Raw genomic sequence first — 48,216 nt, 5'->3', positions numbered from 1 at the left:
GGGAGAGCAACTGTGTTCCAAGTCAAGCGCTAATCAGGCTAGCGCGGGCTGTGGATAAGAGGGCTGCCAAGCGGTGCCGGACTTGATGACGGCGTTGATGATGGTGAGCAGCTTGTGCATGCAGGCGGTCAGCGCCACCTTCTTAGGCTTGCCCGCTTGCACCAGTCGTTCGTAGAAGCTCCTGAGGACAGGGTCATAACGCACAGCGCTGAGCGAAGCCATGTACAGCGCCGAACGGACATTGGCCCGTCCACCCCAGGTGGAGCGCCGACCCTTGAATGTGCCGCTGTCGTTGTTCAACGGCGCCACACCCACGAGTTTGGCGATCTCGCGTCGCTTGAGTTGGCCGAGTTCGGGCAGCGCAGCCATCAGCATCGCTTGTGTGCCTGGCCCCACTCCCTTGAGCCCTTTGAGCAACTCCAGCTTGTCCTTGAAGTGCTCCTTCAGGAAGCCGCCCGCATCGTCATCGATCTTTCCGATTTGGTGGTCCAGCATCTTCAGAATGGTGCGAATGCTCTTGCGCTGCGACGCGTGCATGCTCGCCAATCGGTTGTGCTCAGCCACCCGCATGGCCACGAGCTGACTGCGCCGCGTCACCATGGCTAGCAGTGTCTCCTGCGCGTCCGTGGGCAGTTTGTAGAGCAGTCGCTCGCGCCGGTCGCTGGCATGCAGCGTGCGCGCAAACTGCGACAGCATCTTCGCGTCCGTGCGGTCCGTCTTGGCCAGGTAGCCCATCGCTTTGGCGAAGTCATGCGCCTGGCGCGGATTGATCACCATGACGGCCAAACCATGCGCGCACAGCATCGCCGCCGCCGGCTGCTCCAGCCCACCGGTGGCTTCCAGCAGAACGACTCCCACGCGCTCGCGCATCTCAGTGAGCATCGCCAACAGCGACTTCAAACCGGGCTCATCGTTGCTGAAGGTCTGCGTCTTGTCCCTGTCATTCAAGGCCACCTCAAGCGTGGCTTTGGAAACATCGATACCAACAAAAATCAGTTCAGGTGCGCCTGCCATTTCCCATCCTTGCAAATTCGAGGTCCGAGCACGCCAGTGCATGTCGGCCGTCCAGCAACTGTTCGGGCTTGCTCAACAGACGGCCAGTCGTCCACGCCAAATGCTCTCCCACGGGCTAGGTATCCCAGAGGGCAGACGGGCTGTGGACAACTGCCAAAACAAACCTGTGTGTACTCTCAAAACGAAAGATACAAGGGTGTAAGAACGAGCGATCGCTGCCGGGTATGACTCCCTCGCCCGCTTGCGGGAGAGGGTTGGGGTGAGGGCCAGCGGCCGAGGCAGTACGGCAGCCCTTTCTTCCCCCTCTCCCGCTTGCGGGAGAGGGAGGGGTGAGGGCCAGCGGCCGAGGCAGTACGGCAGCCCTTTCTTTCCCCCTCTCCCGCTTGCGGGAGAGGGAGGGGTGAGGGCCAGCGGCGGTGGCAGTGCAGGAGCGCCGTGTTCACCGGATCGCTTCAGGCGCGTGGTCCTGCAGCATCCGCCTCGCAACGATGACCCGCATGATCTCGTTCGTGCCTTCGAGGATCTGGTGCACGCGCGCGTCGCGCAGATAGCGCTCCAGCGGGTACTCGCGGATGTAGCCGTAACCGCCGTGGATCTGCAGCGCCTCGTTGCACACGCCGAAGCCGATGTCCGTCGCCAGCCGCTTGGCCATCGCGCAGTACACCTGCGCGTCGGGCGACTTCGCGTCCAGCTTGGACGCGGCCAGCCGCACCATCTGCCGCGCGGCGACCAGCTCGGTGGCCATGTCGGCGAGCTTGAACTGCAGCGCCTGCATGTCCGCCAACGCCCGCCCGAACTGTCGCCTCTCGTGCATGTAACGCTGCGCCGCGGTCAACGCGCCCTGCGCCGCGCCCACCGAGCAGGTCGCGATATTGATGCGGCCGCCGTCCAGCCCCTGCATCGCGATGCGAAAGCCCTGCCCTTCCTCACCGAGCAACTGCGCCGCCGGCACGCGCACCCCATCGAAGGCGATCGCGCGCGTGGGCTGGCTGTTCCAGCCCATCTTGTCCTCCTTGCGGCCGTACTCGATGCCTGCGGCATCGGCCTCGACGAGGAAGGCGGAGATGCCATCCGCGCCCGCCCCGCCGGTGCGCGCCATCACGACCAGCACGTCGGTCGCGCCCGCGCCGGAGATGAAGGCCTTGCCACCGTCGAGCACGTACGCATCGCCATCGCGCCGCGCCGTCGTGCGCAGCGATGCCGCATCCGACCCCGCGCCCGGCTCGGTGAGGCAGTAGGACGCCAGCTTGCTCCCTGCGCAGAGCGCCGGCCCCCATTGCGCGGCGACCTCGGGCCGCGCGAACGCCGTCACCATCCACGTCGCCATGTTGTGGATGCTCAGGAACGCCGTCGTCGACGGGCAGGCCGCGGCCAGCTCCTCGAAGACCAGCGTCGCGTCCAGCCGCGGCAGGCCGAGACCGCCCGCCGCCTCTTCCGCGTAGAGCCCGCAAAAGCCCAGCTCGCCCGCATGCCGCAGCGTGTCGCGCGGGAAGATCCCGCCCGCGTCCCACGCCGCCGCATGCGGCGCCATCTCGTCGTGCGCGAAGTCCCGCGCCGCCTGCTGGAAGGCCCGCTGCTGCTCGTTCAACTCGAAGTCCATGGGCGGCTCCGCCTCACTTCAGGCTGATCGTCGTGTTGACGCCGCCAGTGGACGCGTCGTCGAACCAGCGCGCCGTCACCGTCTTCGTCTGCGTGTAGAAGAGCACCACCTGCTTGCCGTAGGGCCCCAGGTCGCCCAGCTTGGACGCGCGCGATCCCGTGAACGAAAACAGCGGCACCGGCACTGGAATCGGCACGTTGATGCCGACCTGACCCACGTCGATCTCGTCCTCGAAGCGCCGCGCCGCCGCGCCGGACTGCGTGAACAGCGCCGTGCCGTTGCCGTTCGGGTTGGCGTTGATCATCGCGATCGCCTCGTCGAGCGTCGCCGCCTCCGCGACACACAGCACCGGGCCGAAGACCTCCTGCTCATAGATGCTCATGCCGGGCTTCACGCCGCTGAACACCGTCGGGCCGACGAAGTTACCCTCCTTCAGTTGACCGCTCAGCGGCGGCAGCCGGCCATCGAGCGCCAACGTCGCGCCGTCCTCGATGCCACACGCGATGAGCTGCTCCACCCGGTCCCGCGCCGCGCACGAGATCAGCGGCCCCACGTCCGTCGTCGCCGAATCGCCGGCGCCGACGCTCAGGCCCCTGGCCTTCTCGATCAGCTCGGGCAGCCAGTCGCGCGCCGCGCCGACCAGCACCGCCACCGACACCGCCATGCAGCGCTGCCCCGCCGCGCCGAAGGCGGCGCCCACCAGCGCGTTCAGCGCCTGCTCCTTGTGCGCATCGGGCAGCACGACGGCGTGGTTCTTCGCGCCCATCATGCATTGCACGCGCTTTCCGGCCTTCGTGGCGCGGTCGTGCACCAGCGTGCCCACGCGCGTCGATCCGACGAAGGACACCGCGCGGATGTCCGCGTGGTCGCACAGCGCGTTGACCACGTCCTCGCCGCCATGCACGACGTTGAGCACGCCCTTGGGGATGCCGGCCTCCAGCGCCAGCTCGACCAGCCGCATCGTCACCATCGGATCTTGCTCCGAGGGCTTGAGCACGAAGGTGTTGCCGCAAGCGATCGCCATCGGGAACATCCACAGCGGGATCATCGCGGGGAAGTTGAACGGCGTGATGCCGGCGCACACGCCCAGCGGCTGCAGCAGCGTGTAGGTGTCGACGCCACCCGCCACGTTGTGCGCGCGCTCGCCCATCTGCAGCGAGCCGATGTTGGCCGCATGCTCCACCACCTCCAGGCCGCGGAACACGTCGCCCTCGGCATCGGCCAGCGTCTTGCCCTGCTCCGCCGTCAGCGTGGTGGCCAGCGACTTGAGGTGATCGCGGATCAGCTGCTGGTACTTGAGGAAGATGCGGGCGCGCACGCCGATCGGCGTCTTGCGCCAGGTCTTGAAGGCCTCGCGCGCGGCGGCGATGGCGGCCTCGACCTCGCCGGGCGTGGCCATCGGCACGCGCGCCAGGCGCTGCTGCGTCGCGGGGTTGATCACGTCGCGCCATTCGGCGCTGCGGGATTGAACGAACTCGCCGTTGATCAACAGCGGAATGCGCGGCACATCGTCGCGGGTCATCGTGTCTCCTGGTGCTCCCCTCGGTCAGGGGCTCCAGAAGAATCTATCGGCGAACGGCCCGCGCGGCGCGCCCGCGCCCCGCTGTGAAAAGGAAAAGTGGCGAAGCGCTTCGCAGCCCGGCGACCTGTCCCGCGAAGTTTGCGAATCAGCGGACCGCGCAGCGGGTCGCGCCACGCATGACGCTCAATCGGCCAGGCGCCTCAGCTCATCGAGGAATCGCGCCGCCGCCACGTCCGACGGCCACGGCTCCCACGGCGTGCCGCCGTACAGCGCCTGCAAGGGATCGGTGCCCAGCACGGGATGCGTGATGCCGAGCACCTCGCGCACTTCGCGCTCGGACCAGCCGGTGCAGTGCACGGCCTCGGTCGCGGCGGCGATGCTGTCGGCGCGTTTGTGCAGCGCATGGGTGTCCGGCGTCCAGTCCGGCATCCGGTAGCGCGTGGCGATGGCCTGCATCAGCCGGTCGCCGACGATGCGGAAGGGCTCGCCCAGCACGCGCTTGAGCGGCGAGATGCAATCGAAGCCGAGGAAGCCTTCCTCGGCGTCATGCAGCAGTTCAGCGCGTTGCAGTGCGAGGGAGAGCGGCGCGCCGGCTTCCTGCGCCCATTGGCGCCGCAGCGCCAGCACGAGCAGCGAGTGCTGCGCGACGGACAACGGCCAGGGCCAGATGGATTCGCCGCCCCAGCGGTAGGTGCGCGCCAGGCGCAGCGCGAGGTCCTGGTCGGTCCAGGCCTGTGGCGAGGGATTGATCAGGTCGAGCGCCGCCCCGGAGGGTAGGCGGATCCAGGCGCGGGGATGGTCGGTCATGCGGCAGACTGTAGCGAGCCGCCCCGGCCAGGATTGGCAGCAGCGGGCGCTGGCCCACGTCGCCCCGCCCCGCGGCCGTCCCTCGCGCCCGCGGCGCGACCCCGCGTTTCCCCTCGATGCCGGAACCGGCATCAACGGCCCTGCCGATTTCATTGGTGCGGCCAGCGCCCGCTTCCTAGCATCCTCCGCGGGTCCGAAAACCGCCGCGGCACGACCCGCGGCGGCGCGGACCCGGTCACGACAACCACAAGACCGGAGACAAGACATGACCTTCGCCTTCCCGCGCCAATCGCGTGGTCTCACGCACGGCCTCACGCGCCGACTCGCGCGCGGCCTCCTCGCGCTGGGCGCCGCCGCGCTGGCCACCGCCGCGGCCGCCGCGCCCTGGACCCTGAGCGGCTCGCTCGGCACGCACGATCCCAACATCTACAAGACCAGCACGACCTGGTGGATCTTCGAGACCACCGACAACAACGGCATCGGCGTGAAGTTCTCCAGCGACGGCCACGCGTGGACGCAGGGCGTGCCGATCTTCGGTAGCGGCCTGTCCTGGTGGCAGCAGTACGTGGCCGCCGGCAAGCCGGCCCAGGTCTGGGCGCCCGGCTGCGGCGAATGGGGCTCGATGGGCTACTGCTACTACGCGGTGTCGAGCTTCGGCTCGCAGAAGTCGGCGATCGGGCTGACGACCTCCGCCGGCGGCATCGCGGCCGGCAAGTGGGTGGACCAGGGGGCGGTGATCACGTCGGCGCCCGGCGACAACTTCAACGCGATCGACCCGGCGCTGGCCAAGACGACGAGCGGCAGTCCCTATCTGGTCTACGGCTCGTTCTGGAACGGCATCTTCATCCGCCCGGTCAGCAGCACCACGCTGAAACCCTCGGGCACGCCGGTCAACATCGCGCGCGACAACGTCAACGGCATCGAGAACGGCTTCGTGATCTCGCATGCGACGAACGGGACGACCTGGTACTACCTCTTCGCGTCCAAGAACGCCTGCTGCAAGGGCGCGGACAGCACCTACCGCATCGTCGTCGGGCGATCGAGCTCGATCACCGGGCCCTACGTCGACAAGGCCGGCGTGGCGCTGATGTCGGGCGGCGGCACGGTGCTGGCGTCCAGCGGCTCGCGCTTCAAGGGACCGGGCGGGCAGTCGCTGCTGGCCGACGGGTCGGTCATCGCCTGGCATGCCTACGACGCGCAGAACAACGGCGCGCCGGTGCTGTTCATCAACAACGTGACCTGGGGCTCGGACGGGTGGCCGCAGCCCGTGTGGTGAGCGTCCGCCGCGTCGCGGTCCTCGCGGCGGTGCTGGGGGCGCTGGCCGGGCTCGCGGTCGGCTCGCTCGTCGGCCCTGGCCGCGAGCCCGTCACGCTGGCCCAGCTTCTCGCTCCACCGACGACGGCGCGGCCAGAGCGCGCGGATCCCGCCTTCGCGGCGGGCGCCGCCTCGGCGCCCCGGCTCGCGCCGCTGCCGGCCGGCGCCGACGGCCGCGCCGACCTCGGCGCGCTGCTGCGCGCCCCGCTGTCGGAACTCCGCACCAGCGTGTTGACCGCGCTGCGGCACCGGTCGGAAGGCGGGTGGCTGTACGCGCGTGCGCTGGCTCGGCAGTGCTCGGTGCTGGAGATGGTCGAGATGCGCGATCGCCTGGTGCCCGCCGCCTTCCAACCGGCGATCGACCTGAACCAGCCGGTCGCGCAGCACGCGATGGCGCTGCGCGACCAGCTCGCGGCCGGTTGCTCGCAGCTGCAGCCGGACGAGTTGCGCGAGGCGATGAACGTGCCGCCGGGCGCGATCGATCCGCTGATCGCGGTGATGGATCAACCGGCCCGCCCCGGCAGCGCGCAGGCCCGGGAGCGCCTGGCGGCCATCCTGTCGCGACCGGACCCGTTGATGCTCGCCGAGCTCGGCCCCAGCCTGCTGGCGCGCGACGGCGAGGCCATCGTCTTCGACGGCAAGCGCATCGACGGCGATGAACGCCAGTTGCTGGAGGGCGCAGCGGTCCTGCTGCCCTGCTCGCTCGGGCTGGTCTGTGACGGCCAAGACGTGATCGTCTGGGGGCCTTGCCTCATCGATGGCACGTGCAAGGCGTCGTCCCGCGAGGACTTCGTGATGAACGGCCTACAGGCCAGCGAGCATCCGGAGCGTCGCGCGGCAGTGCTCGCCTGGGTGGAGCGGCTGCGCGCCGCGGTCGTCGCGCGCGACGTGGATCGCTTCCTCAAGCCGCCGACATGAGCGCCGGCCCATTCGCCGCTTGAGCGCCGGCCCAGGCGGCGGTGTCCGCGTGCTCAGGCGGCGGCGGTCCCGGCCGCCGAGGCCCCGACCAGCTCGCAGAAGCGCGCCAGGTCGACATTGCCGCCGCTGATGACGATGCCGATGCGCTGGCCCTGGAGCTGATCCTTCATCGCCTGCACCGCGGCGAAGCCCAGGCAGCCGGTCGGCTCGACCATCATCTTCATGCGCGTCGCGAAGAAGCCCATCGCCTCGACCAGCGCGGCATCCGGGACGGTGACGACGTCATCGACCAGGCGCCGGATCAGCGCGAAGGTCAGGTCGCCGAGCTGCTGCGTCTGGACGCCGTCGGCGATGGTGCGCGGCGTGTCGATGTGGACCAGCTTGCCGCTGCGGAAGGACTGCTGGCCGTCGTTGCCCGCATCGGGCTCGACGCCATAGACCTTCGCAGCCGGCGACAGCGCGCGCACCGCCAGCGCCGTGCCCGACAGCAGCCCGCCGCCGCCCAGCGGCGTGAACACGGCGCCCAGCGGGCCGACTTCCTCGATCAGCTCCTTCGCCGCGGTGCCCTGGCCGCTGATCACGTCGGCGTGGTCGTAGGGCGGGATCAGCGTCAGGCCATGCTTCTCCGCCAGGTCGCGGCCGATCTGCTGGCGGTCCTCGGTGTAGCGGTCGTAGAGGACAACCTCGCCGCCGTAGCCGCGTGTCGCGGCGATCTTCGCGGCGGGTGCGTCCTTGGGCATCACGATGGTGGACGGCATGCCCAGCAGACGCGCCGACAGCGCGATCGCCTGCGCATGGTTGCCCGAGGAGAAGGCCACCACGCCGCGCCGGCGCTGCTCGGGCGTGAAGCGCGACAGCGCGTTGAACGCGCCGCGGAACTTGAAGGCGCCCATGCGCTGGAAGTTCTCGCACTTGAAGAAGACACTGGCGCCCAGCCGCTCATCGACGGTGCGAGACGTGAGCACCGGCGTGCGGTGCGCCTGGCCCTCGATGCGGCGGGCGGCGGCCTCGACGTCGTCGAAGCTGGGGAGATTCAGCGGCGCGTCGGCGGATGCGGGGGCGGATACGGGGGCGGACACGGAGGCGGGCGGCATGGCGGGCGTGGCGGTCAATCTCGGCTCCTGGTCGATGGGACGCGCCATCATGCCTGCGCGCTGTACCGCAACAGGCTCAGGCCTGCCATACACCGTAGCCGGCCTCGCGCAGGCCGATGGCCAGTTCCACCTCCATTTCGCGCGCGGCCTCGTAGGGCATCGGGTTGTAGACCTCATAGAGCCGCGGCAGCAGGCGCAGGCCGTAATCGAAGACGAAGCGGTTGGCCTGGATGCCGGCCTTGTGCTTGTCGAAGCGCAGGTCGGGATCGAGGCCCGTCATGCCGACGTAGACGAAGGGCATGCCCAGCCGGTAGTCCGGGTTGGCCTTGCGAAAGCGCGGCTCGTTCCAGACCTGGTCCGCGAGCTCGACGACGTAGACGTGGTGGTGATGGCGCTTCTCGCGCGGCGCCTTGGGTGCAGCGGCCGCCTTCACCTTCCTGGCGGGCGCGGCCTCGCCGCCTGCCGCCACAATCGCCTTCTTCTTCCGTTTCCCCACGCCTTCCGCCATGCCCTTGTCCTCTTACCTCTCCACCTCGCCGGACGTTGCCGAGCGCGTGTTCATCCACGACTCCGCGCAGGTGATCGGCGACGTGACGATCGGCCCCGAAAGCTCGGTCTGGTGCAACACCGTGCTGCGCGGCGACGTGAACCGGATTGTCATCGGCACCGGCAGCAACATCCAGGACTTCGCGATGGGGCATGTCTCGCACAAGTCCGCGAAGAAGCCGGAGGGCTCGCCGCTGATCATCGGCGACCACGTGACGGTGGGGCATTCGGTGATCCTGCATGGCTGCCGCATCGGCAACGAGTGCCTGATCGGCATGGGCTCGATCGTGATGGACGACGTGGTCGTCGAGGACCGCGTGATGATCGGCGCCGGCAGCCTGGTGTCGCCGGGAAAGGTGCTCAAGAGCGGCCACCTCTACGTCGGCCGGCCAGCGGTCGCGGTGCGCGAGCTGACGGCCGAGGAGATCGCCTACCTGAAGTACTCCGCCGAGCATTACATCCGGGTCAAGGACAACTACCTGGGCGGCTGAATACGGCGCCTGCACTCGCGCGCGCAGCGGCGCAGCGGCGCAGCGGCGCCGGCATGGATATATCGCGACGCGATGCATATATGTCGTGACGCGACATATACTCGCGGCTTTTTCGCGCCGTCGACGACATGCCGCCCTCCTCCCGGACGCCTTCCAAGAAGGACTTCGAGTCCCTGTCGGACTTCCGCTACCAGATGCGCCGTTTCGAGCGCTTCTCCGAACGCGCCGCGCAGGCGGAAGGCCTGACGCCGCAGCAGTACCTGGTGCTGCTGCACATCAAGGGCCAGCCCGGTCGCGAATGGGCGACCGTGGGCGACATCGCCGAGCGGCTGCAGGTGCAGCCCCATGCGGCGGTGACGCTGGTCACGCGCTGTGAAGCGCTGTCGCTGGTCGAGCGCCGTCCGAGCGAGGCCGATCGGCGCCAGGTCGAGGTGCATCTGCTGCCCGAGGGCCAGCGGCTGCTGGAGCGCCTGGCGGCGCTGCACCGCGCTGAACTGCGCTCGCTCAAGGGCGTGTTCAAGGTGCCGCAGATCGACCTTCCGGAGCAGCCATGAACGCACACGCCAGGTCCGGAGCCCCGGCCGCACGCCACGCGCGCAAGCCGCATCGCGGCGATTTCTCGCTCGACGCGCGGCTGCTGCGCATCACCGCGATGGCCATCGGCATCGGCGCGCTGAGCACCGTGGCGGCGCGCGTGCTGCTCGACCTGATCCGCTTCTTCACCAACCTGTTCTTCTTCCAGAGCTTCTCGCTGGCGGAGCGCTCGCCGGCCACGCACACACTGGGCGCTTGGGTGATCGTGGTGCCGGTGATCGGTGGCCTGATCGTCGGACTGGTGGCGCGCTACGGCTCGGAGAAGATCCGCGGCCACGGCATCCCGGAGGCGATCGAGGCGATCCTGTTCGGCAAGAGCCGCATGTCGCCGAAGGTCGCGGTGCTCAAGCCGCTGTCCTCGGGCATCGTGATCGGCAGCGGCGGGCCTTTCGGCGCCGAGGGGCCGATCATCATGACCGGCGGCGCCATCGGCTCGCTGATCGCGCAGCACTTCCACCTGACGGCGGCCGAACGCAAGGCGCTGCTGGTGGCGGGCGCCACCGCGGGGATGACGGCGGTGTTCGGGACGCCGGTGGCGGCGGTGCTGCTGGCGGTCGAACTGCTGCTCTTCGAGTTGCGCCCGCGCAGCCTGCTGCCGGTGGCCGTGGCCTGCGCGGCGGCGGGCTTCCTGCGCCCGCTGCTGATGGAGCCCGGGCCGCTGTTCCCGCTCCAGACGCTGGTCCCCGGCCCGATGACGCTGGTGTGGTGCGTGGTCGCGGGCGTGCTGTGCGGGGCGCTGTCGGCTTCGCTGTCGCTGTCGCTCTACAAGGTCGAGGACGCGTTCGGGCGGCTTCCGATCCACTGGATGTGGTGGCCGGCGATCGGTGGCCTGGCCGTCGGCATCGGCGGCTGGCTGCAGCCGCGCGCGCTCGGCGTGGGCTACGACGTGATCGGCGACCTGCTCAACAACCGGCTCGCGCTGGGCGTGGCGGTCGCGCTGCTGGCGGTCAAGGCGGTGATCTGGGTGATCTCGCTGGCATCCGGCACCTCGGGCGGCGTGCTCGCGCCGCTGCTGATGATGGGCGCCGGACTGGGCGTGGTGCTGTCGCATGTGTTCCCGGGCAATGATCCGATGCTGTGGCCGATGGTCTGCATGGCCGCGACGCTCGGCGGCACGATGCGGGCGCCGCTCACGGCGACGCTGTTCGCGTTCGGGCTCACGCACGACAGCAATGCGCTGCTGCCGCTGCTGACGACCTCGGCGGTGGCCTACGGCTTCACGGTGCTGACGATGCGCCGGTCCATCCTCACGGAGAAGATCGCCCGGCGCGGGTATCACATCTATCGCGAGTACGGCGTCGATCCGCTCGAGCGGCACAGCGTCGATGAAGTGATGACGCGCGAGGTGCAAACCCTCGATGCGCGTTCGACGATCCAGGAGGCGCTGGCCGAGCGCTTCGGGCCGGGGCAGGCGCATCGCGGGTTCCCGGTGCTGCGCGACGGCGCGGTGGTGGGCGTTGCGGATCGCGCGCTGCTGGCCGCGGACGAGTCGAGGCCGGCGCTCACGGTCGGCGAGGCCTGTGCCGGTGCGCCGGTCCAGTTCGCGCTGCCCACAGACAACTGCCGCGCGGTGGCGACGCGGATGGCGCGGCACCGGCTCGAGCGACTGCCGGTGGTGCAGGATGCCGAGTCGATGGCGCTGGTGGGCATGGTGACGCGCAGCGACCTGATCAAGCCCTCGCTGGCCCATTTCGACGAGGAAGAAAAGCGCGAGCGACTGCGCGGGCTGCCGTGGAGGTCGGGCTGAGGCGTCAAGGCGCCTTCGCTTCGCGGCCGCTGGATGGCAAGCCGCATGCCGGACAGGGGATGCTGGCTGTCGCTCGAATCGGTCCGGCGTGTCCCTGCAATCGCCGATGCGCGTGATGGCCCGAAGGGGGCGCCTCGCCTAATGTTTCGGCGGCAGCCTTGCTGCCGACACATAGAACAGGGAGACCACCATGACATCGCTGCTTTCGCGGGCGCTGATGCGCCTGTGCGCCTGCGCCGTTTTCGGATTGACCGCCAGCGCGCCGGCTGCCGCCGAGGAATTCCGCTACGTCTACCTCGGCAACACCATCCCGATGCACTTCTCGCATTTCCGGTTGCCTCCGGACTCGCCCTACTTCGACTACACGACCACGGGGCGGATCGTCGTGGAGCTGATCGACGACGCGCCGCTGACCGCGGGCACCTCGCTGAGCGACGTGAGCTGGTTCCGGCTCTCGGTACAGGCGGCGATGGATCCCGGCCATCACTTCTCGATCGAGACGCCCTTGGTGCCAGGCGGCGAGGTCTGCTGCTCCGTCTGGCACGAGTTGAGCGGTGACCTGAAGATCAACAGCGTCGACGCCAACGGCCTGCCCACGGACTGGAACATCTGGCTGCGGGACTACTGGATTCTTCCCACCGGCCGCCACGACGAGACCGGGATCACGAGCTCGACGGGCCGGGACGGCTTCATCGCCGGCAATGAGGATGGCTTCGCCGCCGGGGGCTCGGGTCCGGGCGGCGGCACCTGGCTGGCGATGCCGATCCCGGAGCCGTCGACTTACGCGCTGATGATCGCGGGCGTGGGACTGCTGGCCGCCATCGCGAGACGGCGGTCACGCGCGGGCTAGGTTCTCGGCGGCCGCGAAGCGCCGTTCGCGGCCATGGCGCTCGAAGCGGAACGGGTCGACCGTCAGGGGGCGTAGAACCGGGCGAGATCGATCATGAATCCGTCGGGGTCGCGGAGCGCGAACCGGCCGTCGCGGACCACGAGTCCAGCGTCGCGGGCCAGCGACTGGTCGAGGCGCAGCTCGAGCACCACCACCAGGTCGGAGCCGGCGGTGCGGGGCGCGATCTTCTTCTTTTCGTCGACCATGACCGGATTGCCGGTGGCGATCACGGCGCCGTTCCAGATCGCTTCCTTCACCGCCTTCGTCTCTTGGGTGCACGCGTCGGCGACCGACGGCGCGCCGGGGTCGGCCGGGTCGACGAGATCCTCGGTGATGCGCTCGCGACGGGTCACCGCGTCGCGGCAGACGTCGACGAGGTTGCCGAGCTGCGTGACCGCAGGCGCCGCGACGCTGGGCGGCAGCGCGGCGAGCACCGCACCGAGGATCGACTTGGGATACGCGTCGTACGCATTCTTGCGATCACCGACGCCGCCGTGCTGGTGCCGGCGCAGGTAGGCGCGGGCCGCGACCACGTGGGCGAGGAGGCCGGTGACGCCCTTCAAGGTCGGCGCCGCCGTCGCGAGCCGCTGCGCGACCACCGGGTACGTGCGCCGCCCGATGGTGGTGCTGAAGAGCTGCTCGTTCCTGGCCGGGTCCGCGAGCTGGGCGACGGTGACGTCGAGGTTGGCCTGCGCGTTGCCGTAGAAGTCGCCGATGGCGGGCACCCCGGCGTCGCGGGCGATGAAGATGCCGACCTCGCCCTCCGGCGGTACCGCCCAGGCCTGGCCGAGGTCGCTGCCGATGTCGGTCAGCTTGACGAAGCAGGGCACCGCCTTGCAGCGCTTGGTCACGCTGGTGAAGAGCGCCTGCGTGATCTCGAGCAGGCGGGCCCAGGTCTTCGCGTCGTCGTGCCGCACGGGCGCGGTCTGGATCTCCAGCTCCTGCATCTTCAGGCTCTCGGTCGACATGAAGACGTCGGGCGTGAGGCAGTAGAGCTTGCCGTCGACGCAGAACCTGGTGTCGCTGCGGACCCCGTAGGGGACGTAGGCGCCGTCGCGCAAGACCCGGAGGCCGAGGGCGCCATGCGCGACCTCCATGCCCCACTCGATGCCGACGCCGGAGTCGGCGCGAGCGGAGGGTGCAGCGACGAGCGATGCGACGAGCACGAGAGCGGCGAACAGCGATTGCGCGACGCCGGTGCGCGCGGCCGTGGTGTGGTCGTGATGGCGGATCATGATCTTCCTCGTGAGGATGGTGTGGCGGGCGGGCTCACTATGCGCATCCATTCCCCATCCGAGGATCGGTCGGCTACCGTCCATGGACGGTGCGGATTGCTGAGGGGCCTGCAATACTCTCCCGCATGTCTCCCAGCGCCGATCAGCCCTCCCTCTTCGACGACTTCGATCCGCCCGCCGGCGCCCTGCCCGGCGGCATGCGTTATCAGTCCGCTTTCCTGTCGCCCGACGAGGAGCACGCGCTGATCGCGCTCATCGGCACGCTGCCGCTTGAAGCGGCGCAGTACAAGCAATACACCGCGCGCCGCCGTGTCGTCAGCTATGGCGGCAGCTTCGACTACGACGCCAACCGCCTGCGCCCCGCGCAGCCGCTGATCGAAGCGCTGCATCCCCTTCGCGAGCGCGTCGCGCAATGGGCGGGGATCGCGCCGGAAGCCCTCGTTCACACGTTGGTGGCCGAATACGCGCCCGGTACGCCGCTCGGCTGGCACCGCGACGTGCCGGACTTCGAGGACGTGTTCGGCGTGTCGCTCGGCGCTCCGGCAACGCTGCGATTCCGCCCCTACCCGCCCGATGCGCCCAAGCGCGCCGACGTCCTCAAGCTCACCGTCGAGCCGCGATCGATCTACGCACTGCGCGGTCCTTCGCGCTGGGCGTGGCAACACAGCGTCGCGCCGGTCGAGCGGCTGCGGTGGTCGATCACGTTCCGGACCGCGCGAGCGAAGTGATCGATGAACACGGGGCCTGCGTCGATGGCCCCGCGGGACACCGGTCCTTGACAACGCGAGAGATGTCCGCGCCGGATCACACGCTTTGAAGGCTGCTGATGGGGTCGGCTCGCGCGGCGAGGCGGGCGGGATACACGCCCGCCGCGAGGCCGCAAACCGCGGCCAGCAGTGCGGGCATCACGAGGGTCGCGAAAGAGAGCGCAAGCTCGTAGCCCACCACCTTCAACGTGAGCGCGGCCAGGCCGACGCCGAGCGCCAGGCCCGCCATGCCGCCCACGAGGCAGATCGCCACACTCTCGACCATGAACTGCACCGTGATGTCGAGTGGCGCGGCACCCAGCGCCACGCGCAGTCCGATCTCGCGCCGACGCTCGGCCACCGCGGCGAGCATGACATTGGCGATGCCCAGCGAACTGACCAGCAGCGACACGCCGCCGACGAGCGCGAGAAAACCTGTGTACAGCGCGATCTGCTGCCGGCGCACCTCGCTCACCTGCCATGCGCCCGAAGCCGCCACGCTGATCGGGCGGTCCCCGAACAGGCGGCTGAGCCGGGCCACGATGTGGTCGGCGGCCGCTCGGGCCGGCAAGTTGTCGCGCAGCTTGACGAGCCCGCTGATGGGCTCGCGCAGGAGCGTGAGCTGCCCCGCCGCGGCGTCGTTGAGCAGCAGCGCGTGGTCGATGCGCAGCGCCTCGATGATCTCGGTGCCTGGGTGCGGTGCGAGCACCCCGGCCACACGGAAGCTCTTGCCGCAGAGCATCACCGATCCGCCCACCCCCGCCTCCGGCTGCGCCTCGCGCAGACGCCTCCACGCCTGCGCGCCCGCGACGATGGCCGGCCCCGTCTGGGCAGCGTCCAGCAGTGTTCCCTGAGCCGGCCGCAGCGCAAGAAGCGGCTGTATCGCGGTCTCGATGCGATGGGCTTCGTAGTCGCCCATCGGCTCGCCGTGCGGGCACGATTGCAAGCGCTCGAAGGTGGCCAGCCCCGCGACCTCGGGCATGGTGCGCAGCACGTTCCAGAGGGTGCGGCTGTCGTCGTCGGGGATGGGCAAGGGAAGTTCCGTGTAGGTGCCATTGGGTGCCGTGACGCTCACACTCGACGTGATCGCGAGCGCGACCACGTCGGCGCCCAGACTGTCGAGCGACTTTCTCAGGCGGGCGTCGATGCTGTGACCGAGGATCAGCATCGAGGTGATCGAGGCGATACCGATCGCCACACCGATCACCGCCAGCGCGATGCGCATGCGGCTGTGACGAAGGTGCTGCGCCGCGAACCGTGCGCCCAGCAGCACGGCGCGCAGCAGGTGCGCGAGGCGGCCCGGAGCGGTGTCAGCGGACATCTGATTCGATGCGGCCGTCGCGCAGCGCGACGCGTCGGTCGAGTCGCTCGGCGACGCTCATGTCGTGCGTCACGATGACCAGGGTGATGGCCTGTTCGTCGCACAGGCCGAGCATGAGATCGAGCACGGTCCGGCCGGTGTCGGAGTCGAGTGCGCCGGTCGGTTCGTCGGCCAGCAGCAGGCGCGGCTCGCTGGCGAGTGCGCGGGCGATCGCCACGCGCTGCCGCTCGCCACCCGACAGCTCCACAGGCCGATGGCCGCGCCGATGGTTCAGCCCCACCGCGCCGAGGTAGTGCTGCGTGCGGCGCTTGCGCTCGGCGGCGCTCAAACCGCCATAGAGCAGCGGCAGCTCCACGTTGCGCTCGGCACTCAAGGTGTCGAGCAGATGGAACTGCTGGAAAACGAAACCGATACACCGGTTGCGCATGAAGGCGAGGTGCTCCGCCGATCCCTCCGCCATGTCGCGACCCTCGAAGCGATGCGTGCCGGCGCTCGACCGGTCGAGCAGCCCGATGACATTCATGAGCGTCGACTTGCCGCAGCCCGAAGGACCGACGACCGCCACACGCTCGCGACGATGCAGCGAAAGATCAATGCCGCGCAGCGCATGCACCGCTGAATCGGCATGCGCGTAGGTCTTGCATACGCCGCGCAATTCAACGAGCGGCGCCGCATCGCCCGACCGTGCAGTCATCGTGATTCCTCGGTGTCGCCAAACAGGCGTTGCAGCAGACCGGGCCGCTCGGACGCACCGCTTGGCTGCCCGGTGGCCGGTACCCAGACCTCCTCACCGATGTGCACCCCCGCGCTGACGAAGGCCCGCTCGGTGTCAGCGCGTGAGAGCTTCAGCGTCCGTTGCTCCACGAGGCCCGATGCCGCTCTCACGCGAGCCACCGCACCCCCACCGTCACCGGTCCACTGCAGCGCAGCGAGCGGCAGCGGCACCAGCGCCTCAGCGCCGGGCCGGGGAATCTGCACGCGGGCCACGGTGCCCAGGCGCAATGCCGTCGTCTGCTCGGCGCTCAGGCTTGTACCTTCGGCTGGCAGGCGGACCTCCACCTCGAACTCAGGAGGCGCCAGCGGACCACCCGCGGTTCGCGCGAGCGCAGCCACGCGGTACACCGTCGCAGCGATCGGCTGGTCCCGCAGCACGGAGAAATCGACGCGGGCCGGCAGGCCCTTGGCCAGCCAGCGCACGTCGGCCTGACCCGCCTGCACGCGCACGATGTAGGACGAGGTGTCGCCGATCGTCATCACCGCCTCGTTGCCGTTGACCGGCGCGCCGTCCTTCAACTCGGGGACGGGTCCGCCACCATCGCGGCCCTCGGCCCGCACCGGATACATCACGACCCCGCCAATCGGCGCGGTGAGCGCGAGCTGCCTGGCACGCGCCTGCAGGTCGGCCAGGCGTGCCTTGGCGTTGGCGCGATCAAGGGCGCGCGCGCGCAACTGCCCCGGCAACCACTGGCGTTCGACACGCCGCAGTTCCTCGGCGGCCTCTTCCATCGTGTTGGCCAGCGTCTCGACCTCGCGGCGTGCCTGATCGAACTCATTGCGGGCGATGTAGCCCTTGTCCAGCAGCAAGCGCGACTCGGCCTCGCGCCCTCGTGCGGATTCAAGCTCGCGCAATGCCGCCTGATGGCGGCGCTGCGCGGCCCGCAGGTCCGCCGAGGCGCGGGGATTGGCATCGGCCTCGGCTTCCGGCTCCAGCCGCAGCATCGCGGCTTCGGCCTCGCGCAACTGCGTGGCCAGATCGGCGCTGTGCACATGGGCAAGCGGCTGCCCCGCGATCACGCGGTCGCCCCATGCCACGGCCACGTCCTGCAGACGGCCCATCGCGGGCGGCGTGATGTCCATCGAACGCAGCGGCATCAGCGCGCCCTGGAGCGTCAGCGCACTGCCTCCGTCGGTCGCCTCCACCCGCTGCCAGTGACCGCTGCCTGGCGCATCTTCGGAGGCTTCGTCCTCCGAAGTGACGCAGCGCACCACCGCGAGCAGCATCGAGGCGGCGATCAACAGGGCCAGGCCCCTGAACAGCCGACGAAGCGTGAGACCTGCGCGCATCCTGGATCCTTCAAGCGCCGGGATCATGGTTGCCCTTGCGACCAGCGGTCGACCTGCGCCTGCAGGCCCACGGCCTCGAGCAGGTGGCCGGTGGCCTTGAAGACGCCCAGCCGCGCCGTCAACACCTCGAACTGGCTTTGCAGCAGTTGCACCCGTGAGCTTGTCATTGCCTGCTGTGCCACGGAGAGCTCGAGCGCACTCGTGCGCCCGAGGCGGAAGCGGTCCAGCTCCGCGTCATGACGTTGACGCGCCACTTCGATGTTGGTCTGCGTCAACGCGAACTGTTGCGCCGCGAACTGCTGTTGTCGCACCGCATCGATCGCGGCGGCGCGGGCGTTGCGCTCGGCATCTCGCAGCTCGATCTCGACACGGCGCAACGCCACCTCGGCCGACGAGCGCGCATGGCGCAACTCGGAGCGATCGAGCTCGATCGAGGTGCTGAGGCCCACGGTCGTGCTGCCGCGGCCCATCCTGTCGGGGCTGGTGCGCGATAGATTGCGCGAAACGTCGAGCTGCAGCGGCAGGCGCAGGTTGTCTTCGGCGACGCGCAGGCGCAGGCGCGCGTCTTCCAGCGACAGGCGAGCGCTGAGCACCGCGGCATCGGTCTGCAAGGCTTGCGCGACGGCCTGCGCTTCGTCGAGCGTGAGCGGGGGCAGCGCTTCATCGGGGCTGTCCGGGGTCGCGATGATCGTGCCTTCGTCAGGCGGCTCGAGGCCAATGGCATTCAGCAGCGCCCTCAGCGCCTGACGCTCGGCGTTGGTGCTCTGCGCAACCGCGATCTCCGCCTGCGCGACATCGGCACGGCTTTGCAGCCGGGCGACCGCGGCATTGCGCCCCACGTCGATCAGCGTGCGGGTCAGCTCGTCGACCCGGGTGGACGACTGCAGGCTCTCGCGGGCGACTTCCGCCTGAAGCTGCGCCATGCGGCGATCGAAATACAGCACCAGCGTCTGGTGCACCGCGTCGGCGGCGGCCTGCCGGAATGTGACGCGAGCCGCTTCGAGCGCCAGTTCCGTGCTGCGCAGCGAGGCCCCGTTGATCTCGTGGCCGCTGCCACGCAGCAGCGGCAAGGCCAGGGCGATCGTGACGCCGCGCCCGCCCGTGTAGCCCAGCGCGGATTGGCGTTGACGGTCACCGTCGAGTTGGGCGGTCAGCGTCAGGCCCGAGGGCATCTTCCAGTTGACCGCAAGTCCGCCTCGGTTGGAGATCGTGCTGTTCGGTGCCGTGGCCGTTGCCGATGTCGTCACCCGTTGCGACGCGAACGTGACGGCAGCCTTGGGTCGGAACTCGCCGCGCGCGACGTCGAGCAGGTAGCGCCACTGCAGCATGAGATCGGCCACCCGCGCCTGGAACGTGCCGCCCTGCTCCAGCGTGAGGCGGGCGGCTTCCAGCGCGCCGATGCGTTGCACGGGCGCGTCCGCCGCCGCCATGGCCGACGCAGCGGCGAGCAGGAGTCCCGCCGCCACGCTGCTGTCGATCCAGGCGGCATTCATGGCTTGGCCTTCTGCGCGGTGATGCGCAGTTCGAGTTGATCGCATAACGCGATGACCGCAGCGCGGCCATCTCCTCGCTCAAGGGCTCTGACGATGGCGCGGTGCTGCTCGGCGATCTCGCCACGCACCGTCTGCGCCTCGAAGGCGCCCCGCAATGCGCTGTTCGCCAGCACATCCGCCAGGCGGAACAGCGGTGCGAGCTCGCCTGTTTCGCAGCGGCCCTGCAACTCGGTATGGAACTCGCGGTCGATGATCACGAACGCTGGCAGGTCGTACGCCACTTTCTGCATCTCTGCCAACACCCCGAGACGCCGTGCGGCGGTCGTTTCGAAACGGCACTGCCCATCGTCGATCCCCACGATGGACGTGAGACGCCGGACACGCAGCAGGACTCGCTGCGCCTCATCCATGTCTGAATCGGAGGGGGTGGCGCCAGACCGCAGCCGAATGCCGGTGACGACGGTGCGTTTGCCATGACTGATGCGGACCACGCCGTCCCGCTTGAGCATGTTGAGCGCCATGCGCAACGATCCCCGTGCGGTCTCGAAGACGCGACTGAGGTCACGCTCGGAGGGCAGCGCGTCGCCGACGCACAGCATGCCGTCACCGATCAGCTCAGCGATGCTGTTGTGCGCATGCTCCGCTGCGCGAAGGGAACCGGGGAAAGGAGCGGTCGTAGGCGTTCGCTCGAGCATCACTGGTCTTTTCCATTTCGTGATTGACCGTATGCGCAAAAGCATAGAAGGCGAGCGACATGGGTTCATTGGTGGTAGCCACATTCACCGACCTCGTGGCGATTCGGTGATGTCTTTCCTTCAAGAGCCGTGTTTCCCCTAGTGGGAACCAGTTTGCGGCGATTGTTAGCTTTCGCATCCACAGGGAGCAGCACGTTGAGGCCTGCGATCGCCGCCTCAATCAATACCGGAGACAACAAGCATGAAAAGCATCATCAGAAAGACCCTCGCCGCCGCTGCGGCCTTGTCCAGTGCCATGACCCCGATGGCCTCGCAATTCACCGCGGTTTCGGCCGCGCGCCTCGGCACCGTGGCGGCAATGGGGTCGATCGCCGCGATGGCGCCTTCAGCCGCTTACGCGCAATCGGGCAAGCGCATGTGCGGCACGGTGTGGGACGGCTTGCGACCCGGTGGCAGCCGACAGGGCCTGGTCTCCGTGGGCATGGAGGTCAGCAAATATGACTTCGTCACCTGCCCGGCCCTCATCGTCGGCTGGATCGCTCTCACGTCCCTGCCGAGGGGTGTTCAGGGCTTCGCGCAGAGCGTGTTCAACAACAGCGCCGGAGTGGGCACCGGTCTCATTGGGAACATCCGCCTCAATGAGACCTGCGAGAGCTTCTCTCGACGAGTGCAGGCCAACACGGGCGACGTCTGCCTGCGCATGACGGACTACAAGCTCTACGCCTTCGTCAAGATCTACGGTGGCATTTTCTCGATGGGCCGCGTCTGATCGGAGACTGACCCTGCAATCGCCGCGGCGGCGCATCCAACGCCCCGCGGCATCTTTCTCTCTTGACCACGACGTAAGGCGCCACGATGGAATCTGCACAATGGACGACGGTCGCTCTCGATGTGCGCGTGTTGCTCCTCAGCGTGCTGGGCTGCACGGTCATCGCATTCTTCCTCTCCACGTTGCTCTCAACGAGGCTATGCCGGCAGCCGCTCGGCCTGGGCGGCACGATGGTCTATGCATTGATCAGCACCGTGGCCTTCTTCTTCACGACGGCGGTCGTGGCCAGTCTGGCGCCCACCCAGAGCGGCACCTTGGTGGGACTGTTGCTTTGCCTGCTCATCACGCAATGGTTGCTCGCCAGGCGATTGCTGCCGAGGCTGCAGCGCCGCAACACGAAGTCACCGCCGGCAGGTGCACCCGCGGCATGGCGCATGGCACTCATCGGCTCATTGGCAAGCGCCGCAATGCTCGCGCTTGTCGGCTTCGCTCAAACGGCGTTCTTCTTTTCGCCGCCCGGCTAGTCCATTGACTCATTCACTCTCCGGACCGCGCGAGCGAAGTGATCGATGAACACGGGGCCTGCGTCGATGGCCCCACGCGACGCCGGTCCTTTGCATCAGGCCGCTTGACCGTCCTCGCGGCTCGCCCCCGCGCAACTTCCATGTCGGCGTCCAAGTGGCGACGCGCGCGGACCTCGAGCGCATCCATGCCGACATGCTGGCGGCTGACATCCGCATGGAGACGGAGCTGATCACGCATGTGGGCGGCTCGCGCTTCTTCTGCTGGATGCCGGGGGGCGTGATGCTCGAGGTCAATACCCGCGAGGACGCGGCAACGGAGTTCCGCGGGACGTTCGTGAGTCAGAGGGGTTGACGGGCGGTTGCTTGTGACACAGTAAGATTAGGCCCTTGCTCCGAGGCAACACGGGCCGGAACTTCAGGAAATTGAATCGTGCCAACCCCATCTCGACGCGGAAACAGTGAATGCAGTCACATTCGCAGCGTATTGGATCGAGTGGGGGACCGTTGGGGCTTGTTGGTGATATCGCGTCTTTTGGATCATCCAAAACGCTTTAACGAACTGCAGCAGGAACTCGAGGGAATCTCCCATCGCATGCTGACGTTGACGCTGAGACTGCTGGAACGTGAGGGGATTGTCTCCAGGAGTGCGCTCGCGACGAAACCTCCGGGAGTGGCGTACGGATTGACGCCGGTCGGCGAATCGCTCATTGAGCCTGTTCGAGCGCTTTCCCAATGGGCCCGGGATCATGGCGAGACAATTCGCGCGGCACGCCAACGCTTCGACAGCGCAGTACTGGCAAAGGCTGAAAGACCTGCACACCGCAGGCAGGCCTTCATGCAGACGTTTGACGCCCCTACTGATTTCCGGGAAAAATGAATCGCCCGCGCGGCGCTCCCAAGGTATCGGTGTACAAACGCGGCTGTTTGCCGTCGATGTCACGGATGCCGTATTCCACGCCCAGCTCAGCGGAGATCAACGTGGTTCCAGACCGCGTCAATTTGGCCTGGTCTCGCCACAGCCGCTCGATCACCAGACCAGTGAACTCCGGCGTCTCGAAGTTGGGAAGGTCCTCCACCAATTTCCGTGGAAGCAGCTCCCGCGAAATCGATTTGAGCATGTCGGTCAATACGAGCCCGGGCCAAATGGATACCGCCGTGACACGGTGCGGCCGAAGGTCCACGGCCATGTCGAATGTCATCTTGTCGTTGCCCGCTTTCGTCGCGCCATAGGCCGGTCCGTAGTGATACGAGACGGCCCCATAGAACGAAATATTGACGATCAAGGAATCACCCGTCTCGATCATCAGCGGTGCGGCATGGTGCGCCGCCACGTAGTTCGATCGGAGTCCTACGCTGATCATGTCCGCGAGGTCAAGCGGCTTTTCCCAGAAAGCTCCTGGAGCGCTCAAGGTTCTCGCATTGATCGCTGCGGCGTTGTTGATGAGTATGTCGAGCCGGTGGCTTTCCGCCTTGACACGATCAAACAGCAACCCGATCTGGGCATCGTCCGAGTGGTCGCAGACCACTGGTACTCCCTTTCCGCCGAAGCTGTCTATTTCTTGCGCGGCCGCCGATAGCTCATCCGCGGATCGCCCGGTCACATAGACCTTGAACCCGCGGGACCCGAGCGCTCGCGCGATGCCTCGGCCCAGGCCCCGGCTGGCACCGGTGACGACAGCAGTTTTTCCTTCCACTTCAAACGACGCGCGGTGATACGAACGTCCCGTTGTTGCACAGGCTCAGAAATTAGCAGCGCCAAACAACCCAGCCAATAACGCACATTCTTGTTCGTCGGCAATTTCCTTGGCGGTCTCATCTGATCGTTGCACATGAAGTGACGAACACCGGAAGCGACCGAGCCCAGCCCTGCGCAATCGCCGTGACCGCACGAGAAGCCATGGGCAAGCGCAGACTGATTGCCATCGCTGATCGCGGGTACTACAGCAGCCAAGTCCTCAAGGACTGCGAAGACGCAGGCGTCGCTGCGGAGCTGCCAGTCGGCGGCTTACTGCTGCTTCAGGCAACGCGGCGACGACAGGCCCACCAAGCGCCTTGCGCCAGCAGGGCTGCGACGACAGCACCGGCATAGGCGACGAAGAGGCTGGTGGCACCCAGCGTCTGGCTCAGGAAAAAGAAGAAGCCAACGAAGCCTAACAACCCGGCTGTCATCCCCTTCAGGACCTGACGAGCAGCGTCGGCTCCGACGCTCCGATGAGCAAACAGGGCCAGAACCGCCCCGATGATTGGAAACGAAGCCAGAACACCGCTGGCGGCTGGGCCGAGCCTGGTCGCCGATAGAGTGATAAGGCCGACGAGGACCGCAATCGCAACCATTCGGGCTGGAAGGTCCCACCGAGGAAGTCGAATCTGCGCCGGCCGCACATTGGTCACAGGCATGAGCCGGAGGGCCACAGCCATCGCGACAAGTGCAGCGGCCGTCAGCGCGATGGGCGGCAGCTGAAGCTCCTGGAGGCCGGCCGCAACGAACAGAAATGCTGCGGACGCGCATGCGATTGCCGCGACAGCGCCTCTGTCGGCAACCGAGCAATAGGCCAAGCAGAACCCCGCCTGCGCAGCTGTGGCAACCAGCGACCCAGAGGCCGCCTGCTGAGAGAACGCCGGCCCTTGCTCGACGGCAAGGAAAAAAGAGATTGGGCCAGACGTCAGCGGCAGCCCCACAAGGAAGCCGCCCGCAGTCTCGCCCCAGCGTCTGACCGCGAGGGTCGCCGCGAGCATGAGGACCGGCGCCGTTGCCAACTTCACCAACAAGAGGCTCATGGCTTCAACCTCAAGCGTTCAATGCGTGGGAAGCGTAGTCCCCATGAGCACGAACAGGGCACTGCAGGCGCGATTGAACCGCTTGCCAGTGCGAGCAAGCCAGGGCCGTATACGCGTCGCCCCTGCCGCAATCCCGTACTCCACAGCGAACTCTGTGAATGAGTACGTGAGTGCGATGACGACGAACTGAAGCAACAGGCTCCGCTGCGCGTCGATGAACTGCGGAAGGAGCGCCGTGAAGAACAGGACCGACTTGGGATTCGTGATTCCGGTCAGGAACCCCTGCCGGAACAGCGAGGAGCCGCGAGCATCGGCAGCAACCTGAAGGTCCAAAGAGATGGCAGGAGCGCGCCAGAGTTTGACGCCCAGCCACACCAAGTACGCGCCGCCAACCCACTTCAACACGAGCAGCCAATGCGCCGAGGTCTGAAGCAATGCCCCGATACCGAAGAGACATGCGGCAATGATGATGACGAAGCCGATGAGCCCACCGACGATGGTGAACAGCGTTCGACGGCTGCCGTACAAGGCACCATGGGAGAGAACCAAAAGGCAGTTTGGCCCTGGCGAGAGCGACATCCCAATCGAGGTCAGGAGAAAGAGGAGCCACGTATGAAGTGCCATGCCAATACGGTCAGCGGCCAGGCTTCCGCATGAGCGGAAGTTGTGTGCTGAACTTCGTTGTCGAGAGGACGATGTCGCTCGAATAACTCTCCAAATCGAGAGCATCACCGAGCTGCTGCTGCGCAAACTCTTGGTACTCGGGGAGCGACCGGGCGCAGATGACCAACACGAAATCCGTCTCCCCCGCCACGCAGTAGCACTGCAGAACCTCCGGCAGCGCCTTCACCTTGCGCTCGAACGCCTGGTTAGCCCCCCGCGATGTGTCCTTCAAGGTCGCTCGGACGATGACGAGGATGGGCCAACCCACTTTCTCGTGGTCCAGCAGCGCCACCTGTTGCCTGATGGCGCCGATGTCCCGCAGCCGCCGCACGCGCTTCAAGCACGCGGATGCGGAAAGGTTCACCTGTTCCGCGAGCACTTGGTTCTGGATGCTTGCGTCCTCCTGCATCGCAGCGAGGATGAGCTGGTCGATTCGATCCAAGGTCATGTCAGCCATTTGCGCAAGTTTGGTTGATTCGCGGGGAAATTTGCAGGCGTCATCGACGCCGACAACGACAGCCAATTCTCCCGGCCACCTCATAGCATGTGCTCTCGGCGAAGGCACGGAGCATCGAATGCACTTTCAAAGGCGCCTCGCCGCTTCGAAAACAACGTGCTTGACCCATGGACTGGAGACTTGCTTTGACGGTGGTCGCCCGGCACCTTCGCCGCGACCCAGCTGACCTTTCATGGTGTGCGTGGACCACATTCGAGCGCCTGGAAATGGACGTTGGATACTGGAGCGCGCCCGTTCCCATGCTCGACGAACTCACGGCAACTGGGGTGAGGTCATGCCGTTCGTGGACTGCGCCAGTGTGCTATTGCCAAATTGCCCATCTCATCGTTCCGCGACGATTTGCCGTTGCTTGCCGCGATGGTGCGACTGCGAGCTGGGTAGAGAGCCAGCAGGACATCGTGGGGCTGTCCAAGCGACTTGACTGCCTAGGCGTTCCTCACGCCTTGGGCACCCGCGCGCTGGAGTTCAAGCTGTACTAGCGGCCATGAGTCTGCTGCGATGGCGCATGGACGGCGAACTTCAGCGTTCGCTGCAGAGCCGACGTCGTCCCCGGGGTGGAGGCGGCCATCCCCATCTTGCGAGGGTCCCTACACCCCCGCCAACACAAACCTCGACTTCCCCGACTGCTTCGCCTGGTACATCGCCGCGTCGGCCTGTTCCAGCAGTGCGTCGCAATCGGCCGGCTCCTCCGCTGGCGACGACGGCGCCGACGCGCCGCCGATGCTTGCCGACACCGACACCCGCAGCCCACCGAGCTCGAAGGGCTCCGACAACGCCTGCACCAGCTTGGCCGCGACCTTGGCCGCACCCCGTTGTCCGGGGTGCACCAGCGCGACGGCGAATTCGTCGCCGCCCAGCCGCGCCACCAGGTCCCCTGCCCTCACCGCCGCGCGCAAGCGCTGCGCGGCCTCCTTCAGCAGCAAGTCGCCGACGCTATGTCCGTGCGTGTCGTTGACCTCCTTGAAGCCGTCCAGATCGACATAGAGCACCGCCACGCTGGTCCCGTTGCGGCGCGCGAGCGCCAGCTGCTGCTGCACCATCTGCCGGAACAGCGAGCGATTCGCCAGCCCCGTCAGCGCGTCGTGATTCGCCTCGTGCTGCGCCGCGTCCAGCAGTCGCGCCGCGTGCGTCAACGCGCGCCCTACCCGATCGACTTCCACCACGCCCAGTGGGGGCACCTCCACCGCCACGCCCGTGCCCAAGGCCAGCGCCGGCTGCGTCAAGGCCTGGACCGCGCCGGCGATCCGGCCGCCGATCCGCCACGCCAGCAGCAGGCTGCCCGCGATCGTCAGCATGAAGCCGCCCACCAGCCACGCCAACGCCCGCGTCAATGGCAGCCGCAGGCTCGCGCTCGGCACGCTGATGCCCACCGCCCACCCCGACGATTCCGTCCGCACGAACGCCGTCTGCACCGCGACCCCATCGAGGCTGGTCGTGTCCATCAGCCCCTCCCACTGCCCGCGCAGCTTGAGCAGCAGGTCCCGCGGCGCCTCGACGCCGAAGTAGCGCTCCGCCCCCCGCGTGCGCGCCACGACGCGACCCTCGCGGTCATACACCGTCGCGAGCCAGTCCGGGTCCATCTGCTGCAACGCCAGCAGGTCTCTCAAGCGGTCCGGCGCAAGCCGCGCGCGCAGCGCTGTCGCGCCTTGAAGCTGTGCCGCCTTGTCCGCCGGCAAGGGCACCGAGACCTCGATCAACTGCTCGGGCGAAAGCTCTCCGGAAAGCGACGCCATCGCCTCGGTGGGCGCCGACACCGGCCTCGGCGCCACCGCGGGCGACGACGCGCCGGACGCGCCCGCGACCACCGTCGAGCCATGCCGGGGCTGGCGGATGTCCATCACCAGGTTGCCGGCGGAATCCTCCAGCCGCAGCCCGGAGGCGTGCAGCAGCGGCATCGCCTCCCGCGCCTCGAGCGAGAACGCCGCGAGCCCGTCGCCCGGCGGCAGCTGCGAGGCCGCCAGGACGCGCAGGCCGGATTCGACCCCGCTCAGGTCCCGGTCCACCGCGGCCGCGATGGCGCGCGCGGTGTTCAGGCGGTCGCCGGCCTTCACGTCCCGCACGCGCTGGAAGTCCAGCAGCACCAGCGCCAGCGTCATCACGGCCACCGGCATGACGGCGGCGATGACGAGGAACACCAACCGCGACCGGATGGTCGGCGGCGTCGCCTCATAAACGGAACTGAGCAGCGTGGTCAGCAGGAACAGCGTCGCCAGGCCCGCGATCACGAAACCCAGCCAGGCGCCGCCCATGCCGTCGGCCAGCGCGCCGCAGATGCCGCCCTCCGGGAAATTGGCCGCTGCCATCCCGGTGTAATGCATGCCTACGATCGCCGCGCCCATGACGACGGCGCTCGCCGACTTCTTCCAGGGTCCGGTGACGATGGTCTCGTGCCGCAGCCGGAAGCAGATCAGCAGCGCCGCCGTCGAGGCCGCCACCGCCAGCACCACGGACAGCGCGAACAGCGCCGGGTCGTAGCGGATGCCGGGCTGCATCCGCATCGCCTCCATGCCGAGGTAATGCATGCAGGCGATGCCCAGCCCCATCAGCGTGCCGGCGATCAGCAGCCGCCGCCGTCCCAGGCTGGGCCGCGCGATCGTGTGCAGCGCCAGCGCCGAGGACAGCGCCGCCACCGCGAGGGACGCCAGCGTGACCGGCACGTCATAGGCCAGCGCGATGGGCAGCGAGAACGCCAGCATGCCCACGAAGTGCATGGCCCAGATGCCGGTGCCCATCGCCAGCGCGCCGCAGGCGAGCCACAGCGCCATGCGCACCGGCGACCCGGCGGCCGCGACCACCCGCGTCGCCATGTCCAGCGCGACGAACGAGGCGATCACCGCCGTCACGATGGACAGCGCCACCAGCTGCGGGTCGTAGACGCCCGTCACGGTGTCAGGGCCCCGGAAGTCCGGGACGCCCGTGGAATCGATGCATGACTGGTTCCTCCCCCCTGGCATGCCGCCCGTCGCCGGGCCCTCGAAGGTTGATCGGGGCCCAGGCCGGCGTCACGCCGCGCGCGTCGCCTTTTTCGGCTTCGCCGCCGCGTCGTTCAGCGCGGCGGCGGCCTTGAACAGCGCCTTGAGCGCCTGCTCGTCCACCGGGTCGCCCTGGCGGATGTCGATGGCGCGGCGCACGTTGCCATCCAGGCTGGAATTGAAGAGCCGGGCCGGATCGGCCAGCTTCGCGCCCTTCGCGAAGGTCATCTTCACGACCTCCTTGTAGGTCTCCCCGGTGCAGATCTGGCCGTTGCGTTCCCAGACCGGCGTGCCCCGCCACTTCCAGGTCTCCTCGACGCCGGGCACCGCCTCCTTCATCAGCCGGCGCAGCCGCGCCAGCATCTCGCCGCGCCAGTCGCCGAGTTCGGCGATGCGGGCATCGATCATCGCGGCGGCATCGACGGCGCCGGCCGCTTCGGTCGTCGTGGTCGTGGTGGGCATGTCGTCCTCCGCTCAGTTCTTCAGTTGCTGGATACGGATCATGTTGCCGGCCGGGTCGCGCACGCCGAAGTCGCGCACGCCATAGGGCTGGTCGGTGGGCTCCTGCACGATCTCCGCGTCCTGCGACTGCAGGCGCTGGAAGGTCGCGTCCAGGTCCTTCGCGCCGAGCAGCAGCATCGCGAAGGTGCCCTTGGCCATCATCTCGGCGATGGTGCGCTTCTCGTCGTCGGTGACGCCGGGGGTCGCGTTCGGCGGGAACAGCACGATGGAGGTGTCGGGTTTGCCCTTGGGGCCGATGGTGATCCAGCGATTGCCGCCGAAGGCGACGTCCTTGCGGATCTCGAAGTCCAGGCCGTCGCGGTAGAAGGCCAGCGAGGCCTCGGCGTCGGTGTGCGGCAGGAAGGTCGAGTGGATGGTGATGTCCATGTGAATCTCCAGATTGGTTGCGGTCAGCGTGGTCGGCGGCCGTCGCCGCCGGGGTTCCGGACCCATGCGACGCAGTCTAGGTGGGCTGTTTCTCGGGCGCTTCTCGATTCCTGATCGGACGCGTCACCTGCTTGGCCACGCAGGACGGCAGGCCCTCGCCCTCGCGCGCGGCGTCGCGGCGGTAGGCGCTCGGCGGGACGCCGACGAGCTCGGTGAAACGCGTGCTGAAGGTACCCAGCGAGGCGCAGCCGACCTCGAAGCAGACCTCGGTGACGCTGAGGTCGCCGCGGCGCAGCAGCGCCATGGCGCGCTCGATGCGGCGCGTCATCAGGTAGGCGTAGACGGACTCGCCGTAAGCCAGGCGGAACTGCCGGCTCAGGTGACCGGAGGACATGTGCACGCCCGCGGCCAGCGCCTCGACGTCCAGCGGCTGGGCGTACTCGCGATCGATCCGGTCGCGCACGCGGCGCAGGCGGGCGAGGTCGCGCAGGCGGGTGTCGGGCGAAGGGTCGGCGGCGGCAGGCATCCGGGCATCCTACCCAGCGCCACGCGAGGAACTCAAGCCGCGAACTCGGGACCATCCCGGAGGCGCCCGTGCCGGAAGTCAGACGGTCCCGTCAGAACAGCGCCCGCCGCATCGACTGCGCATAGTCCGCCTGGAATCTGCGCGCAGCGGCACGCCCGGGCGGCGCGAGGTCCAGCGCCGGCGTTCGCGGCGGCGCGTCCGCCGGCGCCTCGGCCGACGGTGCGGCGGGCTCGGCGGGCGCGGTCGCAGCCATGTCGCAGCGCAGCTCCAGCCCCGGCGAGCGGCGGTGCGCGCTCAGCCGCCAGCCGTGGGCCGCGGCGATCTCGGTGCAGATCGCCAGGCCCAGGCCCGCGCCCTGCTCGCGCCGGTCGACGCCGCGCCAGAAGCGCTCGAACAGCCGCGGCAGATCTTCCTCGGCCACGCCCTTGCCGCAGTCCAGCACCGAGAACCCGTCGGGGCTCACGGCCAGCGTCACCACGCCGCCCGGCGGGCTGTGCTGGATCGCGTTCTCGACCAGGTTTTTCAGCAACGTGAACAGCGCGCCCCGGTCCGCCTGCCAGAAGCGCAGCTCCGGGCTCAGCCGCAGACCCAGCGTCACGCCACGCTGCCCGGCCACCCGCTCCATGAAGTCGAAAACCTCGCGCACGGCGGGCTTGGGATCGATCGCCTCGACCCGGTAGTTGCGCTGCTCGCTGGCTTCGGCCAGCAGCAACAGCTGCTGCACCTGGCGCGCGACACGGTCGACGTCCTCCAGGATCTGCTCGCGCCACACGCCCGGCTCTGCCAGTTCCACCTGCGCGCGGATCAGCGCCAGCGGCGTCTTCAACTCATGCGCCGCGTTCGAGAGGAACTCCTGCTGCGTCTTGAAGCCCCCCTGCAGCCGGTCCAGCGCCGCGTTGAAGGCCTCGACCAGCGGCCGCAGTTCGCGCGGCTGGCCGGCGGCCGGCAATCGCTGATCGAGCGTGCGCGGCGCGATGCGGCGTGCCGCGCTGGAAGCCTCGCGCACCGGCTGCAGCGCCTGCCGCAGCGCCAGGTGAATCGTCACGAAGAAGACCAGCACGAAGGTCGCCGCCAAGGCCATGAGGCCCTGGCGCAGGACGTCCAGCCCGATCGACTCGCGCATCTGCAGCACCATGCGGTCACTGACCGCGAACTGGACGAACAGCCGCTTGCCCGCGTGCTCGCGCGGAATCGTCACGCCATGCATGGCCACGCCGCGGTGCGTGAAGGTGAAGGACTGGCGCCAGGGCTCGAAGCCCTTGCCGTTCCGGGTGAGCACCGCCGTCTCGCCGTCGGTGGCATAGATGGCGCGGCCGCTCGCGTCGATGACCCGCAGCAGGACCTCCGCCCGGAAGCTCTCGAAGAGCCAGGGCTCGATCTTGGCCTCGTCGAAGCCGCTCGGACGCCCCGCAGCATCGAAGCGCATGTGCCGGGCCAGCGCGGCGCCGTTGTCCTCGATCTGATCGCGCAGCACCCAGCGCGTGAACGGCTCCCACAGCACGGTGGACGCCAGGCCCACCAGCAGCGCGCTGAGCACCATGCTGGCCGCCAGCACCGCCAGCACCCGGTTGCGCAGGCTATTCGGCCACCGCATCTTGAAGCGCATATCCATGGTTCCGGAGATTGACGATGCGCAGGCTCGATCCGAGCGACGCCAGCTTCTTGCGCAGGCGGTGCAGCGCGACGTCGAGCGCATTCGGCGTCACCGCGTCGGACAGCCCCCAGGCCGCCGCCTCCAGCGCCGCGCGCCGGACCGTGCGCCCCTGCTGCTGCACCAGCGTGATCGCGATCTGCAGCTCCGCCGGCGCCAGCGCCACCGAGGCGCCCCCGCGCAGCAGCAGCGCCTCGCCGACGTCGACCTCGATGTCGCCGAACAGGGCGCGCGGCGGGCGCACCGCCGCCGGGCGGCGCATCAGCGCCCGCACCCGCGCCACCAGTTCCTCCATCGGAAAGGGCTTGGCGAGGTAATCGTCGGCACCGGACTCCAGGCCCTCGACCCGGTCGTGGAGCGCGTCCCGCGCGGTCAGCATCAGGCAGGGCGTGCCCTGCCGCTCGGCCCGCAGGCGCTTGACCAGCGCCAGTCCGTCGCCGTCGGGCAGGCCCCGATCGATGACCAGCGCCGCGTAGCCGACCTCGCGATGCGCGACCCAGGCCGCCTCCATCGCATGAAAGACGTCCGTCGGGATGCCGGCGGCCTGCAGGGCCTGACGGATCAGTCCGGCAAGCCGGACGTGATCCTCCACCAGGGCGATTCGATTCATGGGGAGAGGGGGCCGAAGCGGCACATGGTAAGGGAGGCAGGGAGGCAAGGGATGGCCATCGTCCGCTCCAGCGCCTTACCCGTTTCTTACCGGAGCAACACGGCGGCTGCCCCCTCCCCCCGGTCGTCGCTCAAGCGACCTCGGCCGGCACCCGCTGGTGGTACTGGACGACGGCCACCCCGTCCCGGATGGCCTGCTCGTAGACGCCGAGCATGCCCAGCGCCTCGCGCAGGTCGTCGCGGATCGCGGCGGAGGCGATGACGGCCTCGTCGTCGTTGCACAGCGCGCCGTCCTCGTCATCGTCGCGCTTGAGGCGGTAGACGAGTTCGGCCACGACCGCCGCATGCTCGATGCGCTCGCGCAGCGTCTTCATCGCCAGGCCGACGGTGATGTCGCTGCGCGGGACGAAATACTCGACGCAGGCGGGCTCGAACCGGCTCAGCGAGGGATACATCCGCGAGCTGTAGAGGAAGGCCTCGAACTCCTCGCGCGTCATGCCCTCCAGGGGACGGATCTGCTCGAGGACCTCCTGCATGAACAGCAGCTTCGGGGGACGCGGTGGCGTCGGCGGCGGGGCCGGCGGAGGCGCGCTGGCGCCGCGGGCCGCCTTGGGCAGGTCGCGCTCGTCGAGCCCGTCGAACTCGTTGCGCTCGTCGGGCTCGTCGGCCTCGTCGAGCAGTGCCGCGGCGGCGGTGACGGGACAGCCGGACGGCGTCATCGGGACGGCCGGAATGGCCGGGGCGGAGGGAGAGAGGGACATCGTGGACATGGACAGCTCCAGTTCGGATCGGATCAATGCATAGGCATCACCTTCGTGGGGATGACAGGGACCGCATCAGCGACGCGGGGGATGAATCTTCAGCGTGGCCGGCGCAAGACCTGGCACGAAAAGATCAATGAAATCGATTCGATGAAACCGTCGGCATGAGCGCCACACCAGTCCTCGTGGGGCGACCGACTTGTCTCGGTGGGACCTGCGACGAGAGCCACTCGCTTGAGGCGGCTCAGCGGAATCGCACGACCGCCTCGAACCCCGGCTCGGCATTGCGCAACTCGAGCCGGCTGCCGTGCGCCTCGGCCACGAGCCGGCACAGCGACAGCCCCAGGCCCACGCCGCCTTCGCTGCGCGCGCGCGCCTCGTCGGGGCGGAAGAAGGGCTGGCCGAGCTGCGCGAGCGCCTCGGGCGGCACGCCGGGGCCGTGGTCGCGCACGGTGAGCCGCGCGCCGTCGCCATCGCGCTCGACGCTGACCCGCACCGGGCCGGTCGCCGCGTCGTTGTGCCGCAGCGCGTTGTGCACCAGGTTGCGCAGCAGCAGTTGCACCCGCATCCGGTCCAGCTGCAGCACGGGCAGGTCGGGATCGATGCTGAGCGTGACGCCGGGCTGGTCCTGCTCGCGCGCCAGCGCGCCGAGGTCGCAATCGCCGACCTGCAGCGCGCGATGCCCGCTGCCCAGCCGCTCGCTCTCCAGCAGGGCCGAGATCAGCTCCCGCATCTGCGCCAGCTCGTCCAGCAGCGCCGCCTTCGAGGCCCCCTCGTCGACCAGCTCCGCGTGCAGCCGCGCGCGCGTCAGCGGGCTGCGCAGCTCATGGCTGATCGCCAGCAGCAGGGCGCGCTTGCCGTCGAGCATGGCCTGGATGTCCTGGGCCATCTGGTTGAAGCGGTGCGCCAGGTCGCCGATCTCGTCGCGGTGGCGGATGGGCACGCGATGCGCGAGGTCGCCGCGCCCGAACGCCTCCGCGCCCGCCGCCAGCTCGCGCAGCGGCGCCACCAGGCGGCGGATGCCGCCATAGGCCAGGCCGGTCACCAGCAACAGCAGCGGCACGGCCCAGAGCCATCCGTACTCGACCTTCATCGAGGCCCACAGGATCGCGCTGCCCGCGCAGGCCAGCACGACGAAGATCGCGATCAGCCGCGCGCCCAGCGAATGCTTGAAATGCGCATGGTGGCGATGCCACCGCTGGTGCCAGCGGTTGCGCGCCCGCATGTGCCAGCGCCAGCCGCGCCCCCGCGGGAACGGGCCGCCCATGGCCTCCATCTCCGCCCAGCGCCTCATCTTGTCCAGGCGCTTGCGGTGGTGCCGGAGCCGTTCCTCGTGCAGGCGCAGCCACCAGGCGTCGCGCCGCGCGTGCCAGCGCGGATCGCCGCAGCGGGGGTCGCCCCACTCGCCGGGACCGCCGGGGCCGTCCGGGCCGGCCGATCCGGCCGCACCGCGCGGGCGCCGTTCCCACGGCGCATCGCGGTCATTGCCGTCATTGCCGTCATTGCCGTCATTGCCGTCATGGCGGTCATCGCGGTCGCCTCGCCGGTCCAGCCGGTCCCACCAATGGTCGTAGGGGTGACGCGGTCCCTTCATGACCCGCCCTCCCCGCCGCCGGACGCCGCACCGCCCGCCACCGGCAACGCGAAGCAGTAGCCCGCGTTGCGCAGCGTCTTGAGCGCCTCCAGCGGCTCGAGCTTGCGACGCATGCGGCTCACCAGGATGTCCACCGCCCGGGTGAACAGGTCGGCCTCCTGACCGCGCAGCCGGTTCAGGATCTCGTCGCGGGAGAACACCCGCCCGGGCTCGCGGGCGAGCATCACCAGCAGCTCGTATTCGGTGCTGGTCAGCTCGACGGGGCCAGTGCCGGCCGTGACCAGGCGGCGCGCGGTGTCGATCTCCAGCCCCTCGAAGCGCAGCAGCGTCGCCGGCGCGACCGCCGCCGGCGCCAGGCGCGTGCGGCGCAGGATGGTCTGCAGGCGCGCGGCCAGCTCGCGGGGCTCGAAGGGTTTGGCCAGGTAGTCGTCCGCGCCCAGCTCCAGGCCCACCACCCGATCGGTCAGGTCGCCCCGCGCGGTCAGCATCAGGATCGGGATCTCGCGCCACGGCTCGCTGCCGCCGCGCACGCGCTTGCAGAAGGCGAAGCCGTCCATCTCCGGCAGCATGCCGTCGAGGATCAGCGCGTCGAAGCGCTCCTCGGCCAGCCGCGCCAGCGCGGCGCTCGGCCGCGTCACGGCGCTCAGCGCGAAGTCGAAACGCGCCAGGTAGCTCGCCAGCGGCGCGGCCAGCGCCTCGTCGTCGTCAATCAGCAGCAGTCGGTGCATCGTGCCGTCCATTGTGCCCAGCCGCCGGGCCCGGGGAGCCCTCGGCGCCCGCGGCGCGCGTGTGCCGGACCAGCGTGATGGCGCGCTCCGGGCAGGCTTTCACGCAGTGGCCGCAGGCCCGGCAGGCGTCGGCATTCGGCGTGAAGGCCTGCTGCCAGCCGTGCGCATAACCGCGCAGCTTGCCGAAGAGGCTCAGTTCCTTGCGGCGCTCCGCCGGCAAGGTGCCGACCGAGAACACGCCGTAGGGGCAGACCTCGACGCAATCGCCCTTGCCTTCGCAGCGGTTGCGGTCAATGACCGGCCGCAGCAGCCCCGGAGGCTGCCGGCAGTCGCGGCCGTCCATCAAAGGCCCCGGTCGTTGGCAGCGCCGTGACCGTCGCGACGGTCGTGGCCACCCCGGCCCCCATCCCGCCCGGCGCGGCGGCGAAGCCGGCGCAACAGGAAACGCAGCATCTGCTGCTGGTCGAAGTCGAGCGCGTCGAAGAAATCGCCGACGGCCGCCACCAGCGCGGGACCGGTCGCCCGCAGCGCCTCGACCTGGCCGTCGAAGAGTTCCTGCGCTTCCTCGCGGCGGAAGTTGTCGCTCTCGATCAGCCGGGCGACCTCCGGACCACGGGCCAGCGCCTTGACCGCGCGCCGCGCCGTGCCGAGCTGGTCGACCAAGCGCTCCAGCAGCTCGGCCTGGCTGTCGTTCAGGTCCAGAAAGGCGCGGGCCCGGGCTTGCAGCCGCCCGCCGCGGCGACCGTGGGCATCGGGTCCCAGGCCCCCGCCGAAGCCGCCCCACCCATCACCGCCGTGGTGACCAGGGCCACCGTGGTGGCGGTGGCGGCCATGTCGGAATTGCTCGCGTCCGAGCCCGCCCCAGCCCCACGGGAAACCGCCGAAACCGGCGAACCGGTGCCAGGGGCCGTGGACGGGCAGCGGGCCGTAGAAGCCATCGTCACACACAGGGCCGAAAGGACCGAAGCGACCATCGTGGCCGAAGTGAGCGTGCTGACGTTCATGGTGGTGGCTCCAGCGTCGAAACAGGTGCATGGTGCGGTTCCTTGGTAAAGCCCGGTTGTCCGGGCGGTGAATCCATGTCGCCATGATTCCCATGCCGCCTCGTCGGGGCATCTCACCGCGGTATCGCTGCTTTTCGTTTTGTATCGCCCCCTGCCCACCCGACGGAATGCCTCCAAGGGGGGAGGCAGCGCCTCTGCTGACACGACGCGTCAGGGGTCCGGTTTTCGACATCCCCCGCCCGGGCGACGGTTCTCCCCCTCTCGGCTGTCCCCCGTTCCGCGCGCCCGGAACGGGGATCGCCGGAGCCATGGCCCTCTACAATCGCCGGCTCCGTGTCCCTCGCCTAGATGACACCGCCTCGCGGCGGAGCGCCCCCATGACCGAACTCGCCAAGTCCTTCGAACCCGCCTCTCTCGAAGCCCATTGGGGCCCGCTGTGGGAGTCCAAGGGCCTCTACGAGCCGACGCTCGATCCGGCCAGGCCGTCGTTCAGCATCCAGCTGCCGCCGCCCAACGTCACCGGCACGCTGCACATGGGCCACGCGTTCAACCAGACCATCATGGACTCCCTGACGCGCTACCACCGGATGCGCGGCCACAACACGCTGTGGGTCCCGGGCACCGACCACGCCGGCATCGCCACGCAGATCGTCGTCGAGCGCCAGCTGCAGGGCCAGGGCCAGAGCCGCCACGACCTGGGCCGCAAGAACTTCGTCGCCCGCGTCTGGGAATGGAAGCAGCAGTCCGGCTCCACCATCACGCAGCAGATGCGCCGCATGGGCGACTCGGTGTCCTGGGGCCACGAGTACTTCACGATGGACGACAAGCTGTCGACCGTCGTCGTCGACACCTTCGTCAAGCTCTTCGACGAAGGCCTGATCTACCGCGGCAAGCGCCTGGTCAGCTGGGACCCGATCCTGAAGTCCGCCGTCTCCGACCTCGAGGTCGAGAGCGAGGAGGAGGAAGGTTCGCTGTGGCACATCCGCTATCCGCTGGCCGAGGGCCGCGAGTCGCTGGTCGTGGCGACCACGCGGCCCGAGACCATGCTGGGCGACACCGCGGTGATGGTCCACCCCGAGGACGAGCGCTACAAGCACCTGATCGGCCAGCAGGTGAAGCTGCCCATCACCGGCCGCCTGGTGCCGGTGATCGCCGACGAGTACGTCGACAAGGCATTCGGCACCGGCGTCGTCAAGGTCACGCCGGCCCACGACACCAACGACTACCAGGTCGGCCAGCGCCACCAGTTGCCGATGCTGACCATCTTCACGCTGGACGCGACCGTCGTCGACACGATGGACGAGATCCCGGCCGAGTACCGCGGCCTGGACCGCTTCGCGGCGCGCAAGGCGATCGTCAAGGCGCTGGAGGAGCAAGGCCTGCTGGTCGAGGTCAAGAAGCACAAGCTGATGGTGCCGCGCTGCACGCGCACCGGGCAGATCGTCGAGCCGATGCTGACCGACCAGTGGTTCGTCGCCACCAGCAAGCCGGGCAAGGACGGCAAGTCCATCGCGCAGAAGGCCATCGACGTGGTCGCCAGCGGCGAGGTCAGGTTCGTGCCCGAGAACTGGGTCAACACCTACAACCAGTGGATGGGCAACATCCAGGACTGGTGCATCTCGCGCCAGCTCTGGTGGGGCCACCAGATCCCGGCCTGGTTCGGCACGGGCGGTGAGATCTTCGTCGCCCATGACGAGGCCGAGGCGCAGGCCAAGGCCACCGCCGTCGGCTACACCGGCCCGCTCAAGCGCGACGAGGACGTGCTGGACACCTGGTACTCGTCGGCGCTGGTGCCGTTCTCGACGCTGGGCTGGCCGGCCAAGACGCTGGAGCAGGACCTGTTCCTGCCGTCGTCGGTGCTGGTCACCGGCTACGACATCATCTTCTTCTGGGTCGCCCGGATGATCATGATGACGACGCACTTCACCGGCAAGGTGCCCTTCAAGCATGTGTACATCCACGGCCTGGTGCTGGACGCGCAGGGCAAGAAGATGAGCAAGTCCGAGGGCAACGTGCTGGACCCGGTCGACCTGATCGACGGCATCGAGCTGGCCCCGCTGCTGGACAAGCGCACCCAGGGCCTGCGCAAGCCCGAGACCGCACCCAAGGTCCGCAAGGCCACCGAGAAGGAATTCCCCGAAGGCATCCCCGGCTACGGCGCCGACGCGCTGCGTTTCACCTTCGCGGCGATGGCGACGCTGGGCCGCAGCGTCAACTTCGACAGCAAGCGCTGCGAGGGCTACCGGAACTTCTGCAACAAGCTGTGGAACGCCACCCGCTTCGTGCTGATGAACACGCAAGGCCAGGACTGCGGCCTGGTCGAGCACACGAAGGAGCAATGCGCGCCGGGCGGCAGCGCGCACGGTTACCTGCAGTTCTCGCAGGCCGACCGCTGGATCGTCAGCGAGCTGCAGCAGGTCGAGCAGGCCGTCGCGCAGGGCTTCGCCGACTACCGCCTGGACCAGGTCGCCAACGCGATCTATTCCTTCGTGTGGGACGAGTACTGCGACTGGTATCTGGAGCTGGCCAAGGTGCAGCTGCAGACCGCGCAGGCCGAGGGCAACGAGGCTGCGCAGCGCGGCACGCGCCGCACGCTGATCCGCGTGCTCGAGACCATCCTGCGTCTGCTGCACCCGATCACGCCCTTCATCACCGAGGAACTCTGGCAGACCGTCGCGCCGATCGCCGGCCGCAAGTCCACCGACTACCTGGTGACCGCGCCCTACCCGGTCGCGCAGCCCGAGCGCATCGACCCGCAGGCCATCGCCTGGGTCGAGCAGCTCAAGGCCGTGGTCGGCACCTGCCGCAGCCTGCGCGGCGAGATGGGCCTGAGCCCGTCCGACCGCGTGCCGCTGCTGGCCGGCGGCGACCTGTCCTTCCTGCGCGAGGCCGCGCCGGCGCTGAAGGTGCTGGCCAAGCTGCAGAGCGTCGAGCTGATCGAGGACGAGGCCGCCTTCAACCAGCAGAGCGCGATGTCGCCGGTGCTGGTGCACGGCGCGGCGCGCCTGGCGCTGAAAGTGGAGATCGACGTCGAGGCCGAGCGCGCCCGCATCGCCAAGGAGATTGCCCGCCTGGAAGGCGAGGTCGCCAAGGCCAATGCCAAGCTGGGCAATGAGAGCTTCGTGGCGCGCGCCCCGGCGGCCGTCGTGGAGCAGGAACGTCAGCGCATCGCCGACTTCAGCGCCACCGTGGTTCGGCTAAAAGATCAGGCAGCGCGCCTGGGTGGGTCGGCCTGAATTCGGCCTGCGTCGCGGGCGTGGACAGGATCTCCGAGATCCGCCGCGCCACGCTCCACGCGGCGCGCATCCGTGACTCCCGGGTCGTCGCCGCCACGCGCGGCGTGACCTGCAGACCGGGCGCCCCATGCAAGGGGCGCCCGGCTTCCATCAGGCCGGGCTCCATCAGGTCCAGCCACGCGGCCAGCAATCGGCCGCCATGCAGCGCGTCCGCCAGCGCCTGTTCGTCGAACAGGGCCGAGTGCGAGGTCGACACCAGCACCTGAGACGGCTTGCAGAAGTTCAGCACCCGCTCGCCGATCAGGCCGCGGTAGCGCGGGAAATACGCCAGCTGCACGCTGACGCCGTCGGCGGCCTGCATCAGCTCGCGCAGTCCATAGGGTTCGATGCCCCACTGCGCCCAGAGCGGATCGGCATGGTGCAGGCTGGGGTCATAACCGATCACCCGCGCACCAAACACCGGCAGCAGCGTGGCGAGCTGGCGCGCCGAGGGCGTCAGGCCCACCAGGCCGATGGTGGCGCAACCGAGCTCGCGCCCCACCCACTGGCCGTCCGCGCCCTGCACCGGCACGCGGCGCAGCAGCGCCAGCAAGGCGCCGATGACGAACTCCGCTTCGGCCGAGGCCGCCGCGGTCGGCGCGCGCACCACTTCGATGTTGGCGGCGCGGCAGGCTTCCAGATCGATGTTCTCCGCGCCGGCGCCGATGCGTCCGACGGCACGCAGTCGCGGCGCGCGGCGGACCGTGTCCGCATCCAGCGCGACGGAGGCGGGCAGGAAAATTGCCTGGGCCTGCGCAACATGCTCTCTCAGCGTCAGCGGCGCGTCCGCCGGCTCGGGGGCGACCTGCACGGCATGGCGCTCCGCCAGCCATTCCAGGACGTCTGCCTCCAGCGGTTCCAGGACTAGCACTGACATGAGGGGTTTGGAGAGGATTGTTTGATTTTCTTTCAGTAGCGCCATGCAAGAATGCCGGCGCAATTACCGTTGGAGTGTACGTAAATGGCCCTCATCAACAAGGCAATCTTCCCGGTTGCTGGACTTGGCACTCGCTTCCTGCCCGCCACCAAGGCGCAGCCCAAGGAGATGCTGCCGGTGGTCGACAAGCCGCTGATCCAGTACGCAGTGGAGGAGGCCTACGCGGCCGGCATCCGCCAGATGATCTTCGTGAATGGACGTAACAAGCGCGCCATTCCCGATCACTTCGACACCGCATTCGAACTCGAAACCGAACTCGAGGCCGCCGGCAAGAAGGAACTGCTCGCGCTGGTCCATTCGATCAAGCCCGACGACATGGAGTGCATCTACATCCGCCAGCCCAAGGCCCTGGGCCTGGGCCACGCGGTGCTGTGCGCGCAATGCGTGGTCGTCAACGAGCCCTTCGCGGTGCTGCTGGCCGACGACCTGATGGTGGGCAAGCCGCCGGTGCTCAAGCAGATGGTGGACCAGTTCTCCGAATGGCAGGCCTCCATCCTGGCCGTCCAGGAGGTGCCCGCCGAGCACACCAAGCGCTACGGCATCGTGGCCGGCTCGGCCATCAGCGACCGCCTGATGGACCTGACCCACATGGTCGAGAAGCCCAATCCCGAGGACGCGCCGTCGCGCCTGGGCGTGGCCGGCCGCTACATCCTGACGCCGGGCGTGTTCCGCGAGATCGCCACGCAGCCGCGCGGCGTCGGCGGCGAGATCCAGCTGACGGACGGCATCGCCGCGCTGATGCGCCGCGAGAAGGTCTTCGCCTTCCGCTACGACGGCAAGCGCTACGACTGCGGCAGCAAGGAAGGTTTCCTGCAGGCCAACGTCGAACTCGCGCTGGACCACCCGCAACTGGGCGCCAGTTTCCGCGAATACCTGAAGACGCTGGAAATCTGACCGTGCTGAACTTCTGACGGCAGGACTTCCCGTCACTGTCCCGTCATGAAGCACGAAGGCCACGCAACGCGTGGCCTTCTTCGTTTCCGGATCCGCGCTCAGCGGCGCTTGAGCACGTGGATGAACTCGTCGCCGGCGCTGGTCTGCTCGACCAGCTCATTGCCGGTCTGGCGCGAGAAGGCCTGGAAGTCGCGCATCGATCCCGGGTCGGTCGCGACCACCTTGAGCAGCTGGCCGCTTTCCATTTCCGCCAGCGCCTTCTTGGCCTTGAGGATGGGCAGCGGGCAGTTCAGTCCGCGGGTGTCGAGTTCCTTGTGGATGTCCATGTGTATGTCCTGACCGGCGCGCGCACCGGCGATGTGGCGGATTCTAGTCAGCCCGGCTCAGCTGCGCGGCGCCATCCACTTCGGCTCGAGGCCGCGGCCGCGCAGCCAGTCCGCCAGCGCCTGGCCGGTCCCGGCGGGCCAGCATTCGAGCTGCTCCGGCGGCGTCAGCGAGTACTCGACCAGCTCCGGCGACAGCGTGACCTCGCCGCGCGCCGGCACGTGGTACGCGATGATGACCTGGTTCTTCTTCTGGAAGTCGTAGACACCGATCAGCGTCGCGCCGAGCGCCTCGAGCGAGGTCTCCTCCAGCACCTCGCGCCGGATGCCCTCCTCCGGCGACTCGCCGGCCTCCATGAAGCCGGTGATCAATCCGAAGAAGCGCCCCGGCCAGGCGGCGTTGCGGGCGAGCAAGACCTGGCCCTCGCGGTCGATGCACTCGACCACCGCCGCCAGCACCGGCGTCGGATTGTTCCAGTGGGTGAAGTCGCAGCGAGGGCAGCGCAGCCGGGTCTTGGGGCCGCCGTCCTCCGGCAGTTCGATCCACGCCAGTTCGCTGGCGCATTGCGGGCAGAAGCGGAAGGTCATGGGCAAAGGCGCGCGGCGCCGTCGGGTCACGATCCGGCGATCATCCCCGATCGCCGGCCGCCCGTCAGGCAGTCAGGCCCTCAGCCCTCCGACCATCAAGCCGGGAACACGCCGGTCGACAGGTAGCGGTCGCCGCGGTCGCAGACGACGAACACGATCGTCGCGTTGCTCACCTGGCGGGCGATCTGCATCGCGACCCAGCAGGCGCCTGCGGCCGAGATGCCGCCGAACAGGCCTTCCTCGCGGGCCAGCCGGCGGGCCATGTCCTCGGCATCGGACTGGCCGACCAACACCAGCTCGTCCACCGTTTCCGGGCGGTAGATCTTGGGCAGGTAGGCCGGCGGCCACTTGCGGATGCCGGGGATGCGCGAGCCCTCCGCCGGCTGCGCGCCGACGATGCGCACTTCCGGGTTCTGCTCCTTCAGGAAGCGCGACACGCCGGTGATGGTGCCGGTCGTGCCCATCGCGCTGACGAAGTGGGTGACGCGGCCGCCGGTGTCGCGCCAGATCTCGGGACCGGTGGTCTCGTAATGGATGCGGGGGTTGTCGCCATTGGCGAATTGATCGAGCACGCGGCCCTTGCCGTCGCGCTGCATCTGCTCGGCCAGGTCGCGGGCGTATTCCATGCCGCCGGAGCGCGGCGTCAGGATCAGTTCCGCGCCGAAGGCCTTCATCGTCTGCGCGCGCTCGACGGAGAGGTCCTCCGGCATGATCAGCACCATCCGGTAGCCGCGGATCGCCGCGGCCATCGCCAGCGCGATACCGGTGTTGCCGGAGGTCGCCTCGATCAGCGTGTCGCCGGGCTTGATCTCGCCGCGCTCCTCGGCGCGCCGGATCATGCTGATGGCCGGACGATCCTTGACCGAGCCCGCCGGGTTGTTGCCCTCCAGCTTGGCCAGCAGCACATTGCCGCGCGCGGCCAGCGCCGGGCCCAGCACGCGTTGCAGCCGCACCAGCGGCGTGTGGCCGATGACGTCTTCCAGGGTCGGATAGCTCGTGGGATCGAAGGCGCTTGCATCACTCATAGCCGCGCATTCTCTCAGTCGGCGTATGGCTGTGGTGGCATAATGCCTTTTCTTTCGCGGCCCCTCTGGCTCTGTCCACGACGAAGCTTCAGTTGACGGCCCGCACAGCGGCCCCAGCGTCGATCCGACCGGGGCCGCGTTGCTGATGACGCCCGGATGGCGAAATCGGTAGACGCAGGGGACTCAAAATCCCCCGCCGCAAGGCGTGTCGGTTCGAGTCCGACTCCGGGCACCAAGCCTCTTGGTCCCTCCCGTCATCAGCAACCTCTCGTGAACGCCCGCTGCGAACGATGCTTCGTTCCCACCGCAGTCCCGGCGTCATCGGGGCCAGTGCTTGCCCTCATCAAGCTTGGATACACTCGCCCGATCGTCCTGCCCCCAACGACGGGGGTCAGGATTCGCCGGTGGCGCCGCAGGGCGCCTTTCCTCTGTCTCCCCCCGAAGACGCGCCGCGATGCCATTCATTCCACCGGTCACCAAGGCCTTCATGCTGATCTGCGTGGGCCTGTTCTGCCTGCCCATCGTCGTGCCCTCGCTGGCGATGCTGAACTTCCAGATGGCGCTGTGGCCGCTGAACACCGGCCGCTTCGAGCCCTGGCAGCCGCTGACCTACGCCTTCCTGCACGGCGACGCCTGGCACCTGTTCTTCAACATGCTGGGCCTGTGGATGTTCGGCTCGGAGCTGGAAGCGCTGTGGGGCGGCAAGCGCTACGCGCAGCTGCTGGTGGCCAGCGCGCTGACGGCCGCCGCCGCCCAGCTCGTGTTCACGCTGCTGATCGGCTCGGGCGCGCCGACGGTGGGCGCCTCGGGCGCGCTCTTCGGCCTGCTGCTGTCCTACGGCTTGATGTTCCCGGACCGGATCATCATGCCGCTCTTCCCCCCGATCCCGATGAAGGCCAAGGTCTTCGTCGCCATCTTCGGCGCGATCGAACTGGTGGCCGGCCTGATGGGCTCGAGTGGTATCGCCCACTTCGCCCACCTGGGCGGCATGCTGGGCGCCTGGCTGATGGTGAACTACTGGCGCGGCGGACGGCGGCGCTGAAGCCGGCCCGGACGCTCAACCCTCGACGGTTCTCCTCGGCGACTCCCCCGCGGCGGTCAGCGCTCGACCGCCAGCAGCCCCTCGCTCGGCGTCGGATAACGCAGCCGCAGGCGCAGTTCGCGCTTGAGCCGGCGGTTGTCCATCCGGCGCGATTCATTCATGAAGCTCATCTGCATCGGCGAGAACACTGCCGACGCCTGCGCGCGCGCGACCCGCGCCGGCGGCGCCAGGCCGCACAGCGCGGCGGCCAGATCGAAGTAGTCGCCCATCAGCAGCTCGCTGTCGTCGCTCGCGTGGATCACCCGCTGCGCCGGCCCGCGCATCAGCGCCAGCAGGCAGGCGCGCGCCAGGTCATCGGCCTGGATGTGGTTGGTGTAGACGTCGTCCTCGCGCGCCAGCACCGGCAGGCCCTTGCCCAGCCGCTCGCGCGGATGACCGCCGGCGCGGTCGAACGCATAGATGCCGGGCACCCGCAGGATCGTCACCGGACAGCCGGTCGCCCGCCCCCACTGGCGCAGCTGCGACTCGGCATCGACGCGGCGCCAGGCGCGCTCGTTGGACGGATTCGGACGGCGCGTCTCATCGATGCGCGCGCCGCCGCAGTCACCGTAGACGCCGCTGGTGCTGGCATAGACCAGGTGCCGCGGCGCCCCCGAGCGCGACAGCGCCTGCAGCAGGCGCCGCGTGCGTTCGTCGGTGCGTCCCTGCGCGGCCGGCGGCGCCAGGTGCAGCACCCGGTCCGCCAGGCCGGCGAGGCGGCCGAGCGTGGCCGCGTCGTCCAGGTCGCCGATCAGCGGGATCGCGCCCGCGGCGCGCAGCGCGCCGACGCGCGCGGCGCTGCTGGTCAGCGCGAAGACCGTCCAGCGCCCGGCCAGCAGCCGCAGCACGCGCAGGCCGACGTCGCCGCAGCCGACGATCAACAGGCGGCCGCGGCGGGCGCGACGGGGAGCGGCGGACGAAGCGGACGGGGAACCAGGCATGGCGAGGGGCGCTGCGGGGCTGGGGCAAAATGGCGGGCCAGTTTACGGCTGGCACGGCTCGCGCCCCGGTCTCCGGACCGCGCGGGCCGTGTCGCTTCCGCCGCCTTCCTTTTCCTCTCGACATGACGCGGGTCCGCCCGCGCCGCCCCGCACCATGAGCTTCCAGGTCACCGTCCTGCCCGCCGGCCGCAACTTCACCGTCGACGACGACGAAACCGTGCTGGCCGCCGCCATCCGCCAGGGCATCGGCCTGCCCTACGGCTGCAAGGACGGCGCCTGCGGTTCCTGCAAGAGCAAGCTGGTCGAGGGCCAGGTCGTGCATGGCGAGCACCAGTCCAAGGCGCTGCCGCCGGCCGAGGAGGCCGCCGGCATGATCCTCACCTGCTGCGCCAGGCCGCAGACCGATTGCGTCGTCGAGGCCCGCACGGTGCCCGGCGCCGGCGAGTTCCCGGTGCTCAAGCTGCCCAGCCGCGTGATCACCGTCGAGAAGCCGGCCGGCGACGTCGCCGTCATCCGGCTGCAGCTGCCGGCCAACCAGAACCTGCAATACCGCGCCGGCCAGTACGTCGAGTTCATCCTGCGCGACGGCGCCCGCCGCAGCTATTCGATGGCCAACGCGCCGAGCCGCCTGGGCACGCCGCCGGCCATCGAACTGCACATCCGCCACATGCCCGGCGGCAAGTTCACCGACCACGTCTTCGGCACGCTCAAGGAAAAGGACATCCTGCGCATGGAAGGCCCGTTCGGCAGCTTCTTCCTGCGCGAGGACAGCGACAAGCCGATCGTGCTGCTGGCCTCGGGCACCGGCTTCGCGCCGATCAAGGCGATCCTGGAGCGCATCCAGGACCAGGGCATCACCCGCCCGGTGACGCTGTACTGGGGGGCGCGCGGCCAGGCCGACCTCTACCTGCACGACTGGGCGGTCCAGGCCGCTGCGGCGATGCCCACGCTGAGCTACGTGCCGGTGCTGTCCGAGCCCAACGCCGAGGACGGCTGGACCGGTCGCACCGGATTCGTCCACCAGGCCGTGATGGCCGACCTGCCGGACCTGTCGCGCCACCAGGTCTACGCCTGCGGCGCGCCCGTCATGGTGGAGTCGGCGCAGCGCGACTTCGTCGCCCGCTGCGGCCTGCCGGCGGAGGAGTTCTACGCCGACGCGTTCACCTCCGAAGCCGACAAGCACGCCGGCTGAGCCGGCGGCAGCGCTTTGCGCACCGCGAATCCCGTATTGCCGGCGTGACATGCGCCAGGGCGGGTGAGGCGTCCGATACTCGCGGGCATGAAGCATTTCCCGCCGCCCTACTCCAGCGCCGCGCAGTTCGAGCAGCAACTGCAGGACCTCGGTCACACCGTCATCGCGCCGGAGAGCCTGACGCATTGGTTGCACTGCCAGGCGGGTGACCTGCGCGGGCTGCAGCCCTTCTGGAACGACCTGCCGCCCGACGCCTACCTGCGCGACGGCGGTCGCTACCGCTTCCGGCGGCATGCGAGCTTCGTCGTCGACGCGCAGGCCGACCCGTCGGTGCGCCTGGCGCCGCACCGCGCGCACTGGCAGCCGGTGGACTACAACGCGCTGCACGGCGGCATCGAGCGCTGGTTCGAGCCCATGGAGCCCGCCGCCGTGGAGCTGCCCATCTGGCCGCGCCTGCTGCTGGGCCTGGCGGGCGTGGCCGACCGGCTCAAAGGCGCGCGCCCGTGGTTCGTCGAGGCGCACCAGTTCCGCATCGACACCGCCGGCGGCATCGGCCGCCCGACGCCCGAAGGCGCGCACCGCGACGGCGTGGACCTGGTGGCCGTCTTCATGCTGGCCCGCCATGGCATCAAGGGGGGTGAGTCGCGCGTCTTCGAGGCCGACGGTCCGCGCGGCCAGCGCTTCACGATGATGGAACCCTGGACGCTGCTGCTGCTCGACGACGAGCGCGTGATCCACGAGACCACCCCCATCCAGCCGATGGAGCCCACCCATCCGGGCCACCGCGACACCCTGGTGGTGACCCTGCGCGCCGACGCCTTCATGGGCCGCTGAGCCACTCACTCCCTTCTTTTTGCTAGTCCGCCGGCGCCCGATGCCCTGCATCGCGCGCCGGCTTTCGTTCGTCCGTGAAATGCCGCGCATCGCCGATGGCGCCTGGCTTCGCGGAGGGTGGGCGCGCCCGACGCCAAGCCAATCGGCGCCGGGATTTGCTGGAATACCTACTCAAATTAACTAGCAAACATTAGTAGTTTCTCAACGCGTCAATAACATATTCAGGCGCCCCACCCATTCGGGTGATTGGCCTCAACAAAATCGGCAGAATCAAGGCACTGGAATCCCTTGAATTGATCAATCGATGACCGGTTCGGTCGCCGTCTAAACACATTGACGGAATCGACATTCGGCCCCGTCCCCGCTTCCTAAACTGACCTGGCGAATTGAGATTTTCGCCGTGACCCAGCAATCCGCCGGGCCAGTCTCCAGGGAGTTTCCATGCGGTCGATCAATCACCACTGGCTGCGGCCAATACTGGCCTTCAGCATCGGCGGCGCCATTCAAATGGGCGCCCTGGCGGAAACCCCGCCGGATTGCACGACCACCCTCGATGCCCAAACCCTGGTCACGCTGAGCGCCGCCGTCGACAGCGCCCTGTGCCGGGATACCCGCACCGCCACGGCCTGGGTTTCCATCAAGGCGCAGAAAATCCAACTGGCCGCGGCCAAGGCGGCTTATCTCCCGACGGTCAATGCCTCGCTGACGGCGCAAAGCAATACCAGCCAGAGCGCCCAGTCGCCGGGCGGCAACCAGCGCGTCACCGGCTACAGCAGTTATCTCGGCCTGAGCTGGCGGCTCTTCGACTTCGGCGAGCGCGCCGCCCGCGAGGAAATGGCCGAACGCCTGCTGACCGCGGCCACCAGCACCTACGACGACGCCGTGCGCCGGACCGTCTCCGACACCATCCAGGCCTATTTCTCCGCCCTGCAGGCGAACGCCACGCTGGGCGCGCGCCAGCAGTCGGTGGCGCTGGCGCAGCGCACCCGCGACGCCGCCCGCGACCGGGAGCAAAAGGGCGCCGCCAGTCGCGCCGACACCCTGCAGGCCGA

49 protein-coding genes, 1 tRNA gene and 1 pseudogene (1 of these 51 only partly in view) are annotated in these 48,216 nt (G+C 68.9%); 19 read left to right on the top strand and 32 right to left on the bottom strand.

Translation table 11 applies throughout. From position 1 onward, the window contains the following. Positions 1–33: 33 nt before the first annotated feature. From ACTJKJ_RS11605 to ACTJKJ_RS11590, 4 genes are all read right to left on the bottom strand, one after another. The gene (locus ACTJKJ_RS11605) at positions 34–1,014 is read right to left on the bottom strand and encodes an IS110 family transposase (protein ID WP_440819474.1); all 981 of its coding nucleotides are present in this window, start codon (positions 1,012–1,014) and stop codon (positions 34–36) included. A gap of 439 nt (positions 1,015–1,453) precedes the next feature. Continuing rightward, positions 1,454–2,614: an acyl-CoA dehydrogenase family protein gene (locus ACTJKJ_RS11600; protein WP_440820518.1), complete on the bottom strand. Its 1,161-nt coding sequence runs from the start codon at positions 2,612–2,614 to the stop codon at positions 1,454–1,456. 13 nt (positions 2,615–2,627) lie between these two features. Next, complete coding sequence (locus ACTJKJ_RS11595) at positions 2,628–4,136, bottom strand: CoA-acylating methylmalonate-semialdehyde dehydrogenase (protein WP_440820517.1); 1,509 nt, start codon at positions 4,134–4,136, stop codon at positions 2,628–2,630. Positions 4,137–4,319: 183 nt separating this feature from the next. After that, positions 4,320–4,943: a phosphohydrolase gene (locus ACTJKJ_RS11590; protein WP_343607909.1), complete on the bottom strand. Its 624-nt coding sequence runs from the start codon at positions 4,941–4,943 to the stop codon at positions 4,320–4,322. Between the two features lie 265 nt (positions 4,944–5,208). On the opposite strand from ACTJKJ_RS11590, the gene ACTJKJ_RS11585 reads away from it, so the two are divergent. Together ACTJKJ_RS11585 and ACTJKJ_RS11580 are read left to right on the top strand one after the other, a co-directional pair. Continuing rightward, a complete protein-coding gene (locus ACTJKJ_RS11585; protein ID WP_440820516.1) occupies positions 5,209–6,219 on the top strand; it encodes a family 43 glycosylhydrolase in 1,011 nt (336 codons plus the stop codon). Continuing rightward, positions 6,216–7,175 carry a hypothetical protein gene (locus ACTJKJ_RS11580; RefSeq protein ID WP_440820515.1) on the top strand — a complete coding sequence of 320 codons (960 nt, stop codon included), beginning with the start codon at positions 6,216–6,218 and terminating at the stop codon, positions 7,173–7,175. Before ACTJKJ_RS11585 ends, ACTJKJ_RS11580 begins: the two co-directional genes overlap by 4 nt. A gap of 53 nt (positions 7,176–7,228) precedes the next feature. Here ACTJKJ_RS11580 and ACTJKJ_RS11575 read toward each other — a convergent pair whose 3' ends face one another. After that, the gene (locus tag ACTJKJ_RS11575) at positions 7,229–8,269 is read right to left on the bottom strand and encodes a threo-3-hydroxy-L-aspartate ammonia-lyase (protein WP_440820525.1); all 1,041 of its coding nucleotides are present in this window, start codon (positions 8,267–8,269) and stop codon (positions 7,229–7,231) included. A 76-nt stretch (positions 8,270–8,345) separates the two neighbouring features. Then, complete coding sequence (locus ACTJKJ_RS11570; protein WP_440820524.1) at positions 8,346–8,702, bottom strand: hypothetical protein; 357 nt, start codon at positions 8,700–8,702, stop codon at positions 8,346–8,348. 73 nt (positions 8,703–8,775) lie between these two features. Here ACTJKJ_RS11570 and ACTJKJ_RS11565 point away from each other — a divergent pair, with 73 nt between their 5' ends. The 4 genes from ACTJKJ_RS11565 (at position 8,776) to ACTJKJ_RS11550 (ending at position 12,497) form a co-directional block, all read left to right on the top strand. Next, positions 8,776–9,306, top strand: coding sequence for a gamma carbonic anhydrase family protein (locus ACTJKJ_RS11565; protein ID WP_440820514.1), 531 nt, complete (start codon positions 8,776–8,778; stop codon positions 9,304–9,306). Between the two features lie 128 nt (positions 9,307–9,434). Further along, positions 9,435–9,860 (top strand): MarR family winged helix-turn-helix transcriptional regulator, encoded by a 426-nt coding sequence (locus ACTJKJ_RS11560; protein WP_183480312.1) that lies wholly within the window; start codon positions 9,435–9,437, stop codon positions 9,858–9,860. Then, positions 9,857–11,647, top strand: a complete 1,791-nt coding sequence (locus tag ACTJKJ_RS11555; protein ID WP_440820513.1) for a chloride channel protein — start codon at positions 9,857–9,859, stop codon at positions 11,645–11,647. The genes ACTJKJ_RS11560 and ACTJKJ_RS11555 overlap by 4 nt, the downstream gene beginning before the upstream one ends. Positions 11,648–11,837: 190 nt before the next feature. Beyond that, complete coding sequence (locus ACTJKJ_RS11550) at positions 11,838–12,497, top strand: PEP-CTERM sorting domain-containing protein (protein WP_297381753.1); 660 nt, start codon at positions 11,838–11,840, stop codon at positions 12,495–12,497. Positions 12,498–12,559: 62 nt separating this feature from the next. Here ACTJKJ_RS11550 and ACTJKJ_RS11545 read toward each other — a convergent pair whose 3' ends face one another. Further along, positions 12,560–13,771 (bottom strand): hypothetical protein, encoded by a 1,212-nt coding sequence (locus ACTJKJ_RS11545; protein ID WP_440820512.1) that lies wholly within the window; start codon positions 13,769–13,771, stop codon positions 12,560–12,562. Between the two features lie 125 nt (positions 13,772–13,896). On the opposite strand from ACTJKJ_RS11545, the gene ACTJKJ_RS11540 reads away from it, so the two are divergent. Next, the gene (locus tag ACTJKJ_RS11540; protein ID WP_440820511.1) at positions 13,897–14,499 is read left to right on the top strand and encodes an alpha-ketoglutarate-dependent dioxygenase AlkB; all 603 of its coding nucleotides are present in this window, start codon (positions 13,897–13,899) and stop codon (positions 14,497–14,499) included. Positions 14,500–14,575: 76 nt separating this feature from the next. On the opposite strand, the gene ACTJKJ_RS11535 is transcribed toward ACTJKJ_RS11540, so the two are convergent. Genes ACTJKJ_RS11535 through ACTJKJ_RS11515 form a run of 5 tightly spaced genes read right to left on the bottom strand, consistent with a single transcriptional unit; the run spans position 14,576 to position 20,090 of the window. Then, positions 14,576–15,838, bottom strand: coding sequence for an ABC transporter permease (locus ACTJKJ_RS11535; protein ID WP_440820510.1), 1,263 nt, complete (start codon positions 15,836–15,838; stop codon positions 14,576–14,578). Continuing rightward, positions 15,828–16,532, bottom strand: a complete 705-nt coding sequence (locus ACTJKJ_RS11530) for an ABC transporter ATP-binding protein (RefSeq protein WP_440820509.1) — start codon at positions 16,530–16,532, stop codon at positions 15,828–15,830. The genes ACTJKJ_RS11535 and ACTJKJ_RS11530 overlap by 11 nt, the downstream gene beginning before the upstream one ends. Next, positions 16,529–17,902 (bottom strand): efflux RND transporter periplasmic adaptor subunit, encoded by a 1,374-nt coding sequence (locus ACTJKJ_RS11525; protein ID WP_440820508.1) that lies wholly within the window; start codon positions 17,900–17,902, stop codon positions 16,529–16,531. Before ACTJKJ_RS11525 ends, ACTJKJ_RS11530 begins: the two co-directional genes overlap by 4 nt. Before the next feature lie 23 nt (positions 17,903–17,925). After that, positions 17,926–19,395, bottom strand: a complete 1,470-nt coding sequence (locus ACTJKJ_RS11520) for a TolC family protein (RefSeq protein WP_440820507.1) — start codon at positions 19,393–19,395, stop codon at positions 17,926–17,928. After that, positions 19,392–20,090 (bottom strand): FadR/GntR family transcriptional regulator, encoded by a 699-nt coding sequence (locus ACTJKJ_RS11515; protein ID WP_440820506.1) that lies wholly within the window; start codon positions 20,088–20,090, stop codon positions 19,392–19,394. Before ACTJKJ_RS11515 ends, ACTJKJ_RS11520 begins: the two co-directional genes overlap by 4 nt. A gap of 241 nt (positions 20,091–20,331) precedes the next feature. Between ACTJKJ_RS11515 and ACTJKJ_RS11510 the strand changes: the two genes are divergently transcribed. The 4 genes from ACTJKJ_RS11510 to ACTJKJ_RS11495 all read left to right on the top strand — a co-directional run bounded on the left by ACTJKJ_RS11510 (position 20,332) and on the right by ACTJKJ_RS11495 (position 22,260). Then, on the top strand, positions 20,332–20,859 hold the full coding sequence (locus tag ACTJKJ_RS11510; protein ID WP_297381766.1) for a hypothetical protein: 528 nt from the start codon (positions 20,332–20,334) through the stop codon (positions 20,857–20,859). An 86-nt stretch (positions 20,860–20,945) separates the two neighbouring features. Continuing rightward, positions 20,946–21,383, top strand: a complete 438-nt coding sequence (locus ACTJKJ_RS11505) for a hypothetical protein (protein WP_297381767.1) — start codon at positions 20,946–20,948, stop codon at positions 21,381–21,383. A 58-nt stretch (positions 21,384–21,441) separates the two neighbouring features. After that, positions 21,442–21,735 carry a VOC family protein gene (locus ACTJKJ_RS11500; RefSeq protein ID WP_440820523.1) on the top strand — a complete coding sequence of 98 codons (294 nt, stop codon included), beginning with the start codon at positions 21,442–21,444 and terminating at the stop codon, positions 21,733–21,735. A 78-nt stretch (positions 21,736–21,813) separates the two neighbouring features. Then, on the top strand, positions 21,814–22,260 hold the full coding sequence (locus ACTJKJ_RS11495; RefSeq protein WP_440820505.1) for a winged helix-turn-helix transcriptional regulator: 447 nt from the start codon (positions 21,814–21,816) through the stop codon (positions 22,258–22,260). Here the strand turns inward: ACTJKJ_RS11495 and ACTJKJ_RS11490 are convergent. Next, on the bottom strand, positions 22,238–23,077 hold the full coding sequence (locus ACTJKJ_RS11490) for an SDR family NAD(P)-dependent oxidoreductase (RefSeq protein ID WP_297381769.1): 840 nt from the start codon (positions 23,075–23,077) through the stop codon (positions 22,238–22,240). The two genes, ACTJKJ_RS11495 and ACTJKJ_RS11490, sit on opposite strands and share 23 nt — an antisense overlap. A 113-nt stretch (positions 23,078–23,190) precedes the next feature. On the opposite strand from ACTJKJ_RS11490, the pseudogene ACTJKJ_RS11485 reads away from it, so the two are divergent. Further along, positions 23,191–23,379 (top strand): annotated as a pseudogene (locus tag ACTJKJ_RS11485) (IS5/IS1182 family transposase); the annotation flags it as partial. 20 nt (positions 23,380–23,399) lie between these two features. Here ACTJKJ_RS11485 and ACTJKJ_RS11480 read toward each other — a convergent pair. The 14 genes from ACTJKJ_RS11480 to ACTJKJ_RS11415 all read right to left on the bottom strand — a co-directional run bounded on the left by ACTJKJ_RS11480 (position 23,400) and on the right by ACTJKJ_RS11415 (position 36,168). Continuing rightward, entirely contained in the window at positions 23,400–24,161 is a 762-nt protein-coding gene (locus ACTJKJ_RS11480; protein ID WP_440820504.1) for a hypothetical protein, read from the bottom strand. 18 nt (positions 24,162–24,179) lie between these two features. Continuing rightward, positions 24,180–24,785 carry a LysE family translocator gene (locus tag ACTJKJ_RS11475; RefSeq protein ID WP_440820503.1) on the bottom strand — a complete coding sequence of 202 codons (606 nt, stop codon included), beginning with the start codon at positions 24,783–24,785 and terminating at the stop codon, positions 24,180–24,182. Positions 24,786–24,795: 10 nt separating this feature from the next. Next, entirely contained in the window at positions 24,796–25,281 is a 486-nt protein-coding gene (locus tag ACTJKJ_RS11470) for an Lrp/AsnC family transcriptional regulator (RefSeq protein ID WP_297381772.1), read from the bottom strand. Positions 25,282–25,928: 647 nt separating this feature from the next. Next, positions 25,929–28,226 (bottom strand): diguanylate cyclase domain-containing protein, encoded by a 2,298-nt coding sequence (locus tag ACTJKJ_RS11465; RefSeq protein ID WP_440820502.1) that lies wholly within the window; start codon positions 28,224–28,226, stop codon positions 25,929–25,931. A 117-nt stretch (positions 28,227–28,343) separates the two neighbouring features. Continuing rightward, a complete protein-coding gene (locus ACTJKJ_RS11460) occupies positions 28,344–28,775 on the bottom strand; it encodes a DUF1801 domain-containing protein (RefSeq protein ID WP_440820501.1) in 432 nt (143 codons plus the stop codon). Between the two features lie 12 nt (positions 28,776–28,787). Continuing rightward, positions 28,788–29,201, bottom strand: coding sequence for a VOC family protein (locus ACTJKJ_RS11455; protein WP_091733323.1), 414 nt, complete (start codon positions 29,199–29,201; stop codon positions 28,788–28,790). A gap of 76 nt (positions 29,202–29,277) precedes the next feature. Next, positions 29,278–29,727: a helix-turn-helix transcriptional regulator gene (locus ACTJKJ_RS11450; RefSeq protein ID WP_091733320.1), complete on the bottom strand. Its 450-nt coding sequence runs from the start codon at positions 29,725–29,727 to the stop codon at positions 29,278–29,280. Positions 29,728–29,818: 91 nt separating this feature from the next. Continuing rightward, positions 29,819–31,321, bottom strand: a complete 1,503-nt coding sequence (locus ACTJKJ_RS11445) for an ATP-binding protein (protein ID WP_440820500.1) — start codon at positions 31,319–31,321, stop codon at positions 29,819–29,821. After that, positions 31,305–31,988: a response regulator transcription factor gene (locus ACTJKJ_RS11440; RefSeq protein ID WP_183480343.1), complete on the bottom strand. Its 684-nt coding sequence runs from the start codon at positions 31,986–31,988 to the stop codon at positions 31,305–31,307. The genes ACTJKJ_RS11445 and ACTJKJ_RS11440 overlap by 17 nt, the downstream gene beginning before the upstream one ends. Before the next feature lie 130 nt (positions 31,989–32,118). Continuing rightward, a complete protein-coding gene (locus ACTJKJ_RS11435; RefSeq protein WP_297381778.1) occupies positions 32,119–32,757 on the bottom strand; it encodes a hypothetical protein in 639 nt (212 codons plus the stop codon). Between the two features lie 235 nt (positions 32,758–32,992). Beyond that, positions 32,993–34,342: a sensor histidine kinase gene (locus tag ACTJKJ_RS11430; RefSeq protein ID WP_440820499.1), complete on the bottom strand. Its 1,350-nt coding sequence runs from the start codon at positions 34,340–34,342 to the stop codon at positions 32,993–32,995. Continuing rightward, positions 34,339–35,070 carry a response regulator transcription factor gene (locus tag ACTJKJ_RS11425; RefSeq protein WP_091733871.1) on the bottom strand — a complete coding sequence of 244 codons (732 nt, stop codon included), beginning with the start codon at positions 35,068–35,070 and terminating at the stop codon, positions 34,339–34,341. The genes ACTJKJ_RS11430 and ACTJKJ_RS11425 overlap by 4 nt, the downstream gene beginning before the upstream one ends. After that, positions 35,048–35,413, bottom strand: coding sequence for a 4Fe-4S dicluster domain-containing protein (locus tag ACTJKJ_RS11420; protein ID WP_440820498.1), 366 nt, complete (start codon positions 35,411–35,413; stop codon positions 35,048–35,050). The genes ACTJKJ_RS11425 and ACTJKJ_RS11420 overlap by 23 nt, the downstream gene beginning before the upstream one ends. Next, on the bottom strand, positions 35,413–36,168 hold the full coding sequence (locus tag ACTJKJ_RS11415) for a hypothetical protein (protein WP_440820497.1): 756 nt from the start codon (positions 36,166–36,168) through the stop codon (positions 35,413–35,415). Before ACTJKJ_RS11415 ends, ACTJKJ_RS11420 begins: the two co-directional genes overlap by 1 nt. A gap of 283 nt (positions 36,169–36,451) precedes the next feature. Between ACTJKJ_RS11415 and ACTJKJ_RS11410 the strand changes: the two genes are divergently transcribed. After that, positions 36,452–39,310 carry a valine--tRNA ligase gene (locus tag ACTJKJ_RS11410; protein WP_440820496.1) on the top strand — a complete coding sequence of 953 codons (2,859 nt, stop codon included), beginning with the start codon at positions 36,452–36,454 and terminating at the stop codon, positions 39,308–39,310. Here ACTJKJ_RS11410 and ACTJKJ_RS11405 read toward each other — a convergent pair. Further along, positions 39,252–40,226 (bottom strand): NAD(P)-dependent oxidoreductase, encoded by a 975-nt coding sequence (locus ACTJKJ_RS11405; RefSeq protein ID WP_091733303.1) that lies wholly within the window; start codon positions 40,224–40,226, stop codon positions 39,252–39,254. The two genes, ACTJKJ_RS11410 and ACTJKJ_RS11405, sit on opposite strands and share 59 nt — an antisense overlap. An 84-nt stretch (positions 40,227–40,310) precedes the next feature. Here ACTJKJ_RS11405 and galU point away from each other — a divergent pair, with 84 nt between their 5' ends. Beyond that, positions 40,311–41,180 (top strand): UTP--glucose-1-phosphate uridylyltransferase GalU, encoded by an 870-nt coding sequence (gene galU, locus ACTJKJ_RS11400; protein ID WP_343640312.1) that lies wholly within the window; start codon positions 40,311–40,313, stop codon positions 41,178–41,180. Positions 41,181–41,278: 98 nt separating this feature from the next. On the opposite strand, the gene ACTJKJ_RS11395 is transcribed toward galU, so the two are convergent. From ACTJKJ_RS11395 to cysM, 3 genes are all read right to left on the bottom strand, one after another. Continuing rightward, positions 41,279–41,506, bottom strand: a complete 228-nt coding sequence (locus ACTJKJ_RS11395) for a sulfurtransferase TusA family protein (protein WP_091733295.1) — start codon at positions 41,504–41,506, stop codon at positions 41,279–41,281. A gap of 57 nt (positions 41,507–41,563) precedes the next feature. Next, positions 41,564–42,091, bottom strand: coding sequence for an NUDIX domain-containing protein (locus tag ACTJKJ_RS11390; RefSeq protein ID WP_440820495.1), 528 nt, complete (start codon positions 42,089–42,091; stop codon positions 41,564–41,566). 95 nt (positions 42,092–42,186) lie between these two features. Continuing rightward, positions 42,187–43,116 (bottom strand): cysteine synthase CysM, encoded by a 930-nt coding sequence (cysM, locus tag ACTJKJ_RS11385; protein ID WP_183480366.1) that lies wholly within the window; start codon positions 43,114–43,116, stop codon positions 42,187–42,189. A gap of 150 nt (positions 43,117–43,266) precedes the next feature. Between cysM and ACTJKJ_RS11380 the strand changes: the two genes are divergently transcribed. Both ACTJKJ_RS11380 and ACTJKJ_RS11375 read left to right on the top strand, forming a co-directional pair. After that, positions 43,267–43,351: transfer RNA gene (locus ACTJKJ_RS11380), tRNA-Leu, on the top strand. A 219-nt stretch (positions 43,352–43,570) separates the two neighbouring features. After that, a complete protein-coding gene (locus ACTJKJ_RS11375; RefSeq protein ID WP_183480368.1) occupies positions 43,571–44,158 on the top strand; it encodes a rhomboid family intramembrane serine protease in 588 nt (195 codons plus the stop codon). Between the two features lie 56 nt (positions 44,159–44,214). Here the strand turns inward: ACTJKJ_RS11375 and ACTJKJ_RS11370 are convergent, their stop codons facing one another. Next, positions 44,215–45,138 (bottom strand): NAD-dependent epimerase/dehydratase family protein, encoded by a 924-nt coding sequence (locus tag ACTJKJ_RS11370; RefSeq protein WP_440820494.1) that lies wholly within the window; start codon positions 45,136–45,138, stop codon positions 44,215–44,217. A 154-nt stretch (positions 45,139–45,292) separates the two neighbouring features. On the opposite strand from ACTJKJ_RS11370, the gene ACTJKJ_RS11365 reads away from it, so the two are divergent. The 3 genes from ACTJKJ_RS11365 to ACTJKJ_RS11355 all read left to right on the top strand — a co-directional run. After that, positions 45,293–46,330, top strand: coding sequence for a CDP-6-deoxy-delta-3,4-glucoseen reductase (locus ACTJKJ_RS11365; protein ID WP_440820493.1), 1,038 nt, complete (start codon positions 45,293–45,295; stop codon positions 46,328–46,330). Between the two features lie 87 nt (positions 46,331–46,417). Continuing rightward, positions 46,418–47,164, top strand: a complete 747-nt coding sequence (locus ACTJKJ_RS11360) for a 2OG-Fe dioxygenase family protein (RefSeq protein WP_297381795.1) — start codon at positions 46,418–46,420, stop codon at positions 47,162–47,164. Positions 47,165–47,605: 441 nt separating this feature from the next. Continuing rightward, positions 47,606–48,216 carry the start of a TolC family protein gene (locus tag ACTJKJ_RS11355; protein WP_440820492.1) on the top strand. 772 nt of this gene lie beyond the right edge of the window, so 611 of the gene's 1,383 nt are visible here — the first part of the coding sequence; the start codon lies at positions 47,606–47,608; the stop codon falls past the right edge of the window.

Origin of the sequence: Roseateles sp. 22389 (genome assembly GCF_052044995.1) — a bacterium.
Taxonomy (GTDB): Bacteria; Pseudomonadota; Gammaproteobacteria; order Burkholderiales; family Burkholderiaceae_C; genus Roseateles.
Note: the sequence above shows the minus strand (reverse complement) of the source record. Positions and strands in the feature narration are given on the sequence as shown.

Bases quoted from the DNA above. Each gene is read 5' to 3' on its own strand.
- ACTJKJ_RS11550 (WP_297381753.1), top strand. From the start codon at position 11,838: ATGACATCGCTGCTTTCGCGGGCGCTGATGCGCCTGTGCGCCTGCGCC.
- ACTJKJ_RS11360 (WP_297381795.1), top strand. From the start codon at position 46,418: ATGAAGCATTTCCCGCCGCCCTACTCCAGCGCCGCGCAGTTCGAGCAG.
- ACTJKJ_RS11585 (WP_440820516.1), top strand. From the start codon at position 5,209: ATGACCTTCGCCTTCCCGCGCCAATCGCGTGGTCTCACGCACGGCCTC.
- ACTJKJ_RS11515 (WP_440820506.1), bottom strand. From the start codon at position 20,090: ATGCTCGAGCGAACGCCTACGACCGCTCCTTTCCCCGGTTCCCTTCGC.
- ACTJKJ_RS11535 (WP_440820510.1), bottom strand. From the start codon at position 15,838: ATGTCCGCTGACACCGCTCCGGGCCGCCTCGCGCACCTGCTGCGCGCC.
- ACTJKJ_RS11390 (WP_440820495.1), bottom strand. From the start codon at position 42,091: ATGACCTTCCGCTTCTGCCCGCAATGCGCCAGCGAACTGGCGTGGATC.
- ACTJKJ_RS11450 (WP_091733320.1), bottom strand. From the start codon at position 29,727: ATGCCTGCCGCCGCCGACCCTTCGCCCGACACCCGCCTGCGCGACCTC.
- ACTJKJ_RS11605 (WP_440819474.1), bottom strand. From the start codon at position 1,014: ATGGCAGGCGCACCTGAACTGATTTTTGTTGGTATCGATGTTTCCAAA.
- ACTJKJ_RS11440 (WP_183480343.1), bottom strand. From the start codon at position 31,988: ATGAATCGAATCGCCCTGGTGGAGGATCACGTCCGGCTTGCCGGACTG.
- ACTJKJ_RS11590 (WP_343607909.1), bottom strand. From the start codon at position 4,943: ATGACCGACCATCCCCGCGCCTGGATCCGCCTACCCTCCGGGGCGGCG.
- ACTJKJ_RS11600 (WP_440820518.1), bottom strand. From the start codon at position 2,614: ATGGACTTCGAGTTGAACGAGCAGCAGCGGGCCTTCCAGCAGGCGGCG.
- ACTJKJ_RS11425 (WP_091733871.1), bottom strand. From the start codon at position 35,070: ATGCACCGACTGCTGCTGATTGACGACGACGAGGCGCTGGCCGCGCCG.
- ACTJKJ_RS11445 (WP_440820500.1), bottom strand. From the start codon at position 31,321: ATGCGGTGGCCGAATAGCCTGCGCAACCGGGTGCTGGCGGTGCTGGCG.
- ACTJKJ_RS11480 (WP_440820504.1), bottom strand. From the start codon at position 24,161: ATGAGCCTCTTGTTGGTGAAGTTGGCAACGGCGCCGGTCCTCATGCTC.
- ACTJKJ_RS11520 (WP_440820507.1), bottom strand. From the start codon at position 19,395: ATGAATGCCGCCTGGATCGACAGCAGCGTGGCGGCGGGACTCCTGCTC.
- ACTJKJ_RS11365 (WP_440820493.1), top strand. From the start codon at position 45,293: ATGAGCTTCCAGGTCACCGTCCTGCCCGCCGGCCGCAACTTCACCGTC.
- ACTJKJ_RS11460 (WP_440820501.1), bottom strand. From the start codon at position 28,775: ATGCCCACCACGACCACGACGACCGAAGCGGCCGGCGCCGTCGATGCC.
- ACTJKJ_RS11530 (WP_440820509.1), bottom strand. From the start codon at position 16,532: ATGACTGCACGGTCGGGCGATGCGGCGCCGCTCGTTGAATTGCGCGGC.
- ACTJKJ_RS11415 (WP_440820497.1), bottom strand. From the start codon at position 36,168: ATGGGAATCATGGCGACATGGATTCACCGCCCGGACAACCGGGCTTTA.
- ACTJKJ_RS11555 (WP_440820513.1), top strand. From the start codon at position 9,857: ATGAACGCACACGCCAGGTCCGGAGCCCCGGCCGCACGCCACGCGCGC.
- ACTJKJ_RS11565 (WP_440820514.1), top strand. From the start codon at position 8,776: ATGCCCTTGTCCTCTTACCTCTCCACCTCGCCGGACGTTGCCGAGCGC.
- ACTJKJ_RS11505 (WP_297381767.1), top strand. From the start codon at position 20,946: ATGGAATCTGCACAATGGACGACGGTCGCTCTCGATGTGCGCGTGTTG.
- ACTJKJ_RS11475 (WP_440820503.1), bottom strand. From the start codon at position 24,785: ATGGCACTTCATACGTGGCTCCTCTTTCTCCTGACCTCGATTGGGATG.
- ACTJKJ_RS11435 (WP_297381778.1), bottom strand. From the start codon at position 32,757: ATGTCCACGATGTCCCTCTCTCCCTCCGCCCCGGCCATTCCGGCCGTC.
- ACTJKJ_RS11575 (WP_440820525.1), bottom strand. From the start codon at position 8,269: ATGCCGCCCGCCTCCGTGTCCGCCCCCGTATCCGCCCCCGCATCCGCC.
- ACTJKJ_RS11595 (WP_440820517.1), bottom strand. From the start codon at position 4,136: ATGACCCGCGACGATGTGCCGCGCATTCCGCTGTTGATCAACGGCGAG.
- ACTJKJ_RS11455 (WP_091733323.1), bottom strand. From the start codon at position 29,201: ATGGACATCACCATCCACTCGACCTTCCTGCCGCACACCGACGCCGAG.
- ACTJKJ_RS11545 (WP_440820512.1), bottom strand. From the start codon at position 13,771: ATGATCCGCCATCACGACCACACCACGGCCGCGCGCACCGGCGTCGCG.
- ACTJKJ_RS11525 (WP_440820508.1), bottom strand. From the start codon at position 17,902: ATGCGCGCAGGTCTCACGCTTCGTCGGCTGTTCAGGGGCCTGGCCCTG.
- cysM (WP_183480366.1), bottom strand. From the start codon at position 43,116: ATGAGTGATGCAAGCGCCTTCGATCCCACGAGCTATCCGACCCTGGAA.
- ACTJKJ_RS11395 (WP_091733295.1), bottom strand. From the start codon at position 41,506: ATGGACATCCACAAGGAACTCGACACCCGCGGACTGAACTGCCCGCTG.
- ACTJKJ_RS11510 (WP_297381766.1), top strand. From the start codon at position 20,332: ATGAAAAGCATCATCAGAAAGACCCTCGCCGCCGCTGCGGCCTTGTCC.
- ACTJKJ_RS11375 (WP_183480368.1), top strand. From the start codon at position 43,571: ATGCCATTCATTCCACCGGTCACCAAGGCCTTCATGCTGATCTGCGTG.
- ACTJKJ_RS11370 (WP_440820494.1), bottom strand. From the start codon at position 45,138: ATGCCTGGTTCCCCGTCCGCTTCGTCCGCCGCTCCCCGTCGCGCCCGC.
- ACTJKJ_RS11410 (WP_440820496.1), top strand. From the start codon at position 36,452: ATGACCGAACTCGCCAAGTCCTTCGAACCCGCCTCTCTCGAAGCCCAT.
- ACTJKJ_RS11560 (WP_183480312.1), top strand. From the start codon at position 9,435: ATGCCGCCCTCCTCCCGGACGCCTTCCAAGAAGGACTTCGAGTCCCTG.
- ACTJKJ_RS11540 (WP_440820511.1), top strand. From the start codon at position 13,897: ATGTCTCCCAGCGCCGATCAGCCCTCCCTCTTCGACGACTTCGATCCG.
- galU (WP_343640312.1), top strand. From the start codon at position 40,311: ATGGCCCTCATCAACAAGGCAATCTTCCCGGTTGCTGGACTTGGCACT.
- ACTJKJ_RS11405 (WP_091733303.1), bottom strand. From the start codon at position 40,226: ATGTCAGTGCTAGTCCTGGAACCGCTGGAGGCAGACGTCCTGGAATGG.
- ACTJKJ_RS11430 (WP_440820499.1), bottom strand. From the start codon at position 34,342: ATGAAGGGACCGCGTCACCCCTACGACCATTGGTGGGACCGGCTGGAC.
- ACTJKJ_RS11470 (WP_297381772.1), bottom strand. From the start codon at position 25,281: ATGGCTGACATGACCTTGGATCGAATCGACCAGCTCATCCTCGCTGCG.
- ACTJKJ_RS11420 (WP_440820498.1), bottom strand. From the start codon at position 35,413: ATGGACGGCCGCGACTGCCGGCAGCCTCCGGGGCTGCTGCGGCCGGTC.